The following is a 57,671-nucleotide window of genomic DNA, read 5'->3' as shown; positions in this document are numbered from 1 at the left end:
CGTCGCCGCCTCTCTGCCCGGCTCCGGGGGACGCGGCATCGCCCTCCCGCACCCCCGTACCCCCGTTCGGGGGTGGTGAGACCTGGGTCACTGTTTACATGATGTTAAGTGACCGGTCCGGTCCGCAATGAGGAGGGCACATGTCGGCCACCAGTGCGACGGAGACGTTCCGGGCCGCCCGGGACTTCCTGCTGCGACACCGCGAGGACTACACCGCGGCCTACGAGGGCTTCCGCTGGCCCCGCAGCGACCACTTCAACTGGGCGCTGGACTGGTTCGACGTCATCGCCCGGGACAACGACCGCACCGCCCTGCACATCGTGGAGGAGGACGGCGGCCGCACCGAGATGTCCTTCGCCAGGATGTCCGCCCGCTCCAACCAGGCCGCGAACTGGCTGCGCGCCCAGGGCGTCCGGGAGGGCGACCGCATCCTGGTCATGCTCGGCAACCAGGTGGAGCTGTGGGAGACCGCGCTCGCCGCGATGAAGCTGCGCGCCGTCGTCATCCCCGCGACCCCGCTGCTGGGCCCGGCCGACCTGCGCGACCGGGTCGAGCGCGGCCGGGTCCGCCACGTGCTGGTCCGGGACGCCGACACCGCCAAGTTCGACGAGGTGCCCGGCCGCTACAGCCGGATCGTCGTGGGCGCGGACACCGAGGGCTGGGTCTCCTACACCGGGGCCGACGAAGCGCCGGAGACCTTCACGGCGGACCGGGAGACCGACGCCGACGAACCGCTGATGCTCTACTTCACCTCGGGCACGACCGCCAGCCCCAAGCTCGTCGAGCACACCCACGTGTCCTACCCCGTGGGCCATCTCTCGACGATGTACTGGATCGGGCTGCAGCCCGGCGACGTCCACCTCAACATCTCCTCGCCGGGCTGGGCCAAGCACGCCTGGTCCAACCTCTTCGCGCCGTGGACCGCGGAGGCGACCGTCTTCATCTTCAACTACACCCGCTTCGACGCGGCCCGGCTGATGGCGGAGATGGACCGCTCGCGGATCACCAGCTTCTGCGCGCCGCCGACCGTCTGGCGGATGCTCATCCAGGCCGACCTCTCCCAGCTGAAGACCCCGCCCCGCGAGGTCGTCGCGGCCGGCGAACCGCTCAACCCGGAGGTCATCGAGTCGGTCCGGCGCGCGTGGGGCGTCACCATCCGGGACGGATTCGGTCAGACGGAGACGGCCGTCCAGGTCGCCAACACCCCCGGCCAGAAGCTGAAGGCCGGCTCGATGGGGCGCCCGAGCCCCGGCTTCGAGGTGGTGCTGCTGGACCCGGTCAGCGGGGAGCCCGGCGCCGTCGAGGGCGAGATCTCCCTCGATCTCTCGGCCCACCCGGTCGGCCTGATGACCGGCTACCACGGCGACCCGGACCGCACCGCGGAGGCCATGGCGGGCGGCTACTACCGCACCGGGGACATCGGCTCGCGCGACGAGGACGGCTACATCACCTACGTCGGCCGCGCGGACGACGTCTTCAAGGCCTCCGACTACAAGATCTCGCCGTTCGAGCTGGAGAGCGCCCTGCTGGAGCACGAGGCCGTCGCGGAGGCGGCGGTCGTACCGGCCCCCGACCCGCTCCGGCTCGCCGTCCCGAAGGCGTACGTCGTGCTGGCCGAGGGCTGGGAGCCCGGACCCGACACGGCCAAGGTGCTCTTCGCCCACTCGCGCGCGGTCCTCGCCCCGTACAAGCGGATCCGCCGGCTGGAGTTCGCCGAGCTGCCCAAGACCGTCTCCGGCAAGATCCGCCGGATCGAACTGCGTGAGGCCACGGCCCGGGGCACGGGCGCCGAGTACGTCGAGGGGGACCTGACATGACCGAGCCGTCCTACGCCCACGGCACCGGCGAGACCGCCCTGCTGGGCGACACCATCGGACGCGGCCTCGACCGGACGATCAAGGCGTACGGCGAGCGGGAGGCGCTGGTCGACGTGGCCTCCGGGCGGCGCTGGACGTACGCCGAATTCGGCCGGGACGTCGAGGAGCTGGCCCGCGCGCTGATGGCGTCGGGGGTGGCCAAGGGCGACCGGGTCGGCATCTGGGCGCTCAACTGCCCCGAGTGGGTGCTCGTCCAGTACGCCACCGCCCGCATCGGCGCCATCATGGTCAACATCAACCCCGCGTACCGGGCGCACGAGCTGGAGTACGTGCTGAAACAGTCCGGCATCTCGCTCCTGGCCGCCACGCTCTCGCACCGCACCAGCGACTACCGGGCGCTGGTCGAGGAGGTCCGGGCGAACTGCCCCGCGCTGCGCGCCGTGCACTACATCGGCGACCCCAGCTGGGACGAGCTGACGGCGGCCGCCGGATCAGTCACGCCGGATGAACTCGCCGTACGCGAGGCCGAGTTGTCCTGCGACGACCCGATCAACATCCAGTACACCTCCGGCACCACGGGCTTCCCCAAGGGGGCCACCCTCTCCCATCACAATATCCTCAACAACGGCTACTTCGTAGGGGAGTTGGTCGCCTACACCGAACAGGACCGGGTCTGTCTGCCGGTGCCCTTCTACCACTGCTTCGGCATGGTCATGGGCAACCTCGGCGCCACCTCGCACGGCGCCTGCATCGTGATCCCGGCCCCCGCCTTCGAGCCCGCCGCCGTGCTCGCCGCGGTCCAGCAGGAGCGCTGCACCTCGCTCTACGGCGTCCCCACGATGTTCATCGCGGAGCTCAACCTCCCCGGCTTCGCCTCCTACGACCTCTCCTCGCTGCGCACCGGCATCATGGCCGGATCTCCCTGCCCGGTCGAGGTGATGAAGCGGGTCGTCGCGGAGATGCACATGGACGAGGTGTCCATCTGCTACGGGATGACGGAGACCTCACCGGTCTCCCTGCAGACCCGCCGCGACGACGACCTGGAGCGCCGCACCGGCACCGTCGGCCGCGTGATGCCGCACATCGAGGTCAAGGTCATCGACCCGGCGACCGGCGTGACGCTGGAGCGCGGTGTCTCGGGTGAACTCTGCACCCGGGGCTACAGCGTGATGCTCGGCTACTGGGAGCAGCCGGAGCGGACCGCCGAAGTGATCGACGCGGGGCGCTGGATGCACACCGGGGACCTCGCGGTGATGCGCGAGGACGGCTACGTACAGATCGTCGGCCGGATCAAGGACATGATCATCCGCGGTGGCGAGAACGTCTATCCGCGCGAGATCGAGGAATTCCTCTACGGGCACCCGAAGATCGCGGATGTGCAGGTCGTGGGGGTGCCGGACGAGCGGTACGGCGAGGAGATCCTGGCCTGCGTCATTCCCGTGGACCCGGCGGACCCGCCGGCCCTGGAGGAGGTGGCGGCGTTCTGCCGAGGACAGCTGGCGCACTACAAGGTGCCGCGACTGCTGGAGATCCTCGATGCCTTCCCGATGACGGTCAGCGGGAAGGTCCGGAAGATCGAACTGCGGGAGAACTACGCCAGGCCCTAGAAACCCGACGCCATCAGGCGGCTTCGATGATGTCGCCCGCGGCGGCGGACTGTGTGGCGGCAGCCCACTCGATCAGAAGCACCTCGTACGCGGCGGACTCCACGGAGGACCAGTCCTGCCCGGCGCGGGCGTCGACGAGCGCGCGGATCGCCTCGTTCGCCTCGACGGCGGCGGGGTGGGACGGCTGGGCGAGGTATGCGGGCTGCGGGGCGTGCGCCGGCGCATTGGGTGGAGAATGCCGTGGAGTTAAAGCCATGCGCCCCACTGTAAGGCCCGCCACCGACAACCGGCCGAACATCTGTGGCCCCTGGCTCGAACGTGACCGATAGCACTCACTGTGGCCGGTTGATTTCTGTGAGGTGCGGCACGTCGCGGCGCATGCAGACCCGCGGCCACCGGTCCAGCCCGTGCTCCGCCTCCTCCGCCCGGATCTTGCGCAGCCCGTCGGTGAGTTCGGCGTCCGTCAGTACGCGGAAGCCGAGCCGGGCGTAGTACGGCGCGTTCCACGGGACGTGGGAGAACGTGGTGAGCGTGAGCGCGGCCAGCCCCTCGGCCGCCGCCCAGTCCTCCGCGTGGCTGATAAGGGCGCCGCCCAACCCCCGCCGGGCGGCTGCCGGGTGGACCGAAACCTGCTCGATATGGCCGGCGCCGTCGACCGGATCCGCGACGAGATAGCCCAGCGGCCGGTCGTCGGCGCCGACGGTGACCCAGGCGCGGCCGGCCCGCCGGTACTCGTCCAGAACGTCCAGGGGCGGCGGCTCGTCGTCGGCCACGCCGGACATGCCGAGGGCCCTGAAGGGCTCTCCCGCGGCACGCTCGATGTCCTGGAGCAGCGGGAGGTCCGGGCGGCGGGCAGGGCGGATGCGCATACCCCAGTGTGACTCGTCCCCGCCCCGGACGGCGCTCAGGCCCCCGTGCTGACGAGTTCGTCCGCCGGGCTGTTCACCGGCTGCGGGGTTCCGGTGAGGTCCATGACGAAGAGCGGGATGGTCAGCCCGTCCGCGCGCTCCCTGGCGTCCGGCGCGTATCCGGCGAGCGAGAAGAAGACCGCGGAGACCGAGGTGTTCAGCGCGTTGAGCCACAGACACTCGACATCACGCAGCGCGGTCGTCCGGGTGGTGGAGTCGACCTGGGCGATCAGCCCCGCCGCCCGCAGGTCGATCCGGGACGAGGGGCGTTCCGCGGGCTGGACGACCTCGCGGTAGCCGAGCCACTTCAGGTACAGCGCGGCGGCGCCGACCGCGTCGCGCGCGGTACGGATCGTCAGCGGCCGGAACGCCGGTCTGGGGGCGGAGGCCGTACGCGGCAGTGGAATATGGGACGGCCGCACCGGCCGGTCCGCCCGGTGGGGGCCGCCGTCCGGCGCGCGGCCCAGGGACGCCACCGGGCGGACCGGTATCCGCAGCACCGCCCCGCACGGGCAGCACAGCTCGGGCTGCGGCCACTGGTCGTGCCGCCCGCAGGCGCGGCAGCGCACCGTGACCCAGTCGTCGTTCCAGGTGCGGTGGGTGATCGCCGTGACGGAGGCGCCGCGCAGCAGGGGCGGGGCGGTCGGGGCGCCGCACGGGCAGGGGTAGGCGGCAGTGACGTACACGTGGTCGCGGCGGCAGGCCGGGCACCGTACCGGCACAGACTCCACCATGGCCTCCCTCCCCGCACGGACCGCGGGCGGCCGGGATTCCGGGCCGACTCCGCTCCGTACCCCCATGCTCCACCAAGAGCGAGGTCCGGGGGAGGGAGTTGAGCCACTTCGAGGAAACGCTTCTGCCGGCCCGTGGGCGACCGCCTCTCTTGACGGCTGTCCGGCCGCACTTTAGATTTGCTTCCGTATAGCAGAATCAAACTTCCGTAATACGGAATTGGTGCTCTCAGGTGGCGCGACAGAGCCCGACTCCACCCAGGTCCGAGCAGGAGCACTCAATGCCTCGAATGACCGCTGCCCGAGCGGCAGTTGAGATCCTCAAGCGCGAAGGCGTCAGCAACGCGTTCGGTGTGCCGGGCGCGGCGATCAACCCCTTCTACGCGGCCCTCAAGGCCTCCGGCGGGGTTCATCACACGCTCGCCCGCCACGTCGAGGGCGCCTCCCACATGGCGGAGGGCTACACCCGGGCCCACGCGGGGAACATCGGCGTCTGCATCGGCACGTCGGGACCCGCCGGCACCGACATGATCACCGGCCTCTACTCCGCCATCGCCGACTCGATCCCGATCCTGTGCATCACCGGCCAGGCCCCGACCGCCGTCCTCCACAAGGAGGACTTCCAGGCGGTCGACATCGCCTCGATCGCGAAGCCGGTCACCAAGGCGGCCACCACCGTCCTGGAGGCCGCGCAGGTCCCCGGCGTCTTCCAGCAGGCCTTCCACCTGATGCGCACCGGCCGCCCCGGCCCGGTCCTCATCGACCTGCCGATCGACGTCCAGCTCACCGAGATCGAGTTCGACCCCGACCTCTACGAGCCGCTGCCGGTGCACAAGCCCGCCGCCTCGCGCAAGCAGATCGAGCGCGCGGTCGAGATGCTGAACGCGTCCGAGCGCCCGCTGCTCGTCGCGGGCGGCGGCATCATCAACGCCGACGCGTCCGAACTCCTGGTGGAGTTCGCGGAACTGACCGGCGTCCCGGTCGTCCCGACCCTGATGGGCTGGGGCATCCTCCCCGACGACCACGAGCTGAACGCCGGCATGGTCGGCCTCCAGACCTCGCACCGCTACGGCAACGCGAACTTCCTGGAGTCCGACTTCGTCCTCGGCATCGGCAACCGCTGGGCCAACCGCCACACCGGCAAGCTGGACGTCTACACCGAGGGCCGGAAGTTCGTCCACGTCGACATCGAGCCCACCCAGCTGGGCAAGATCTTCGCCCCCGACCTCGGCATCGCCTCCGACGCCAAGGCGGCACTGGAGCTGTTCGTCGAGGTGGCCCGCGAGCTGAAGGCGGCCGGCAAGCTCAAGGACCGCTCGCAGTGGGCCGCGTCCACCCAGGAGCGCCGTGCGAACCTCCAGCGCCGTACGCACTTCGACAACGTGCCGCTGAAGCCGCAGCGCGTGTACGAGGAGATGAACCGCGCCTTCGGCCCGGAGACCCGGTACGTCACCACGATCGGCCTCTCCCAGATCGCCGGCGCCCAGATGCTCCACGTCTACCGCCCGCGCCACTGGATCAACTGCGGCCAGGCGGGCCCCCTCGGCTGGACCATCCCCGCCGCCCTTGGCGTCGCGACCGCCGACCCCGAGGGCTCGGTCGTCGCGCTCTCCGGCGACTACGACTTCCAGTTCATGCTGGAGGAGCTCGCGGTCGGCGCGCAGCACCACATCCCGTACGTGCACGTGCTGGTCAACAACTCCTACCTCGGCCTGATCCGCCAGGCGCAGCGCAACTTCGACATCGACTTCCAGGTCAACCTGGAGTTCGAGAACCTCAACTCGCCGGAGCTGGGCGCCTACGGCGTCGACCACGTCAAGGTCGTCGAGGGCCTCGGCTGCAAGGCCATCCGCGTCACCGAACCGGACCAGCTGCTGCCGGCCTTCGAGGAGGCCAAGAAGCTGGCGGCGGAGTTCCGCGTCCCGGTGGTGGTCGAGGCGATCCTGGAGCGGATCACGAACATCGCGATGAGCGGTACGGACATCGCGTCGGTGAACGAGTTCGAGGACGTGGCCTCGGAGCCGGGGCATGCGCCTACGGCGATCCGGCCGTACGTGGAGGCCTGAGTTCGTCGGGTCTGCGGACCTGTTCCCGAAGGGCACCCTACGGAGATCCGTGGGGTGCCCTTCGGCTTGTGCCCGGCAGAAACCGAGCCTGTCGGGCACCTGGGGACGGAGCGCGGGGGCGGGGTCTGCGGGGCATGGGGGCACCTCCAGGCCGGCAAACGCAACTGTGAAGAGGAACCTGCGAACGGTCCAGCTCGATGTTTGTACTCTTCAGTAACCGTGACGGAGCAGGTAGTGAGAAATTCGCCAGGCCGCGCCAGGGTGGACCGCCTAGACCGCCGCCCTCCTCGTCGGGTGAGATGTCCCATCAGCACATCACGACAGCGAAGCCATGGAGGACACCCATGCCCGCCCCGTACGAGCACCGGTGCCACACGCGTCCCCAGCTTGAAATCCGAATTGGCGGACTCAGCCTGACGATTCAGCGAGTCCCCGGATGGTTAGTGGCAGCCCTCACCACCGCCACGGGAAGCGGTCTCGCCGCGTGGCTCACGTCGCGGTGACACGCTCGGCGGTTTGACGAGCGGGCTGCGAGCCTGTCTTCTGGCCCCCATGTCCCACAGCATGAGCGCCGACGAACCGGCCCCCACTCCGGCCAGCAGCTTCGAACTTGCCCTTGGGGAGGTTCGTTTGAAGATGGAGAACGTCTCCGAGCGAGTCCAATTGGCGGTTGTGTCCGCGGTCTCGGGTATCGTCATCGCGGCCATCGGAGCATGGGCGGTGACGCAACATTCCCGCAGTGACAGCGGGGACCAGAGTTAGAAGTCATCTCATTTGGTCTGGCCGGCCTCGCTGAAGCGGCGACCTGCGTGGTTCCCTGCCCATACCGTGGGAGTTCGGCCTGACCACGGACTTGCCTGTTCGAGTTGGCCGGCGAGGCGGAAGAGCCGGCTTTCAAGGCCGTATCCGGCGGCGAACTGCATGCCTACCGGGAGCCCCGTCCCGGCGTCGGCCGTCAAGGGTACGGACATGGCGGGCGTGCCCGCCACGTTGAACGGCATGGTGAACGGCGACAGGTCGTTGATGCGCTCGATCCAGCCGAGGCCGTCCAGTGTCTCCGCACCCTCGGTATGGGTGCCCAGAAGCACGGGAGGCTCCGGCAGGGTCGGCGTGAGGAGGACGTCGTACGCGTCGAAGTACCGTCCCAGGCTCCGGGCCACCCGGTTCCGCATCGCGAGAGCGGTGAGGAATTGCGCGCCGCCGACCCGCTGCCCGTAGTGGTAGCCGGCGAGGGTGGCCGGCTCAAGGGTCGAGGAGTCGACGGGGCGGTCGAAGGCGGCGGCCAGCCCGTCGACCAAGGTGGTGAGGTTCACCGTCATGAGCCGGGCGGTGGCCAGGACGAACTCCTCCCAGTCGGCGCCGAGATCGACCTCGGCCTCCTCCACCTGGTGGCCGAGGGACTCAAGCAACCGCACGGTGCGGGAGAGCGCGTCGGTCACCGGTGCGGCAGTACGGCGTCCGCCCCACGCCTGGGTGAGAACACCGATCCGCAACGAGCCCGGATCACGGATGACCTCCTCCGCGTACGGCCTTGACGGCTGCTGGGCGAAGTAGGGGTCGCCCGATTCCCGGCCGCGCATCTGGTCGAGCAGTACCGCACTGTCGCGTACGGTCCGGCTGACGCTGCCGTGCACGGCCAGGCCGTTGAAGACCTCATCCACGTCGGGCCCCATGGAGACCCGGCCACGGGTGGGCTTGATCCCGAAGAGGCCGTTGTAGGCGGCGGGGATCCGCAGCGATCCGGCGGCGTCGGTGCCATGGGCGACCGGGACCACCCCGGCGGCGACAGCGGCGGCCGCGCCTCCACTGGATCCGCCCGCGCTGCGCTCCAGGTCCCACGGGTTGCGGGTCGCGCCGTACAAAGCTGATTCCGTCGAGATGCCGTAGGCCATCTCCGGTGTCGCGGTGCGCCCGAACGTCACGAGGCCCGCGCGCCGGAAGCGCTGCATCAGCGAGGAGTCGGCGCCGGCGACGTTGCCGGCCGCCAGACGGCTTCCCAGCTCCATCCGCCTCCCGGCCATGGCCACCGCGATGTCCTTGATCAGAAAAGGAACGCCGGCCAGTGGTGCGCTGCCTGCGACAGGTTCATCGTCGGTTTCCCAGGTCTCCACGACGGCGTTGATCCGCGGATCGACAGTCTGTACAGCCTCCCGGGCTGCTGCCTCCAGTTCGGCGGGGAGCACCTCGCCCTTGGCCACCAGCTCCGCCAGCCCGACCGCGTCGAAGCTCACGTATTCCGAGACTTTCACTGTCACTCCCTGACAAGATCAATACCGCTTGGTGTCGAACGATACCGTACGGTATCGCATGGGTCCTGCTGGTACCGTAGGGGTGTGTGAACCTCACGATGGGAGCGACGGAGCAGTCATGGCATCGACCCTCAGCAGGCCGAGCAGAGTGGCGAAGCTGCCGCCCCGTGAGCGCATTCTCGACGCGGCCGAAGAGCTCTTCCAGAGGGAAGGGATCCGGCAGGTGGGGGTCCAGGCGATCGCCGACAAGGCCGAGACCACCAAAATGGCGATCTACCGGCACTTCGAGACCAAAGACGCACTGGTCGCGGAGTGGCTGCGGATCGTCGCCGCGGACTATCAGGCGGCCTTCGACCGCGTGGAGTCCGAATACCCCGGCCGGCCCGAGGAGCAGATTCTGGGCCTGGCCCGCTTCATCGCCGAGGGGCTGCCGGCGATCTCGTACAGGGGCTGCCCGTTCATCAACTCCCTCGCCGAACTGCCCGACCGCCTTCATCCGGCACGGCAAGTGATCGAGGAGCACAAGGCCCACCAGGCCCGCAGGCTGATCGGCATGTGCACCGAAGCCCAGATGCCCGACCCCGAACAGGCCACGGCCGAGATCACCTTCGTGCTCGAAGGGGCGCAGGTCAGCACGCAGAACGGAAGCATCGATCAGACGGGAGACCGCCTGATGAAGATCGTGGAGGGAATCGTGGACCGGCACCGCTGCCCGTTGAAAACTGCTGGAGCCAACTCTGACGACATGGCGGGCTGAGCGAAGATGGAAGGGCCTGGACAGGTGATTCCGCGACGCTGGGTCGTCGAGTGAACCTTCGGCTGGCTCATGCACCACCCGCCGCCTCGCCCGCGACTACGAAACCCACCCCCACCGCTCCGAAGCCAAGATCAAGGTGGCCATGGGCGACCTCATGAGCCGACGACTCACCCACGAAACCACCTCGAACTGGCGCTACGCCTGATCGCCTCGGCACCATCGGCGGCCCTCCACCTAGGGGCTGTCCGATGGGTCGTGCAAGGCGTTCATGGACGAGGAGTCGCTTCCTGCGGCCTAGGGGCGGTTAAATGCCCACGTGGTGAACTGGGCACAGATGTACGACTGCCACGGGGATGTCGGTCGCGTCCCCGAGCTCCTGGCGCTGGCCGAGCTCGAGGACGACGCCGAAGTGTGGGATGAGCTGGGTTATCGGCTGATCCTTGAGCACGACCTGGTGTTCCCAGCCAGTTTCGCCGCATTGCCGCGCCTGGTGCGTCTAGCGTCGCGGAGCGCGCGGGCGCGTGGGCTGGCTGGGGCGATCGTCCGATGCGCGGCAGGGGGCCATGGCTGCGACGATCTACTGGCGGGCTGCGCCGAAGCGATCGTGGAGTTCCGTGAGGTGCTGGATCGGCATCTGCGGTCCGGGCCCACCGATTACATCGCGGTCTTCCGTGACTTGATCGCGGTCGAGGGTCACTACCACTGGAGTGCGGTTCTGGGGGACTTCTCGGACGACTTTTACCAGGTCGCCTGCCCTCACTGCGCTGTGGAGGTGACGATCGCCATCGGCGGGTACGGACGCTATTCAGCGATCCGGGACTGGAACCTGGGCGATGTGGACCGATGCGACCTGAGGCCGGCCTCCCCCGAGAGGCTCTCCGGAATCGGTCGTTGGATGCACGAGACCGCCGTCCGTGATGGGAAAGCCGTGCTCGCCGACGGAATCACCCATCTCTTTGGACAGGCGGAATGTCCGCGCTGTGCCAGTGTCCTCAACATCGCAGATGAATACTCGGCGTCCAATCGCCCCCTCATGTAAGCGGTGTTGGGAGCGAGCAACTCCGTCTCAGGGGTAGAGCCACAGCCGGATCGAGGCGACCGCGACGGTGCCATGGAATACGTGGGCTCGCTTGTCGTAGCGGGTCGCGACCGCGCGGAAGGGCTTGAGCCGGTTGATCGTTCGCTCCACTTCATTGCGACGCCTGTAGATGTCTCTGTCGAACCCGGTCGGCCGGCCACCCTTGCTGCCGCGGCGTTGTCGGTTAGCCCGCTGGTCTCTGGGTTCCGGAATGGTGTGCTTGATCTGGCGTCGACGCAGGTATCGACGGATGCGGCGCGACGAGTAGGCTTTGTCGCCCCCAAGGTGGTCGGGCCGAGTGCGCGGGTGCCCGCCCTCCGGCCGAGGAACACGGATCTCCTCCAGCACGGGAATCAGCTGCGGGGCGTCACCCCACTGACCAGGCGTGGTGACGAAGGCGAGCGGGCGGCGCCCGCCCTCACCAACCAAATGAATCTTGCAGGTCAGTCTGCCCTTTGAACGCCCCAGAGCTTCGTCGGGTCGATGCCGGGAGGGCTTGCTGCGTCTGCCGGGAACTCTCGGCGGCCGGGAGCGGGCTCCGGCCGAGTGCTGATGAGCCCGGCAAGAGGTGGAGTCCACGCTGACCATGCTCCAGTCGATCTGGCCGTCGGCATCGGCGTCTGCCTGGACGGCCCGCAAGATCCCTTCCCAGGTACCGTCGGCTGACCATCTGCGGTGGCGGTCGTAGACCGTCTGCCATTTCCCGAAGCGGGGTGGCAGATCCCGCCATGGCAGGCCAGTTCGCTGCCGGAACAGGGTCCCGTTGATCACCCGGCGGTGACATCGCCAGCGCCCACCCCGGCCCACATTCCTCGGTAAATGCGGCTCCAACCGAGCCCATTCGTCGTCAGAATGATCGCCCCGCCCCATGCTGACCGCAACGATCCTTCACAAGTCGAGTCACGCGACCCATCGAACAGGCCCTAGCCCCGCAGGACGCTGGCGCGTTGTTCCAGGAGGTCAACACAGTCACGGAGATCTGGCCGCGGCAGGCCAGCGCGCTCACGCATCAGCGCTATAGCCTGGATGTGGCGTCCCGCAGTGACCAGTTGATCTACCTCCCGCTGGCACCCGGACGGGAGCCGACCCCACAGAGAATCGTTCATCCCCATATTGAACTGCCCGGCCTCTTCAGCGGAAACACAGCCTGCCCCGCAGGTCGGAAGACGTCCTTATCAAATACCCCTACAAGGACGAAGCCTCTTTTATGGGAGCGGTCGTGACAACTGGCCAATTCGACGTCAGCGTAGGTGAGCCGAGGTCCACTGCCTGTCGGACAGTCACTCGGGCTTGAGTTGCGTTCACTCACCCGATCCTGTCAATGACGGCGGCTCCGGACCTACTGATTCCGACCACTCGTACAGCGCAGTTGACCGCAGGAATCAGATGAGAATCAGCCGCACAGAGTAGGCGTGCTGTCACGACTGGTCCTCAAAGCAGGTGCCGATTGGGGGACTGTGCAGCATTCGCGTACTCGGGCATCGTCACGACTGTGACGCTGGCGGCTTCGAGCGTCTCGGTTCCGTTTGCGTCGGGGACGAAGGTCTCCGGTTCGGTCCAGGCCGTGACTACGCGCCGCAAGCCGGACTCTGCGATGAGCTGGGCGCACGGGCGAGGGCGGGAGGCTCGTTTTGCGCAGGGTTCCAGGGAACTGTAGATCGTGGCTGTTGTGAGGCGGGGGTCTTGGGACGGCAGTTTGGCTAGCGCCGCCTCTTCGGCGTGGTCGTATGGGTCCGTCTGCCGGGAGTAGCCGTGGGCGAGCTCGGTTCCGTCGGCGGCGACGATCACCGCGCCCACGCTGAACGCGGTTTCCGAGGGCGGGCACAAGGTGGCTAGTTCGCAGGCGCGGGCGAGCCATCTGCCGTCGGCGGCGTTCGGCTCGCGGCCTGTGCCCGGGGCGTCGGGTGAGGGGGGCGTGGTGCTCATCGCGGCTCCGTCGAGGTGTCCTTGGGGGCGTACCTCAGGAGTACCACGTCGTCGATCTGGCGTGCCTCCAGCAGCCGCAGGCGTGCGGTGGGGCCGCCTGGATAGTCGGCCGAGGCGAGCATGCGTACCGCGTCCGGCTGGCCGACGAGTAGCGGGGCGACCACCAACTGCAGTTCGTCGGCCAGCCCCGCCGAGAGGAGTTGGGTGTGGACGGTGCCACCGCCTTCCACCATGAGCCGCTTGACGCCGTATACGTCACCCAGGGCATCGAGAGCAGCCGGCCATACGGCCTCGGTAGGGACGGTGTGGACCGCAGTCAGGTCGCCGAGGTTGGCGCGGACCTTGCTGGTGGCCGCTTCGCCGGCGGCGAGGACAAGCTTGTCCCCGCCGTGGTGCCAGAACTTCCAGTTCGGGTCGAGGTCTCCCGTGGCGGTGACGGTGACTTTCAGCGGGTACTCCGACTGACCGGAAGCCAGCCGGGCCGCCCTGCGCTGTGGTGAGTTGACCAGCAGACGGGGGTTGTCGGCGCGCAGGGTCCCGGCGCCGACGAGGATGGCGTCGACGCCTGCGCGTACGGAGTCGACGCGATCGAAGTCCGCCTTGTTGGACAGCATGAGTCGGTTCTCGCCCGGACGGGTGTCGAGGTGGCCGTCGATCGATACTGCTGCTGACAGCAGGACATAGGGGCGTGCCATGGCTGTCTCCAGGATTTTGGCGCTGGGGCAGGAAGGTGGAGGGCGATGCGGTCGCGTGCGGCCGTCGCCTTTGTTCGAGGAGGCGTCGACGCCAGCACGACATCCCCAGGGGCAAGACTCCGAGGACTGAGACCTGAGGTCAGTTTCTGCGGTGACCGTCTTCCGGCTCAGTGGTGTCACGGATCATCACGGTGAGGACCGGTGAGGCCGGTGACGGCTGGCTCTGGCCGATGTCCTCGTAGCGCCATGACCTGTAGAGCGCGTGGACCTTTCCGTCGCCTGCTGCCCCGTTGACCATGAGCGTGAGGTACGGCTCGTCGCGGGTGGCGAGGAGGGCGTCGTGTATGCGGCGGGCCGTGCCGGTCTTGCGCCAGGCCGGGCGGACACCGATCTCCTTGAGGGCCGTGGCCGGGTGTTCGGTGTACTTCTCCGCCGGGGTTGGGCTGGTGCGCTGCCAGTATCGGTCCCCGTGTTCGATGGTGTTGGCATACGCGTAGCCGACCGGGTGGTTGTCGGTGTATGCCAGGACGGCGATGAAGCCCGAGCTCGCACGTGTGCTGGTCCGGACCGGCGTACACGTCGATCAGGTCGCTGGGGGTGGCACCGACAGCGCCGGGTTGGCAGCAGGCCGCATGCTCATGCGGCCACCCTCCAGGAGGCGGTGTGCTCGCTCCAGGCATTCACGGCAGAACTGCCCGGTACGGAGGTGCGCAAAGCAATCCCGAACTCCCGCAGCATGCGCGTGACCCGGGCGTGCTGGGTGGCCACGGCGGCAGGCACGCTCATCGCGGTGGCCGTAGCGGCGTCAGGCGCACCCTGACCAAGTTGGGCCTGTGCGAGCCGGGAGGTATTGATCGCGCGGTCACGCTGGGTCTGAGGGGGAAGGAGGGCCAGGCTTCGATGGGCGTGTGACTCAGCCTGCTCGAAGCTTCCGAGGCGGAAGTATGCCGATAGCGCAAGCGTCTCAAGTTCGGCGCCGTTGCGAACACCGGCGATCCACGCTGGACGATCGAGATCAGGATCAGCACGTTCGAATGCGTCCCGGGCGCAGCCGAGAGTGTGCTTTACGGCTGTTGCGTCTCCGGTGACGCCGAGGGTGGCCGCGTGGCGGGCGTGCCCCAAACAGGCGAAAAGTGGGTCCCGGCGGGTCAGGTGCAGGTTGCGGGCGACGTCGTTGGCGGCGATTGCGTCGGCGGGGCGGCCCATGTGGCGGTACATGGTTCCCGCGTGACTCCAGATACGGAATTTGATTGCCTGATCTCCAGACATCTCCGCGAGGGCCTGGGCCTCGCGCATGTGCGCCTTCGCGGCATCGTAGCGTCGGCCGTCGATGGCCGCCCACATCGCAGACGAGCGGAATGCGGCTCCAGAGGCGTACAGGCCGCTACGCACTCGCTGAGTAGCACTGCCCGCGCTCTGGAGGTTGAGTGCCTCGTCGGCGAGGGCGGCGGCCTGTTCCTCGATGCGGGGTTGCCCGCCGTGGCGGTGATCGCTGGCGATGATCTCGGCGAAGCGCTTGTTCAGCCGGTTGACGTCGCTCATGCCGATCCTGCGCGGTGACGCGGTCGTTGGGGTTGCTGCTGCGGCTGCTGCCACAGCGATCCCGCCGATGAGGGTGCGGCGCTTCATGTCAGGCTCCTCCTGCTGTGATGACGCTGGTGTGGACGGCGGCCGGCTCCGTGGTACGAACCCCAAGGCGACGGCGGGTAGTCCAGTGACGTTCTCAAGTGCGGTACGGGTTGCTGACTTCGGCCAAGTGACGCGGCCTGCCTTCCACGCCCGAATCGATGAACCGTCGAGCCCGCCTATACGTCCCGTCAGTTTCTCAACAGCACTGTTGACGGCATCGGCCAGGCTGTTGGAGCTGTACCCATGCTCGGTCATCCACGCCTCAAGGACGGTGTTGCGGATCGCGTCCATGCGGGCACGGTAGCCGCCGTGCTCTTGGCTGGCCAGGTAAAGGAAAGGCCAAAACGCCCTAGGTGAGTCCGTCGAGCAAGCACCTGAACGCCCTAACTAGCCCCTGATGATGCGGAGTTATCTAGACGTCGGCCACTCTTTGTGAGCGGCTGGTGACGGCTTGTTCCACCCCTGAAGCAGGAGGCTCGTCATGCCCCATAGACAGATCCGGAGCAGCCGGCTCGCGTTGGCGGATACGCCCAATGCCGTGGCTCTGGCGCGGCTGCACACTGCCGATGTTCTCTTGGGCTGGGGCGTGTCCTCCGACATCGTCGAGACGGCGAAGCTCCTGGCGTCGGAGCTGGCGACCAACGCCGTGCGGCACTCGGAAGAAGGCGCGGCGCCTGCGCTTCCGCTCTCGTCGCAGAGCACCGTGCAGACCTTCGAGCTGCTATTGGAGGCCGTGCCCGGCGCCGTCAGGCTTTCGGTGTGGGACCGCGATATGAGGCCGCCCGTCCTGAAGGAGGTCGGCGTTGACGCGATGGGCGGGCGCGGAATCTTCATCGTGGCGGTCATGAGCAGGGCCTGGGGTTACTACCCGGCCCGTGGCATGCCGGGCAAAGTGGTGTGGGCGGAGATCGCACTCGCTTCCACGAGCCCGGATGAGGGGCGCAACGCTTCTGTGTCGTCTCCGGGCCGGCCCGCAACGGATGACCTCCGGGCGTCAGGGGACGCACGGGCCGTCCCCAACTTGATCGGTCGCGTACTCGTCGGCATCAAAGAACTCTGAGCGCGCCGACCGAATGTCTTTCGCCCACGCAGATCGTTGCCCGCGGCTCCGTACGGAAGTCGACGAGCCGAGGCCCTGCGGGATGCGGCCCGGGCGAGTGAAACCACAAGCAGGCGCTCGACCTACCCTACGAGGACTATCTGATGACGAACTCGCTGATGGCTGCGGCCGGGGATTCCGCCGCGACGACCGCGATGGCCGCCGCTCGCGCGCTGAAGCTTGTCCTGGAATACGCCGGTCTCGGCTTCGAGCTGGAGGAGGGCGGGGCGCCGGGTGGCTACCGCCTGAGGTTGACTCCCTCGACCGCCCATCCCTGGACGCACGGAAACGTGCAGGCCCGCTTGCTCGCCGAAGGCATTGCGGTGGAGGTGGCACGTTCCGAACAGCCCCTGCCCTGGCCCGGCCACGAGTTGCTTCTCCTCCTGCCTTCGGAACAAGAAGTCCGGGCCCTCGGGAGGCTGTTCGAGGCCCGTCTCACCGAGGTGCAGAACGCGGCATTGCAGCTGCATCGCGCGCTGGCGCACATCGGCGCCGAGCGGCATGTGGACATCCAGGCCATGGGGGACCGGACTCTCATCGACATCGGCATGCTCGATACAGAGGCGGCCACGCTGCTGTACCGCAGTCTCGGGGGTGACGAGTCGGTTCTGTGTAATCTCGACCTCGGGGAATGGCACGACCACGAGCGGTTCGCCCGGGAACTGGAGCGGGTGATCTCCGCGACCGGCCCGGTGCTGCTCGTCGAGTCGGTACCCACCTGCGGGCATTGCCGGGGCCGGCACGGCGGCAACCGCATCCGCTTCGACTACCTGGATGCCGACGACGCTCTTCTCCTCGCGGACACGCTGCACACACTTAAGGAGATGTCCGCGTCATGACCTTCGCGACCCGCATCAAGACGGCCGACGACTAATCGGTCACCGTCATCAGCCAGACCTCGGCCGTCACCGACTGGGTCAGCAGGTACCTGGGCCTGTGGTGGACGGCTGTGGACGTCGACCCAGATACGGCCACCGGTCCGGTGATCCGTGCCGATGTCGACGAGGAACAGCACGCCGAGCTCGGAGCACGCGTGCTGGCCCGGGGACCGGAGGAGGTCACGTACGCCACCGCCCCGATGCTGGTCACCCGCGACGCGACCGGACTCGTCATGGTTACGCAGCCGGACGACGGGCTGTCCTACGCATGGGACCCGGCCGTCGGGCGCATGCGCATCGTCGGTGTCGAGGAGACGGCCGTTGCCACCGCTACTGCCCGCCTGGCCAGGGAGGTTGTCAGGGGCCAACTTCTCTCCGACGGTTGGCAGATCCTTCATGCGTCGGCCGTCACCCGCTCCACCAGCGGTGCAACACTCCTCGCCGTCGGCAACAAGGGAGCCGGGAAGACGACCACCGGGTTTCTGCTCGCCCGTACCGGCCTCCGTCTCCTGGCCAACGACCGGGTGTTCGCTCGCTTCGACGGCGAGGTTATCCGCGTTCTGCCCTGGCCGAGCGCGGCGGCCATCGGCTTCGGGCTGCTCGATGCCCTCGGGTGGTACGAGCCTGTGCGCACCCGTGTCCGGGCCGGTGAGCAGATGCATCCCACCCAGAAGCAGGCGGTGACCGACGCGCTCCTCGCCGGTGACCGCACCGCGCTGTGGAAGGCGTCGGGAGCCGAGATGAAGCCGCAGTTCTTCCCCGACCAGCTGGAGACCTGGCTCGGGCTGACGCCGGCCACCGGAGGGCACGTTGTCGGAATCCTCTTCCCGGAAATCGCTCCGGATGCCGTCCCCGCGTTGACCGCAGCGGCCCGAGGTGTGACCGACGCCGACTTCTTCAGCTCCGCCACGGAGGACCGGTACCCGGACGTCTTCGGACTCCTGCCGCCCGAGACGTCCGCCCGGGACCTCGTCGGTCACCTGACCCAGCTTCCCCACCAGGCGCTCACCATGAACCACGATCCCGGGGCAAGCACCGCCGTGCTGCTGGAGGCCACGGAATCCATCGCGAAAAGGGCGTGGAGTACGGGACCGTAATCCGTACTCCACGCCCTGGTTCAGGGAATGACAGGGGCCGCGGCGGTGGGCGACGGGGGCGGAGGGTTCCGGCTCCTTCAGGTCAGGAGACGGGACCTCCACCCGCACCACCGCACTGGCGTCGCACAACCGCCGCGGCCTCGTCCTGCCCGCACTCCGCGCAACCCCTCATCCGGGCGGGCGCAGCATGCGGGCAGGGCCTTGGGGAAGCTAGTCCTCGCGCAGGGCGCGGACCGCCTCCTCCACGCGCTTGCCGTAGTCGGTGTCGGCCGCGTGGAAGTGGGCCAGGTTCTTCTCGATCACGTCGTCGCGGGTGACCTGCGACAGGCCGCCCGCGATGTTGGCGATCAGCCGGTCCTTCTCGTCGGCCGACATCAGCCGGTACAGCTCGCCCGCCTGGAAGAAGTCGTCGTCCTTGTTGTGGGCGGGCGCCTCGTGGGTGCCGGTCCAGCCCTGGACGGCCAGCGGGGCGGAGAAGGCGGAGTCCGTCTGAGCCGGGCCCGCGTACGAGTTGGGCTCGTAGTTCTTGTCGTGGCGGGAGCCGTAGCGGGTGGCGTGGAGGCCGTCGCGGCCGTAGTTGTCGACGACGGCGGTGCGCGGGGCGTTCACCGGAAGCTGGGTGTGGTTGACGCCGAGGCGGTAGCGGTGCGCGTCCGCGTAGGCGAACAGGCGGCCCTGGAGCATCTTGTCAGGGGACGGGCCGATGCCGGGCACGAAGTTGTTCGGGGAGAACGCGGCCTGCTCGACCTCGGCGAACACGTTGTCCGGGTTGCGGTCCAGGACCAGCCGGCCGACGCGCTGGAGCGGGTAGTCGCTGTGCGGCCACACCTTGGTCAGGTCGAACGGGTTGAACCGGTAGTCCGCAGCGTCGGCGGCCGGCATCACCTGGACGTGCAGGGTCCAGGACGGGTTCATGCCGCGCTCGATCGCCTGGAGCAGGTCCGTCTGGTGGGAGCTGGCGTCCTTGCCGACGAGCTCGGCGGCCTGGTCTGCGGAGAGCGAACGTACGCCCTGGTTGGTCTTGAAGTGGTACTTGACGAAGAAGGCCTCGCCCGCCGCGTTCGTCCACTGGTAGGTGTGCGAGCCGTAGCCGTTCATGTGGCGGTACGAGGCCGGGATGCCCCGGTCGCCCATCAGCCAGGTCACCTGGTGCGTCGCCTCGGGGGCGTGCGCCCAGAAGTCCCATACGTTGTCCGGCTCCTGACGGCCCGTGAACGGGTCGCGCTTCTGGGGGTGGATGAAGTCGGGGAACTTGATCGGGTCCTTGATGAAGAACACCGGGGTGTTGTTGCCGACCAGGTCGTAATTGCCCTCGTCCGTATAGAACTTGAGGGCGAATCCGCGCGGGTCGCGCACGGCGTCCGCGCCGCCGAGCGAGTCGGCGACCGTGGAGAAGCGGATGAACGTCTCGGTGCGCTTGCCCACCTCGGAGAGGAAGTCGGCGCGGGTGAAGCCGGTGACGTCGTCGGTCACCTCGAAGTAGCCGTACGCGCCGGAGCCGCGGGCGTGCACCACGCGCTCCGGGATGCGCTCCCGGTTGAAGCGGGCGAGCTTCTCCAGGAGGTGACCGTCCTGGAGGAGGATCGGGCCACCGACGCCGGCGGTGGCGGAGTTCTGGTTGTCGGCGACCGGGGCGCCTGACTCGGTCGTAAGCACACGCTGCGTCATGGTGTCGGGGCGACCTTCCGTACGGGCTGCTGAACTGCGACGGCATGGGGGCTCCAGGAGCGTAAGTACGCTCCGAACCCGACGTCAACAGTTTGTTGAAATTCGTGGTGGCGGGGATGGCGAGAGGTGTTCCGGGCGGCGTCGACGCCTGGGCGCGACAGGACAGGTGTCAGCGCCGGCGCCGCCCGGAAGTCTGTGGGTCGGGGAGGAGGTCACCCGGCGGGGTGGTGCCGGCCGGGCCCGCACGGGGCCCGGCCGCATCAGTCGGTCAGTCCTGGACGGGCTGGCCGGACAGGCGCTCGACCGAGCGCAGCAGCGCAGAGTGGTCCAGGCCGCCGTCACCCTGCGCGCGCAGCGAGGCGACGAGCTGGGCGACGACTCCGCCGACCGGCAGCGCGGCGCCCACATTGCGGGCGGCGTCCGTGACGATGCCCATGTCCTTGTGGTGCAGGTCGATCCGGAAGCCGGGGGCGAAGTCCCGGTTCAGGAAGTTGGCCTTCTTGCGGGTCAGCACGGTCGAGCCGGCCAGTCCGCCGTTGAGGACGTCGAGCGCGGCGTTGAGGTCGACCCCGGACTTCTCCAGGAAGACGACGGCCTCGGCGCAGGCCTGGATGTTGACCGCGACGATCAGCTGGTTGGCCGCCTTCACCGTCTGGCCCGAGCCGTGCGGACCGCAGAGCACGATGGTCTTGCCCAGCGCGTCCAGCACCGGCTTGGCGGCGTCGAAGTCGGCCTGCTCGCCGCCCACCATGATGGACAGCACGGCCTCGATCGCGCCGGCCTCGCCGCCGGAGACGGGGGCGTCCAGCACGCGGATGCCCTTCGCGGCGGCGTTCTTCGCGAGGTCCACGGAGGTCTGCGGGGTGATCGAGGACATGTCGATCAGCAGTGCGCCGCGCTTCGCGTTCTCCAGGATGCTGTCGGAGCCGTACGCGATGGCCTCGACCTGCGGGGAGGCGGGCACCATCGTGATGACCACGTCCGCGTCCTTGACCGCCTCGGCGATCGAGGAGGCGCCGGTGCCGCCGGCCGCGGCCAGCCGGTCGACCTTGTCCTGCTCCAGGGTGTAACCGGTGACGTCGTAACCGGCCTTGATCAGGTTCTCGGACATGGGCGAACCCATGATGCCGAGCCCGATCCACGCAACCTTGGGGAGGTTGTTGCTCATGAGGGTGCCTTCCGATAAACGTGTGTACGAGTGACGGTCCGCCGCTATCGGCGGGCGGGCCTCGCGGTGGCCGGGAGCCACTCGACGGACTCGGCGCTCGGCCGGTCGCCCGGCTTGTACTCCAGACCGACCCAGCCGTCGTAACCGGCCTTCGCCAGCTCGTCCAGAAGCTGTTCCAGGGGGAGCGCGCCGGTGCCGGGCGCGCCGCGCCCCGGGTTGTCCGCGATCTGGACGTGACCGGTCTTGCCGGCGTACGCGGTGATGACCTCGCTGAGGTCCTCGCCGTTCATCGACAGGTGGTACAGGTCCATCAGGAACTTGGCGTTGCCGAGGCCCGTCGCGGCGTTGACCCGGTCGACGACCTCGATCCCGGCCGGTGCGCTGACCAGCGGGTAGCGGGGCGACTCCGGCGCGTTCAGGGTCTCGATCAGCAGGATCGCCCCGATCCGGTCCGCCGCGCGGGCGGCGAGTACCAGGTTCTCCAGGGCGAGTTCGTCCTGGACGCCGGGGTCCACCCCGTCGATCCGGTTGCCGTAGAGCGCGTTGAGCGCCTTGCAGCCCACCGAGGCGGCGAAGTCGGCCGCCACCTCGATGTTGGCGCGGAAGCGGTCCGACTCCGTGCCGGGCACGGAGAGCGCGCCCCGGTCGGGGCCGGGCAGCTGTCCGGCGTAGAAGTTCAGCCCCACCAGCTCGGTGCCCGCGTCGTCGAGCGCCTTCTTGAGGGCGTCGAGTTCGGCCTGCGGAGGCGTGGGGGTCTCGATCCAGGGCCACCACAGCTCGACCGCCGTGAAGCCCGCCGCGGCGGCTGCCGCAGGACGCTCCAGGAGCGGGAGTTCCGTGAAGAGGATCGAAAGGTTTACATCGAAGCGCTGGTCCGGGTAGCCCATGAGGGTTTCGGCGCTCCTTCCGTATTGCGGAAGTTAGTTTCTGCTTAACGGAAGATTGCCTGGAGGGTGGGTTCGCTGTCAAGGGGGTGCCCGGAATTGCGAAATTCCGCCGACGGATCCGTCCGCCCGCCTGGCGGGGTCATCGTGCTGACGGCGAGGCTGAACGAAGAGGGGGGCTGCTCCGTCGTGTCACTGAGGGGCCGAGGGGCCGCCGGTGGTGCCGGAGAGACAGGAGGGCGGAAGATGCGAGCAAAGCCGCAGACGCGTAGGTGGGCAGGGGCTCTGGTCGGGGCCGTGGCCTTGATGGCCGGCGGTTGCGACGGGGGTCTTGAGGCGGGCGGCGTGTCCGAGGAGAAGTGCGCGTACGTCGTGAAGTACGAAGGGCGGTCCTACCTCGACGTGAGGGGGCGGTCCACGACCGACCGGAAGTTCACAGTCGGCGAAAGCCTCGGTACTGGCCTGCTGCCCGGGTGCGACGAATCGGGTGGGGCCGACGGCGCGGAAGTGCCGGAGAAGGTGGCCGTCTATGAGGTCGAGGGCATCGCGCCGGCCGTCGCCGTGGCGGCGGGGAAGACCCCGGCCGAGGCCGTGCTGGTGGCGGTTCAGGGTGCGGATCTCGCGCCGCTGGACGCGGCTTCCTGAGTCCGTTGTTGAGTGGCGCCAAGAAGTTCGACGACGTTACCCGACACCTTGTTGGCAAATCGATGCGGAGGCGCGGGTGCTGTCCCCGAGCCCTGCCCGCCACGCCTGATCGCCCCCGTCCCGGAGGACGGGGGCGATTGCGGTGCGTCAGGTGCCACGGGTCAGACGGCTGTCACTCCTGCGACGCCGTGGAGGTGGGCGCCAGGTTGCCCACCTCGATCCCGCACTGGCTCTCAATGTTCGTGATGACCCCGGGGCGGACGGTGTCGGCCCGGGATGCCAGGCCGCTGTCACCGTTGTGGTACGCGGCCAGGACGCCGAGGTCTGTGGCATCCTCTCCGTTCTCCTCGGCGACGAGCTGGCCCAGGATGTCGCCCAGCTCGTTTGAGGTGAGCTGACTCGCTTCGGAGAGGGCGAGGGGTGCGGCGATTGAGCAGAAGGTCTTGGCGGGTTCGTAGACACCGGCGACGGTGTCGAACCGGGCAATCGGGTCGAGGTCGAAGTTGGCCTCGGCCAGCGGGTCGGGGTCGGTGGTGGCCAGCAGGGTTCCAACGTAGTCCGCCGGCTTGCCGACGGTGAGCTCGGCGACGGATTGCATGATCACCTCGGCGCCGGTAGGGGAGAGGCCCCCGCCCTTCGGCTTGTCGTCGTCCGTCTTCACGGCCGCGCCGAACTGCTTTGCGGTTACGGTCTGGCCCTGGTACTCACCCGCGCCGATCGTTTCGCTGTCGTACGGCAGCGCTGCCTGGGAGCCGATCGCTGACCAGGTTCCGTCGGAGAGTCGGGCCAGCGACAGCACGTAGGAGTGGCCCGGTTCGAGACGCGAGCTCTGTTCCAGTGCTATCGCGGTACGGGTGTCGCCCTTGAAGGACCAGCCGTCCACGACCAGGCTCAGCGTGGCCGGAGGGGTGGGGGCGCCGGGGCGCGACCAGACCACCTCGCCGACGTTCAGGGCGACACGCCTACTGATGTAGCCCTCGCCTGCCGCGATCTCCTCGGCACTGGCGGGGATCTCGGCCTCCGAGGTGACGTTGACGACCGCGACCTGGTCCCCGTAGGAAACCCAGTCGATGAGCGATCTGTTGGGTAAGCCGTCCTTGCCTTGAGCGATGATCACATGGGGCCGTTCGGGACTGTCGGTGGCGGCGAGCGGGACCAGGAAGGCGGTCGCGCCCAGGGCGGCCACGCCGGCGAGGGCGCTGAGGAGTTTGGCTTGAATACTCGGGGTCACGGGACTGCTCCAGGCGGGACTAGTAGGTGGCGTTGATGTTCTGGATGTTGTTGCTGCCCAGCCCGTACACGTCGTTGTACGACATGCAGCCGAGCCGGTTGTCGTAGAGGCCCAGCTTCGGGGACGCCTGCGGACCGTGGGTCAGGCCGACGGCGTGCCCCGACTCATGGCAGGCGTCGGACTTGTTGATCGCGCCGATCGACGAGGTGTTGTCGTTGAAGCGGACATGGTGCTGGTCGCACTTCCTTGCGGTGACCGCGTCGTCGCACCAGGTGCGCCCGATGGTGGTCGCCGGCAGGGCGCCTGCTTGGTAGACGATGTCGGTCTCCGACGAACCGGTGTATGTGCCGGAGCTCTTGATGGAGACCGCGAGGTCGGTGGGGCTGTAGTAGCCGGTGAGCGCCGAACTGATCACGCTCTTTTCGCCCGAGGTGAGGGAGCCCTGACGGTAGATCGTGAGGGTGGCGTTGTCGGTCTGGCAGAACGTGCTGTGAGACGAGGTGCTGTCGTAGCAGGTCGTAGTGAAGTTGGTCGTGGGGTACATGTTGTCGGTCACGGCGGCATCGGCCGTGGGAACTCCGAGGGCGGCGGCGGCCGCGACCGCGGTGAGCACGCTGGCAATTCTGTGTCTGGTCCGCATGAGGGCAGAGCTCCTTCTTCTGGATGTCGCGGAGGATTTATCTGAGACGTGAACGCCCATCGAATTCACTCCAGCGAAGGTCCTGGATCGCCACAGCGAATTTTCCAAATCTGCAGCGATGGTGTGCTGGGTCGTCGGAAGTGTCCTGTTTGTAGGCTGAGTTGCAGTACCTTTTGATGGTGTGCCCGGATGTTTGGTTGTGTGAGGAAAACGTCGAACGTTGCGTATGCAGCGTTCGCTAATCCGGGGTGTGGGGCGTCGAAGTGCCGGACGACGGCGGCTCGCGGGATACCGGAAGACCGTGACGCGTCAGACGCCGTACGCGCCCGCGCCGAACGTTCCACACCGCTGCGGCGTCGTAGGGGAAACGGGTGAGGAGAGGCGGGAGGGGAGGGCGTGTTGCTACGCAGAAGGACGAGCCGCAGCCGGGGGACGGGCCGCGGTGCCGATGATCCGCTGGACGCGGCCCAGGAGCGCCGGGTGCGGGCCGTACTCGCACTCGGCGGGGTGCCGCAGGCGGACCTGCCGGACGGAGTGCAGCAGGTCCGCCTGCGGCTGTTGGAGCGGGCGGCGAGCGGCCAGGAGGCGCCGCGCAACGTCTCCGCGTGGGCCGCGGTCGTCGCCTCCAACCTCGCCATGGACTCGCGCCAAGCACCGTCAAGAACGCCTCGGCGAGCGGCTGGCCTCGCTGCGGCAGGGGGAAACCTCCTCCGGCGAGGACACCCGGGTCATTTCCCTCGCCGTCGCCCAGGGCCTGGACGAACTGCCCGAGACACAGCGGCAGGTTCTAGTCCTGCGCTTCTACGCCGACCTGCCCGTCCGGGTGATCGCCCAGCAGCTCGGGATCCCGGAAGGCACGGTCAAGAGCCGGCTGCACACCGCCGTCCGTGCCCTGCGCGAACGGCTTCACGAGGACGAGGTGGTATGACGTGACCGCCGAACACATGTCGGCCGGCGGCCAGGGCGAGACGGACCCGCTGATGGCCGCGATCCTGGACGAACCGATGCCCCGCGCCGCGTATTCCGACGCCGGTCGTATGGCCGAGTACCGTGCGGCCCGCGCTGATCTCGCCGCGCTCCGCCAGGAACTCACCCTCATCGCCGGCGAGCTCACCGCCCAGGAGTCGGCGCGGCTCCCCGGCAGGGGTGCGGCCGGACAGCGGCAGCGGTCGAGGCCGCCTCGTCGGACGCGTCGAGGTAGGACCGTCGTGGCGGGCCGTCTCGTGGCGGCCCTTGTCGTCTGTGCGGTGGCGGGGCTGACATGGTTCCTCGCCGTGGGCCGAACCGGGACGAGTCCGACCGGTGACGCCGCCGAGGGCAAGGTCTCCACGGGCGGGTACGTGGCCTGCGCCCGGCTGATCGTCGAGGGCACGGTCACCCAGGCCGGCCCCTTGCCAGGGACCACGCAGGACCGGATCGAAGTGGCTGTGGAGCGCCGCTACAAGCCACGAACGGGCCCCGACCGGATCACCTTTCCGATGGACCACGACGTCTCGCCTCGCCTTCGGGCCGGTGATCACGTCCTCATCGCCATCCCCGGACACGCGAGCAGCCCCGACCTCTGGAGCACAGGCGAGAAGCAGATCGCCCACGACCGCGCTTGGATCCTCGCGGAGCTCAAGAAGTTCCGCACGTCGGCCTGCGACCAGGACGCCGCCTCCGGCTGACCGCGGGCCGCGGAGCACGGTGGTCCTGACCGGCGCGTCGGACATACGGAAGGCGGGGCGGAGGCCCGTCGGCCCGTCCGCCCCGCCCGCTGCTCGCGCTACCGGCTCAGGTGGCCGGAACCGTGTCCTGGAACGTGGTCCCCGCCGCGCGGTAGGCGCTCACCCGGGCGTTCACCTGTGCCGGGGTGAGGACCTGGTCCTTCACGTGCAGGACGTAGTCCACCTGCTGGTCGTACGAGCGGGGCGTCGTGCTCGTCTGCCCGGCCAGGTCGATCAGCCACTGGTTGAAGTTGATCGACATCCCGCGCTCCGGCAGGTAGGCCGCCCCGTGCGTGCCGAACAGCTGCCCGTCGATGTAGTAGGTGATCGCGCTGTTGTCGATGGTCACGACCAGGTCGTGCCAGCCGGCGTAGCTCTGCCGGGACTCGGTGTGCGCGTTGACCGCCTCCCAGGGGTCGGGCCGGTAGGTCTCCCACGAGGTCGTGTAGAGGATGTTGCCGCTCTCGCCCCAGCCGCCGTTGGGCAGGTACTCGAAGTCGTACTCCGCGTAGTCGTCCGCCATCGGGGCCTTGAGGTCGTTGATGGTGAAGAAGGTCTGGACGAGGTGGTCGCCGTCGGGGCCGGAGACCGGTGCGTCGTTGAACTTCACCCGCGCCGCGTAGGTGCCGTTGCGGAACTTCATCGACTGGGTCAGGATCTCGGTCTGCTTCGTCGACTCACCGCTGCCCGCCGTCGACGTCTCCAGGTTCATGATCGAGTTGCCGCCCTGGCTGGCGAACGTGACGTTCTCCGGTGCCCAGGTCGCCCCCGGCACGCCGGGGCCGCCGGAGTTCGAGCGAACGCTCCAGCCGTGGGCGGCTATCTGCGCGTCGGTGTGGCCGCTGTAGTTGAAGTCGTCGAAGAGCGTGGGCGCGCCGTCCGGCGGATCGGTCGGATCGGTGGGGTCAGTCGGGTCCGTGGGGTCGGTCGGGCCGTTGCCCGCAGGGGCCTCGCCCCAGACCTGGGTGCCGCCCAGCCGCGCCGTCACCTTCGTCCAGTCGCCGTACGCGCTCGCGCCCGCGCCGAAGGAGTAGTCGTCGCTCTGCACCAGCGGCTGCCAGTTCGACCGGTAGAAGCGCAGCTGCATGTCGCCCGTGTCGGCACCCGGTGCCAGCGAGCCCGCGCCCGCGGTGAAGCCGATCTCCAGGTAGCGGTCGGCGGTGGCGGTCGGGGAGGCGAGGGTGCCGAACGTCCCGGTGATGTTCCCGCAGCCCTTCACCGCCCAGGAGCAGGCGAACCGGTAGGCGTCGCCCGCCGCCTCGCCCTTGAAGTAGTAGCGGATCTTGACGTCGCTGAGCTGTACGGCCCCGCTGCCGGTGTTGCGCACCTTCAGCCAGGGCTCGCTCTGGTCGGCCGTCGCCCCGGCGGCGCCGGTGCGGTACTGCACGGCGAGCGATCCGTCGGCGGCGCTCGCCGTCGACGGGACGGCGGCCAGCGCCGTACAGCCCAGGGCCACGGTGGCGGCGGCTGCGGCCGCCGCGCGGATCCGGCTCTTCGCGAGTGATCTCATGAACGGTTCCTCTCCGGAACGGTTGTGGGGGAGTGGTGCCTACGGGGTCGGCGCTGTTCCTCGGGAGGGGGCCGCGAGCGGCCGGGGAGTGAGCGGGCGGTAGCGGACGCCGAGCGCGTCGAGCCGCGCCGTGTGCCCGGCCAGGCGCGACAGGAACCCGGGCCAGTCGCCGCCGCCGGACCAGGCCCGGTCCGCGAGGGCGCACAAGCGCGGGTAGGTCTGGTACTCGATCCGGTCCGGCGTGCTCGCGTACTCGGTCCACAACTGGGCCTGGGTGCCCAGGAGTCTGCTGGTCTCGGCCGCGTCCCAGCCGTCCGTCAGCGGCCGGTGCCCGTGCACCGTCCGGAGGTCGACCGGCGGGCCCGGCTGCGTCGCCGGTTCGCCGGGGTCGGGGGACTGGGCGTAGTCGAGATAGGTGGCCCGGTGGTGCGCGGCGATCACGTGGTGGCCGCGGCGGGCGGCGGCGTGTGCGTGGGCCGGGGAGCGCCAGGTCATCACCGTGAATTCCAGAGGGAGTTCGGCCCCGGTCTCCGCCCAGCCGACGGGCTGCCTGCCCTGCTCGGCCAGGAACGCCCCGATCCGGCCCATGAACCAGCCGTGCAGGGCGCGCGCGTCGGGCAGTCCCTCGGCGGCGGCCCGCTCCCGGGCGGCCGGGCTGTTCTCCCACTCGGTGGTCGGGCACTCCTCGCCGCCGACGTGGATGTACGGGGACGGGAAGACGTCCATGACCTCTTCGAGCACCGTCCGGCAGAAGTCGAAGACCTCCTCGTGGACGCCGAAGATCGTGTCGCAGACGCCCCAGCGGGTCCACACGCCCAGCCGCCGCGAGGGATCGTTGCCCAGCTCGGGGTGGGCGGCGAGCGCCGCGCGCACATGGCCGGGCATCTCGATCTCCGGCATCACCCGCACCCCGAGGCCCGCCGCGTAGCTCACCAGCTCCCGCAGCTCCCGCCGGGTGTACGCCCCCGAGTGAGGGATGCCGTCGTACGTCTCGGGGGTGCTGCCCGGCGGTCCGGACGCCGACTGGGTGCGGTGGCCGCCGATGCCGGTCAGCCGGGGGTATGCGGGGACGGGCATGCGCCAGCCCTGGTCGTCGGTGAGGTGGAGGTGGAGGGTGTTGAGCTTGTGCAGCGCCATCAGGTCCACGTACCGGCGCAGATAGGAGACCGGCTGGAAGTGCCGGGCGACGTCCAGCATCGAGCCGCGCCACGGGTGCGCGGGCACGTCGCTGATCTCGACGCAGGGCAGCAGCCACCGCTCCTCCCGCTGTGCCACGTCGGACAGCGCCTCGGCGGGCAGGAGTTGACGGATCGTCTGGACGCCCCGGAGCAGGCCGGGGAGGTGGGCCGCCCGCAGCAGCAGCGCGTCCGGGCCGATGGTGAGCCCGTAGCCCTCCTCGCCGAGACCGCCGAGCTGCGGGTCGAGCGCCAGCACGACCGGGCCGGCGGTGGACGGGGCGAGCGGCAGCCCGGTGGCGGGGGCGAGCAGGGTGCGCAGCAGGTCGGCGGCGCTCTCCGCCCCTGGGAAGGCCCGGACCGTGGTCTCCCGGTCGAGGGTGAACCGGCCGGGGCGGGGTGACACCTTGCTGGGCCGGGGGACGAGCGTGTGTTCGGGGCGTGGTGCGGGCACGGGATGCCTCCGGGTTCGGATCTCGGGCTGTCAGCCCTTGACGGCGCCGGCCGCGAAGCCGGAGGTGACATGGCGCTGGAGCAGCAGGAAGACCACCAGCGCGGGCAGGGCGAACAGGGTCGAGGCGGCCATCGTGGCGCCCCAGTCGGTGCCGAAGGTGTTCTGGAAGGACGACAGCCAGACCGGCAGCGTGCGGCTGTCCTGGTGCTTGATGATCAGGAAGTTGGCGTACGCGAACTCGTTCCACGCGGTGATGAAGCCGAACAGCGAGGTCGCCATCAGTCCCGGCGCGAGCAGCGGCAGCGCCACCCGGCGGAACGCGCCGGTCCTGGTGCACCCGTCGACCTGAGCGGCCTCCTCCAGCTCCGGCGGGATGGTGGCGATGAAGCCGCGCAGCACCACGATCGAGAACGGCAGCGTGACCATGAAGTACACGAGCGTGAGCGTCGGCAGCCGGTCCAGCATGTCCGTGTCGCGGGAGATGATGTAGATCGGGATGATCAGCGACTCCCAGGGCGCCATCTGGGCGATGAAGACCATGAGCATGAACTGCCGCCGCCCCTTCCAGCGCATCCGGGCCACCGCGTAGGCGGAGGCGATGGCGACCAGCAGGGCCAGCAGGATCGAACTGAGCGTCACCAGAAGGCTGTTGCGCCAGAACATCCCGAACCCGTCGGCCTGTACGGCGGTGCGGAAGTGGTCGAGCGTCCAGGTGTGCGGGAAGAGGTCCGGATCGGTGGACTGGATGTCGCGGGACGGTTTGAACGCGGTCGCGATCATCCAGTAGACGGGGAACAGGCAGACCAGGACGGTCAGTACGGCGGCGGCGTTCAGCGGTATCCGCCGGGGTCTCGGGCGCAGCAGGCTCATCGGGATTCGTCCTCCTGGCGGAGCATCTGGCGGAAGTAGAGGACGAGCACCCCGGACATCAGGACCACGGTGACCATCGAGGCGGCGGAGCCCAGGTCGTACCGCTGTCCGGCGAGCGCGGTCTGTACCGCGTAGACGGGCAGGATCGTGGTGGCGTCACCGGGACCGCCGCGCGTCATGACCCAGATCTGGACGAACGCCTTGAACGTCCAGATCACTTCGAGGGAGAAGACCAGCAGGAAGATCGGCCGCAGGATCGGGAAGGTGACCGAGCGGAAGATCCGGGAGGCGCTCGCCCCGTCCAGCCGGGCCGATTCGTACAGCTCCGCGGGGACGGTGGTGAGGGCCGAGTAGACGGTGATCGCCGCGAACGGCACCGACTGCCAGACGATCAGCAGGACCAGGATCGAGAAGGCGGCGGTGCCGTGCGCGAACCATGGGTAGCGGTCGAACGAGGTGAAGCCCGCCTCGGTCAGCAGCCGGTTGACGATGCCGAACTCGGAGTGGAACAGCCACTGGAAGACCGTGGTGGCCGCGATCACCGGCATGGCCCAGGCCAGCACCAGGGAGCTGAGGACCACCCCCCGCCCGAACCGGCCGAGCCGCTCGGTCATCAGGGCGACCAGTGTCGCGATCACCATGATCAGGGCGACGTTGACCGCCATGAACAGGAAGGTGCGCCGGACCACCTCCCAGAACCTCGGGTCGGACAGCAGCGTCCGGTAGTTGCGCAGACCGACGAACTCCGCGTCGCCCACGATCAGCTGGCGCAGCCTGAAGTCCTGGAGCGAGATGAGCACGGCCCGCAGCAGCGGGTAGAGGAGCAGGTAGAGCATGCCGCCGACGGCGGGGGCGATCAGCAGGTACGGCCAGGGGCCGCGCGGCTCCCCGGACCGCCGCCGCCGACGGCGGGCGGGTGCGGAGGCGGGCGGTGCCGGCCGGGGCCGGGGTCTGGGGGGTGCGGTCCGTTCCCGGATGACCGGCACGGCGCGCCTCCTCTCGGTGGTGGGACGGGCGGGGAGCGGCAGCGGGGTCAGGAGGCGGTGTTCATGGCCCGGGTGATGTCGCCGGAGGCCTTGGCGGCCTCCTTCGCCGGGTCGCCGCCCGTGAGGACTGCGGCCATGTAGTCCTTGATCGGGTTCTCCGCCTCGACGGCCGCCCAGCCGGGTGTGTTGGGCGTGGCGTGGCCGTTCGCCGCACCGGCCGCCATCGTCGCCGCGCCCGGGTCGTCCGCCACCGCGGAGGCCAGGGTCGTCCGGTTCGGGACGTAGCTCATGGCCACGGCCAGCTTCTTCTGCCAGGCGTCGCCGGTGAGCTCCTTGACGAAGGTGAGCGCCGCTTCCTGGTGGCCGGAGGCCGTGGGGATCACCAGGTCGGAGCCGCCGGTGAAGACGGCGCCCGGGGTGTCCGCGCTCGGTCCCGGGATCGGGAAGAAGCCGAGCTTCCCCTTGAGGGCCGCGTTCTTCTCCACGACCACGCTGGCGCCGCCCGGGGTGGAGATCACCTGGGCCACCTCTCCCTTGGCCATGACGTCGGCCTGGGGCGGATCGTCCTCGTCGGAGTCCCTCGGGCCCTTGCCCAGGGCCTGGAGCTGCCCGTAGAACTTCATGCCGCGCAGCGCCTCGGGGGTGTCCAGGGCGCCCTTCCACTTCCCGCCGGACTCGGTGGCGAGGTCGCCGCCCTCGTCCCAGATGAACCCGGCCAGCGCGTACCACATCTGGCCGGGCAGGTAGATGCCCTGGGTACCGCCCTTGTTGAGCTTCGCGGTGGCGGCGAGCCACTGCTCGCGCGTCTTGATCGCGGAGGCGTCGACCCCGGCCTTCTTGAAGAGGTCGGTGCGGTAGATGACGACGCGGTTGGCCGCGTAGTACGGGATGCCGTACTGCTTGCCCTCGTACGCACCCGGCTCCGCGAGCCCCTTGAGCCAGTCCTTGCCGTTCAGCTCGTCGGTCCTGTCGCTGAGGTCGAGCAGTCCGCCGCTCTGGGCGAACTGTGCGACCTGGGTGTTGCCGCTCTCGATGACGTCCGGTGCGTCGTTGCTGGCCAGCGCGGCGGTGATCTTCTCACCGATGCCGTCCCACTCCTGGATCTGCACCCGCACCTTGATCGTGGGGTGTGCGGCCTCGAAGCCCTTCACGAACTCCTTCTGGAACTCGGCGGAGACGCTGTCGCGCATCAGCCACACGTCGATGTCCGTCGGCCCGTCTCCGGATTTCCCGGCGGAGTCGGACGAGGAGCTGCACGCACTCAGAACGGCGGCCATCACAAGCGCGGACCCACCGGCAAGCAAGCGGTACTTCACGGTTCACCTCTGGAGAACAGGACCTGACCACCTGACCAGTGAAGCCCACTGGACAGCTCACCTCTTGATGGTGGATGAAGGTGGCATAGACCAATGAGGTCGTCAAGTCCCTTGGTAATAAAGGGTTCTGGCGATCTTCCGGGAAATCGGCTCATCGGGATTCGCGTGACAGCGGTTACAATCCACTTGACCAGTAGGGAGATTGGTTCGACTGGTCGTTCAACTGGTCAATGGGAAATGTGTCAGGAGGGGCATCGCATGGACGCCGACGCACCGGGGACGGTGCTCAAACGGGAACGGGCCCGCGACGCCGTACTGGAGCTGATCGAGTCGCGCCGGCCGGGTGACGCCATCCCCTCGGAGCGGTCCCTCTGCGCCACGCTCGGCGTCTCCAGGCCCACCCTGCGTGCCGCCGTCGACGAGCTGGTGGCCGCCGGGCTGCTCGTGCGCGAGCACGGCCGGGGGATGTTCGTCGCACCCGCGAAGATCACCCAGGAGCTGATCTCCGCAGACCTGGCCCTGTCCGTCCCGCAGGCGGCGGGCGCCTGGTCGAGCCGGCTGCTGGAGTTCACCACCCTCCAGGCCGGTGCCCGGGTCGGCCGCAAGCTGCGCATGTCGCCGGCCGCCGAGATCGTGTACGTCGCCCGGCTGCGGCTGGTCGACGGCGCCCCGATGGCGATCGAGCACCTGCACATCAGGGCCGAGCTGGTGCCGGGGCTGTCCGCCCAGGAACTGGAGGACGGCGACCTCTACGAGCACCTGCGCGAGCGCCACGACGTGCACGTCCACGAAGCGGTCCAGGCGATCGAGCCGACCGTGGTGACCCGCGCGGAGGCCCGGCTGCTCGACGTGCCCGAGCTGTCCCCCGCCCTGCTCTTCGAGCGGCTGACCTCGGACACCACCGGCTGCCCCGTGGAGTACGTGCACTCGCTCTACCGGGGCGACCGCTACCGGATCGTCTCCCGGCTGGCCCTCGGCCCCGCCGCGGCCGTGCGGCCCGTCGAGGGCGGGCACCATCCGGGGATCCCGCCGGGCGACTTCGCCCAGGGAGACCTGATCACCTCGTCCACCCGAGGCGACATCCAGTCCGGCGGCTGATGCCGTGCGGTGCGCGTATGCGTTGCGCCCCGCTCCGGCGGGGAACGCCGCGCAGCGCCCATGCGCGTTGCACCCCGCTCCGGCGGCTGACGCCGTGCCGGCGCGCACGCGCGTTGCGCCCCGCGCAATGACCGGTGCGAGTCTTGCGCCGGTCACCGGGGCAGGCCACTGTGGCTGACACATCCGACGCAGCCGACCCCACGAGGTGCCTCGCATGACCACCCCCACCAGCCGCCGCACCCTTCTCGGAGCACTCCTGGCGGGCGGCGCGCTCGCCGCCGCCCCCTCGCTGCCCCGCTCCGCCCATCCGGGGCGCGCGCCGCGCGCCACCGGGGAGGGGGCGCGCCGGACCGCGACGCTCTTCCTCGGCACCTACACCTCGACGACGCCGGGAGGCACCGGAATCGGCGTGGCCTCGTACGATCCGGCCGCCGGCACCATCACCGACCGCACCGTCGTCAACGGCGTCGAGAACCCCTCGTACCTCGCGCTGCACCCCACCGGCGCCACGCTCTACGCCGTCGACGAGCAGCAGCAGGGCGGCGTCACAGCGGTGGCGCTCGCCGCCGACGGGACCTTCCGGGTGCTGGGGACGCGCGACACCGGCGGCGCCGGACCCGCCCACCTCTCCGTCCACCCCGGCGGCAAGTGGCTGTTCAGCGCCAACTACACCTCCGGCAGCGTCGCCGTGCACCCCCTCGCCGCCGACGGCACCCCCGGGGAGCGCACCGACCTGGTCGCCCACACCACCCCCGCGCCCGGACCGGGCCAGGACGGGCCGCACGCCCACCAGATCATCACCGCACCGGACGGCGGCCACATCCTCGCCGTCGACCTGGGCAACGACACGGTGTACACCTACCGGCTCGACGAGGACCGGGGCACCCTGGAGCAGCTCTCGTACGCCGCACTGCGCCCCGGCGCCGGACCGCGCGCCCTCACCTTCCACCCCGGCGGCCGGTACGCCTACCTGGCCTGCGAGCTCGACAACACGGTCGTGGTCTGCGGTTACGAGCCCGCCACCGGGGTGCTGACCCCGGGCGCCCCGCAGTCCACCGGGACGGGCAGCGGCACCAGCTACCCCGCCCAGCTGCTGGTCACCGGGGACGGCCGCTTCGCCTACCTGGCCAACCGGGGGCACAACAGCCTCACCAGGTACGCAGTCGAGGACGACGGGGCCACCCTGCGACTGCTCGACACCGTGCCGGTGGGCGGCGACTTCCCCCGGCACATCGCCTTCTCCCCGGACGGGGCGCTGCTCCTGGCCGCCAACCAGAAGTCCGGCACGGTCACGGTGTTCCGGGTCGACGCGGAGAGCGGCGCACTGGAGTCCGTGGGCACACCCTTCGCCGCCCCGGCGGCGGTCTGCGTGCTGCCGCTCTGAGGCGGGCGCGCCGGGGGCCGTCCGTTAGGGTCGTGCCCGAGCTGCGGGGGCTTCCCGCCCCGGCGACCCGCACCATGGAGGCACCGTGCGCTTGAGAGTGGAGTTCACCACCGAGCCCTTCGATCTCGACGAGGCGCCGGCGCACGCCGTCGTCGCCCGCGAGGTCGTCCAGTCGGCCGATCTGGACGCCGTGGACGTCGGCCCCTTCGGCAACACGGCCGAGGGCGGCGCCGACGAGGTGCTCGGCGCGGTGGACTCCCTCCTGCGCAAGGCCCTGGCATCGGGTGCCACCCGGGTCTCCCTCCAGGTCAACGTGATCGGGGAGGACTCCCAGTGACCGAGCCCGCGGACCACCCCCTCGTCGCCGCGGTCAAACCGCTCGTCGACGCCATGGGCGCCGAGCTGCTCGGTCCGGAGCAGGCGCTCCCGGACGACGTCGTGCTGGCCTGGGAAGGCCTGGACGTCATAGCGGTCCGGCTGCCGCAGCTCTCGGACTCGCTGGACCACATCCTGGCCGCCATGGAGCGCCGGCACGGCATGCCGCTCGCGGAGCTGGACCGCAGGGCCAAGCAGGAGGCCGTCCGGACTCTGGAGGCACGCGGTGCCTTCTCCGTACGACACGGTGTGGAGACGGTGGCGGGGGCGCTCGGGGTCAGCCGGTTCACCGTCTACAACTACCTGAACAGGGATATCGGCCCCAAGAGCGAGTAGTTGGGTCCGCGGCCGGTTCCGGTCCGCGCAGCGTCACGGAAGGCCGTCGTCCGGATCATCGGGCGACGGCCTTTTACATGAACGTAATTTCAACAAAGTGTTGACGTGGTGTTGTGGAGGGCGTTAGCTATCCGCAGCCCGACCGACGCACAGCGAAAAACAGCCACGGAGGCTCCCGTGACTTCGAGCTCCACACCGGGCCTGGCCCGGTTCAACACCCTGGCGGACCGCGAGGCGGCCGCAGCACTGCACGAGGTCTGTGCCAGCGCGGCCTGGGGGAGAGCGATCCTCTCCGGGCGCCCCTACGCCACGGCCGAAGCCCTGTTCCACGCGAGCGACACCGCCACGGCGGCCCTCGACGCGCAGGACCTGGCCGAAGCCATGGCCGGCCACCCGCCGATCGGCCGCCCGAAGCCCGGGGACCCGACCTCATCCCGCGAACAGCGGGGGATGGCCGGCGCCACCGAGGAGCTCAAGACCGAAATGCTCGAACTCAACCTGGCCTACCAGGAGCGGTTCGGACACGTCTTCCTGATCTGTGCCACCGGGGCCACCGGTGAGCAGATGCGCGACGCGCTGAAGACCCGGTCCGGGAACTCGCCCGAGGAGGAGCGCGGACATGTGCGCACCGAACTGGGCAAGATCAACCGCATCAGGCTGACCCGTCTCGTCACGGAAGACGCGTAAGACTCGCAACGAAGGAGAGTGAAGGTCTTGAGCACCTTCGCCACCGCATCGGTGTCCACCCACATCCTGGACACCAGCATCGGCCGCCCCGCCGCGGACGTCGCCATCTCGCTCGCGGCCCGCACCGGCAGCGACGCGCAATGGGTGGCCCTCGGCGGCTCCGCGACCGATGCGGACGGGCGCTGCAAGGACCTGCCGGCCCTGCCGGAGGGCACCACCCACGTACGGCTCGACTTCGAGACCGAGCCGTACTTCGCCAGCAAGAAGCAAGCCGAGGCGCAGCAGGACGCCCCCCGCGTAAGGGACAGCGGTGCGTTCTTCCCCGAGGTGGCGATCACTTTCGCCGTCACCCCGGGCGAGCACTATCACGTACCGCTGCTGCTCAACCCGTTCGGCTACTCCGTATACCGAGGGAGCTAGCAGACACATGCCCACGATTCTCGGCCAGAACCAGTACGGCAAAGCAGAGAACCGCGTCGTCAAGATCACGCGGGACGGCGACACCCACCACATCAAGGACCTGAACGTCTCGGTCGCCCTCTCCGGCGACATGGACGACGTGCACTACTCCGGCTCGAACGCGAACGTCCTGCCGACCGACACCACCAAGAACACGGTGTTCGCGTTCGCCAAGGAGCACGGCATCGAGTCCGCCGAGCAGTTCGGCATCCACCTCGCCCGGCACTTCGTGTCGTCGCAGGAGCCGATCCACACCGCCCGGATCCGGATCGAGGAGTACTCCTGGGAGCGCATCGAGACCTCCGGGGGGAACTCCCGGTTCATCGGCGCCGACGAGGTCAAGCACTCCTTCGTGCGCAAGGGCCAGGAGACCCGTACCTCCCAGATCACCTACGACGGTGAGAAGTGGGAGGTCATCTCCGGCCTCAAGGAACTCACGGTCATGAACTCGACCAACTCCGAGTTCTGGGGCTACGTCAAGGACAAGTACACGACGCTCAAGGAGGCGTACGACCGGGTCCTGGCCACCGACGTGTCCGCCAGGTGGCGGTACAACTGGACCAGCGACGAAGCGCGCATGCCGAACTGGGAGAAGTCGTACGAGCAGGCGCGCAAGCACATGCTCGAAGCCTTCGCGGAGACGTACTCGCTCTCCCTCCAGCAGACCCTGTACCAGATGGGCTCGCGCATCATCAACAGCCGCAGCGAGATCGACGAGATCCGGTTCTCGCTGCCGAACAACCACCACTTCCTGGTGGACCTGGAGCCGTTCGGCCTCAAGAACGACAATGAGGTCTACTTCGCGGCCGACCGTCCGTACGGGCTCATCGAAGCCACCGTGCTGCGGGACGGCGTCGAGCCGCAGATCCCGGTCGACATGACCAACCTCTGACGCGGCGCCGCGCCGGTTCCCGTCCGTCCACAGCGGACGGGGACCGGCCGGGCCGGAGGGAAATCCCATGGCACAGCCTGCACTTGGGCCTGCTCCAGCAGAAGGTCCATGTCCCACCCCGCCGGACGGTTCGATCCATCCGGTGGACGAGAAGCTTGCCCCGTCGCGGCTCCTGCCCGCCGCGCTCCAGCACATCGCCGCCATGTACGCGGGTGTCGTCACCCCTCCGCTCATCATCGGACAGGCCGTCGGCCTCGACACGGCGGGGCTGACCCGGCTGATCGCGGCCGGCCTCCTCATCGCCGGCTGCGCCACCATCCTGCAGACCCTCGGCATCGGGGGCTTCGCCGGCAACCGGCTGCCGTTCGTCAACGCGGCCTCCTCCGCCGGGATCGCGCCGATGCTCGCCATCGCGGAGACCAGCGCGCCGGGTCACCAACTCCCGGCGATCTACGGGGCGGTGCTCGTCGCAGGCGTGTGCTGCCTGCTCGTCGGTCCGTTCTTCGGAAGATTGCTCCGGTTCTTCCCGCCGCTCGTCACCGGCGTCGTCATCACGCTCATCGGCGTCACCCTGATGCCGGTCCCGGTCTCCTGGGCGCAGGGCGGCGACAAGACCGCCGCCGACTTCGGCGCGATGAAGTATCTCGCGCTGGCCGCCTTCACGCTGGCAGTCATCCTGGCCATCCAGCGGTTCGGCCGTGGCTTCCTCAAGCAAGTCGCCTTGCTGATGGGGCTGTTGATCGGTACCTTGGCCGCCATCCCCTTCGGTCTCGCGGACTTCTCCGCGCTGCGCTCCGCTCCGCTTGCCGCGCTGCCCACCCCCTTCGCCTTCGGCGCACCGGAGTTCCAGCCCGCCGCGATCCTCTCCCTCTGCATCGTGATGCTCGTCCTGATGACGGAGTCCTCCGCCGGGATGCTGGCCCTCGGTGAGATCTGCGACCGGCCCACCGACGGCCGGACCATCACCCGGGGACTGCGCACCGACGGCATCGCCACCCTCGTCGGACCGGTCTTCGGCGGCTTCCCGACGAGCGCCTTCGCGCAGAACGTCGGCGTGGTCTCCCTCACGAAGGTACGGAGCCGGTACGTCGTCGCGACCGCCGGTGGCGCCCTGCTGATCCTCGGCGTCTTCCCGGTGCTCGGCGCGGTCGTCTCGCTCGTCCCGATGCCCGTGCTCGGCGGTGCCGGCATCGTCCTGTTCGGCTCGATCGCCGTGAGCGGTATCCGTACGCTCTCCGAGGCCGGGCTCGACGACAGCTCCAACATCATCCTGGTCGCCGTGGCGCTCGGCGCGGGCATCATCCCGCTCGCCGCGCCCGGCTTCTACGCGGGATTCCCGTCCTGGGCGCAGACCGTCCTGGGCTCCGGCATCAGCGCCGGAGCGCTCGTCGCGGTCCTGCTCAATCTCTTCTTCCACCATCTCGGCACCCACAGCCGCTCGGCCGTGGCACTCAAATCCTCCTAGGGTCCTGCCGTGCCCACATCGCTGATGAGAGAAGGAAGCACCATGGCAGCACAGGCAGCGACCGAGCGCGTGGAACGCATCGTCATCGAGAACTGTTCGATCGCCACCGTCGACGCCGACGACACCGAGTACGCCTCGGGCCACGTCGTCGTCGCCGGCAACCGCATCGAGTCGGTCGGCGCCGGCCGGGCACCCGAGGGCCTGGATAACGTCGTACGCCGGATCGACGGCACCGGCCATCTCGTCACACCCGGCCTGATCAACACGCACCACCACTTCTACCAGTGGATCACCCGCGGCCTGGCGACCGACCACAACCTCTTCGAGTGGCTGGTCGCGCTGTACCCGACCTGGGCGCGCATCGACGAGCCGATGGCCCGTGCCGCCGCGCAGGGCTCGCTCGCCATGCTGGCCCGCGGCGGTGTCACCACCGCGATGGACCACCACTACGTGTACCCGCGGGGCTCAGGCGACCTGTCCGGCGCGATCATCGGCGCCGCCCGTGACATGGGCGTACGGTTCACCCTCGCCCGCGGCTCCATGGACCGCAGCGAGAAGGACGGCGGGCTGCCGCCGGACTTCGCCGTGGAGACCCTCGAAGGCGCGCTCGCCGCCACCGAGGCCACCATCGACGCGCACCACGACGCCTCCTTCGACGCGATGACCCAGATCGCCGTCGCGCCCTGCTCCCCGTTCTCCGTCTCCACCGAACTGATGCAGCAGGGCGCTGAGTTGGCCCGCCGTCGCGGAGTGCGGCTGCACACCCACGGCTCGGAGACCGTGGAGGAGGAGAAGTTCTGCCACGAGCTGTTCGGCATGGGCCCGACCGACTACTTCGAGTCGACCGGCTGGCTCGGCGAGGACGTGTGGATGGCGCACTGCGTCCACATGAACGACTCCGACATCGCCGCGTTCGCCCGCACCGGCACCGGCGTCGCCCACTGCCCGTCCTCCAACGCCCGGCTCGCCGCGGGCATCGCCCGGGTCCCGGACATGCTCGCCGCCGGCGTCCCGGTCGGCCTCGGCGTCGACGGCACCGCGTCCAACGAGTCCGGCGAACTCCACACCGAACTGCGCAACGCCCTCCTCATCAACCGCCTCGGCCCGCACCGCGAACGTGCCCTGAATGCCCGTCAGGCGCTGCGCCTGGGCACGTACGGCGGCGCCCAGGTCCTCGGCCGCGCCGACCAGATCGGCTCCCTGGAGCCCGGCAAGCTCGCGGACCTGGTCCTGTGGAAGCTGGACACCATCGCCCACGCCTCCATCGCCGACCCGGTGACCGCCCTGGTGTTCGGCGCCGCGGCCCCCGTCACGCTCTCGCTCGTCGACGGCAAGCCGGTCGTCGAGGCCAACCACCTGACCACCGTGGACGAGGACGCCATCGCCCGCGCCACCCGCGACGAGGCCCGCCGCCTCGCGCAGATCGCCGCCGGAGCCTGACGCCCGGCGCCCCCTGACTGGCCGGCCGAGGGGGACGGCCCTCGACCGGCCGCCGTGGACCCGAGCGGGGCCCACGGCAACCGGTACGGGGGGCGCGTACCCATACGTACGCGCCCCCCGTACCGCTGAACCCAAAGCTGCCCGCACCAGCTGCACGAACTGCACCAACGCTCCACCTCCCTGATACCCACGTCGCCGCAGACGTGTACCCGACCGGAGGAACCGCCGTGGCAGCTACGCCCAGGTTTCGCAATGACGCAGACGCAGCATCCGACCCCGGCATATCGGAGCCGGCCAAGTCCGACCGCACTCATCCGGTCGACGAGACCCTTCCCCCACTGAAGATGTTCACCAGCGGCCTTCAGCACGTGGCCGCGATGTACGCGGGTGTGGTGGCCCCGCCCATGGTGGTGGGCCCCGCCGTGGGGCTCACCCCGAAGGAGACCGCCTTCCTGGTGGCGGCGAGCCTGTTCACCGCGGGCATCGCCACCCTCCTCCAGACCCTCGGCTTCTGGCGCATCGGCGCCCGGCTGCCGTTCGTCAACGGCGTCTCGTTCGCCGGGGTCACACCCATGGTGGCGATCGGCAAGGACCGGGGGCACGAGGGGATCGCCGTCATCTTCGGCGCGATCATCGTCGCCAGCCTCCTCGGCTTCGTCCTCGCGCCCTACTTCTGCAAACTCGTCCGCTTCTTCCCGCCCGTCGTCACCGGCACGGTCATCACCCTGATCGGTGTCTCCCTGCTGCCGGTCGCCTTCAACTGGTCCCAGGGCGGCAACGCCACGGCCGACGACTACGGCTCCACCACCAACATCATCATGGCGGCGGTCACCCTGGTGATCGTCCTCGCGCTGAGGAAGCTGCTCCGCGGTTTCCTCCAGCAGATCGCGATCCTGCTCGGACTCATCGCCGGCACGCTCATCGCGATCCCGGTCGGCATCACCGACTTCGGTGCCATCAAGGACGCCGACGTCGTCGGCTTCCCCACTCCGTTCCACTTCGGGGCACCGCAGTTCGAGATCGCCGCGATCGTCTCGATGTGCATCGTCATGCTGGTCTGCATGACCGAGTCGACCGCGGACATGCTGGCCCTCGGCAAGATCGTCGACCGCCCGGCCGATGAGCGGACCATCGAGGGCGGCCTGCGCGCCGACACCCTGGGCAGTGCCCTCAGCCCGCTGTTCAACGGCTTCATGTGCAGCGCCTTCGCCCAGAACATCGGGCTCGTCGCGATGACCAAGGTCCGCAGCCGCTTCGTGGTGGCCACGGGCGGCGGGATCCTCATCGTGCTCGGCCTGGTCCCGGTGGCCGCGTCCGTGATCGCGCTCGTCCCGCTGCCGGTGCTCGGCGGCGCGGGCATCGTGCTCTTCGGCTCGGTCGCCGCGAGCGGCATCCAGACCCTGGCGACCGCCGCTCTGGAGAAGGGCGAGAACGCGCTGATCGTGGCCGCGGCCGTCGGCATCGGCCTGATCCCGATCGCCGCGCCGGACTTCTACCACGCGTTCCCCAAGGACCTGCTCGTCGTGCTGGACTCCGGGATATCCACCGGATGCGTGGTGGCGATCGTCCTCAACCTGGCCTTCAACCACCTCGGCCGCAAGCCGGACGAGGAGGAGGATGCCGAGACGGTGACCGAGGAGCTCGCCAACGCGGCTCCGGTGAACGTGCACTGACGTACCGTCACAGCGCTGTGGCGCGTACGGCCCCGCCCGCGAGGGGGAGCCGTACGCGCCACAGCCGTGCCCGGAACCGTCAGCCGATGTGGAAGCTGTCGCCGTACACCTTCCAGTCGAGCGGCGGGTCCAGGTTCAGATTGCCGTTCTTCAGGAAGACCCGCTGGGCGGTGTCCACCCGGCTGGTGTCCGAGTGGGCCTCCTCCTGCTCCATGGCCCAGACCCGCGCGTCCAGGAAGGCGTTGAGGTAGCTGACCTCGTCGCCGCCCTGGGCCGGCGGCTTCGCCTTCGCGAGGGCACGCTTGCGGATGCTGCTGAAGCTCGTGCTGTCGCCGCCGTCGCCGTGCATGACGATGGCGTCGTAGTACGCGAACTGGCCGAGCGTGCCCAGCCCGTCGCTCTTGCCCCGGCTGACCGCCGGATCGAAGTACACCCGGTCGCGCTCGTCGTTCTGCGCCTGCTGGAACGCAGAGTCGGCCGCTGCCTTCTTCCAGGCGGCCTGGAAGCCGGGGTCGAGCCCGTCGTGCGAGTCCGTGCCGTCCACCTCGCGCAGGGCGGGCAGGTACTTCGCGAGCGGGTTGCCGGGCTCGCGCTGGGTGTACAGCTCCACCAGGTCCAGCATGTCGCCGGTACCTGAGCAGAAACCGATGATGCCCGCGGTGTAGCCGCGGCCGTCGTCGATGTCCTCGATGTACTTGTACTGGGACTTCCAGTCCAGCGAGGAGTTCTCCGCGCTGGAGACCAGCTGCATGGCGATGTCCTTCTTCGCCGGATCGTCCAGCCCGGTCGCGGCGGCCTCCTGGTGATGAACGGCCGGCGGTGCGGGGGTGCCGGCGAACGCGGTGGCGGGAACAGCCGTGAGTGTCAGCCCGAGCGCGACGAGCGCGACGCGCAGCGTACGGGTGTTGCGACGTGCGGTGCGCTTGTGGGGAGCGTTCACCAGTCCTCCAAGGGAGTTCGTCGTTCCGACTCTTCTGTTAGGAAGCTTTCCTATCAGAGTCGAACGAGTGTCGTACACCCCTGTGACGCATACGAGTTGGACGCGGCCCGGAAATCATTCCGTCGGCCGCTCGTGGCGCTCGGGGCAACCCAGTACAGGGCCTACGGACCGTCGATCCGGTAGCTGTCGCCGTACACCTTCCAGTCGAGCGGCGGGTCCAGGCTCAGATTGCCCTTCCTCAGGAACACCCGCTGGGCCGTCTCGACCCGGCTGGTGTCGGTGTGCGAGGGCTCCTCCTCGCGCATCGCCGCGACCCGGACGTCCAGGAACGCGTCGAGATACGCCCTCTCGTCGCCGCCCCGCACGGGGGGACGCGCCTCGGCGAGCGCTCGGCGGCGCATGGTGCGGAAGCCGACCGTGCCCTCCGCGTCGCCCGAACCGTGCATCACGTGGGCGTCGTAGTAGATGAACTGGCCCAGCGCGCCGAGCCCGTCCGCCTTGGCCTGCGCGACCGAGGGGCCGAAGTACGAGGCGTCCCGCTCGGCGTCCTGCGCCGACCGGAAGGCGGCGTCACCGGCCGCGTCCGCCCAGGCCTCGGTGAAGCGGCGGCCGAGCCCGGCGTGCGAGTCGCTGCCCTCGACCTTCCGCAGCGCCGGCCCGAACCGCTCCAGCGGATTTCCGGCCCGTGCCTTCGCGTACCGCTCGACGACCCGGCGCATGTCTCCGGTACCGGAGCAGAAGCCGATGATGCCCCCGGTGTAGCCGCGCCCGTCGTCGATGTCCTCGATGTACTTGTACTGGGACTTCCAGTCCAGGGTGGAGTTCTCCGCGCTGGAGACCAGTCGCATGGCGATGTCCTTCTTCGCCGGATCGTCCAGTCCGGCCGCCGCGGACCCCTTGCCGTACGCGGCGTCCGGACCGGCCCCGGAGCAGCCGGAGAGCACGGCCGCGGCCAGGGCGAGGGCGGCGGCCGGTGCGATCAGGGAACGCGTGCTGAGCTTCACCGCTCCAGCCTGCCAGTTCGCGGGAGCGATACGTCCCCTTCGCGGCGTCCGTCAGCTGGTCGGGCGAGCGTGCCCCGGCGTGCGGGGCGTCAGTCCACCGGCTGCCAGTCGGGGCGCCGGCCACTGCGGGCGACGGCCCGGTCCAGCAGCGGTGCGCCGTCCGGCACCGGGACCGGCGGGCCGAAGGGTGAACCGGCCGGCGGGGTGTCGCCCAGCTCTGCCAGCAGCGCCAGCGTGGAGTCCAGGTGCGCCTCCTCCGCCCGGAACGGCTGCCCGGTCGACCTCGCCAGATCCCAGCCGTGCAGCACCAGCTCGTTGAGCGCGACCATGCCCGCGATCTCGCCCGGCAGGTCCACACTGCCCGCCCGGGTCATGCCCTGCCAGGCCTCCGGGGAGCGCCAGGCGGTGACCATCTCGTCCAGTGCCCGGGGCAGCGTGCCGCGCCAGCCGTCCGCGAGCACCATCTCCTCCACCGAGGGCGCCGTGTCGGTCGTCGCCCCCAGCTCCTTGTGCGCGGCATCGCGGAAGGCCACGGCGAGCCCGCCGATGTGGGCGAGCAGGGCGCTCACCGTGACGCCGGGGCAGGGGGTCGGTGCCGACAGCCGGGTGTCGTCCACCGCGTCGAGCAGTCCGGCGATCTGCTGGGCCGCCGGTGCCAGGTCCTGCGGGGGAGCGGTCTTCGTCTCGTTGTCCATACAGTGCGGACTCCCCGGGCGCCCCGAACTCATCGGTCGGCGGCGCGCGGACTTCCCGGCCCGGTCGAGGTGCACACCGGCACATTGCGGAAGGTTCCGCTCCGTCCTCTTGTCGGGGACCCCCACGCCGTGCGATACAGGTCTGGACCATTGCTGCCGGACGGAAGGCAAGACCGTGCAACGCCCCCACGCAAAAGCCGCGTTGGCCTGCTCAGCCGCCCTGCTCCTCGCCACCCTGACCGCCTGCGGCTCCGACGCCGAGGCCGACACCAGCAGCCCCACGGCGCCGCGCGGGGTGACCGTACAGGCCGGCAGCGCCACCTCGGCGCACGTGATGTGGGAGGCGGCCACCGACGACAAGGCCGTCACCGCGTACGAGATCTACCGCAAGGGCAGGAAGGTCAAGACCGTCCCGGCCGCCAGGGTGATGATCGACATCGACGGGCTGACGGCCTCCACCGCCTACAGCTTCACCGTCCGCGCCCGCGACGCCGCCGGAAACCTCTCCGCGCCGAGCGCCGCCGCCTCCGTCACCACCCCGGCACCGACCCCGGCCGACCACGAGGCCCCCACCCGGCCGGTGCGGCTGCGCGGCAAGGCCGACGGCAGCCGGGCGGCGACGCTGTCCTGGGGCGGCTCCACGGACGACGTCGGCGTCACCTCGTACGACATCTACCAGGAGGGCTCGCGCATCCACACCGTGCCCGGCACGCAGACCACGGCCCGCCTGACCGGGCTGCGGCCCGGCACGGTCTACACCTTCACCGTCCGCGCCAGGGACGCCGCCGACACCTCGTCCAAGGACAGCGACTCCTTCGACCTCACCACCGCGTCCGCCCCCGGCGCGCCCGCCTCCACCGCCCCCACGGACCTGCGGATCACCAGCACCGCCCAGGGCAAGGAGTACGCCGTCGACCTGGACTGGAAGCAGCCGAGGACCGGCGGCGAGATCCCCGCCTACCAGCTCTACCTGGACGGCCGGCTGACCACCACGATCGTCTGGGGAGGCAAGCCGCCCGAGGGCCGGGCGAGCTACCGGCTGACCGTCAGCGACCCGCGCGGCACCCGCTACGCGATGAAGATCCGCGCCAAGCTCCCGGACGGGAAGTGGGGGGACTTCTCCGCCTCGCGGACCGTCGTGCTGGGCGGCTGACCGGCCCTCAGTCGTGCGGGCGCCCGCCCCATATGATCCATTTGATCCCAGAACCTCATTGCCGGACTCCACGAGGAACAGGGGATGCGATGGACCTGGGCTCCCGCGTCGACACACTGATGGACGGGCTCACCGCCGACCTGGAGCGGCTGACGACCATCCCGTCCGTGGCGTTCCCCGGCTTCCCCGCCGAACCCGTGCTCCAGGCCCACGACCTGCTCGTGGACCTGCTGCGCGGTGCGGGCGTCGAACGGATCGAACGCCTCGACCTGCCGGACACCGCACCGGTCATCGTCGCCGAGGTCCCGCCGCCGACGCCGGACGCCCCGACCGTGCTGCTCTACGGCCACTACGACGTACAGCCCCCCGGCGACGAGACCCTGTGGCTCTCGCCGCCGTTCGAACCCACCCCCGTGGCGGGCGGGCTGCGCGCCCGGGGCATCGCGGACGACAAGTCGAACCTGATCGTGCACCTCGGCGTACTGAGGGCGTACGGCGGCAGGCCGCCGACCGGCCTCAGGATCGTCCTGGAGGGCCAGGAGGAGTACGGCAGCGCCTTCGACGACTACCCGCCCACGGACCCGGACCGCTTCGCCTGCGATGCGATGGTCATCGCGGACATGGGGAACCTCCGCCCCGGCAGCCCCACGCTCACCACGGGCCTGCGCGGCGCCGCCGAGCTGGTGGTCGAGGCGCGGACCCTGGACGAACCCCGTCACAGCGGCGAGTTCGGCGGCGCCGCCCCCGACGCGCTGCTCGCCCTGGTCCAGGCGCTGGCCACCCTGCACGACGTGTACGGGGACGTCGCCGTCGAGGGCCTGCGCCGCGAGGAGTGGAGCGGTACGACGTACACCGAGGAGGAGTTCCGCGCCCTGGCCGGGGTCCGTGACGGGGTACCGCTCACCGGATCCGGCAGCCTCGGCGAGCGGCTGTGGAGCGGGCCCGCCATCACCGTCATCGGCATCGACGCCCCGTCCGTCGACCAGGCGGCCTCCGCCGTCGTCCCGTACGCCCGCGCGAAGCTGAACCTGCGCTTCCACCCCCAGCAGGACCCGGAGGAGGCGCTCGGGCTGCTCGTCACCCACCTGGCGGCACTGCGCCCGTTCGGAATCCCGCTCACCGTCACCCCCGGCGACACCGGCCCCGGATTCGAACCCGCGACCGGCGGATCCGCCTACCGGGCCGCGCTGACCGCCCTGCGCGAGGGCTGGGGCGCGGAGCCCGCGTTCGTCGCGAGCGGCGGCTCGATCCCGCTCGTCAACGGCCTGGCCAAGGCCGTCCCCGGCGCCGAGATCCTGCTCTTCGGCGCCCAGGACAGCATGTGCAATCTGCACGCCCCCAACGAGCGGGTCCTCTTCTCCGAGCTCCGCTCCGCCGTCATCGCGGAGGCCGCGTTCCTGCGGGAGTACGCCGCCGCGCACCGCGACGGGAGCACCGCGTGAGCACCCTGGACACCGGAACCCCGACGGAGGAGAAGCCCCCGGAGGGGCGGAAGTTCGTCTTCCCCAGCGCCCTGACCGTGCTGGTCGTCGTCACCCTCGCCGTCTGGGCGCTGGCCTTCCTCATCCCGTCCGGCGCGTACGACCGCACCAAGGACGGTGCGCCGGTCCAGGGCACGTACCACCGCGTCCCCTCCGGCCAGAGCGTCGTCGACCGGCTGAACGACCTCTTCCTCTCCCCGGTCAACGGTCTGTACGGGGTGCAGGACGCCAGGTCCGGGCAGGTCGGCCCGGACCTGGCCGGCGAACTGTACGGCAGCGCCGGTGTGTTCCTCTTCGTCCTCGCGATCGGCGCCTTCATCACCGTCGTCTTCGCCACCGGCGCGCTCGACCTGGGTATCGGCCGCCTCGCCCACCGGCTGCGCGAGCGCGGCGCGCTGCTCATCGCGGGCGTGATGCTGGTCTTTTCGCTGCTCGGCACGGTCGAGGGCTTCGCGGAGGAGACCCTCGGCTTCTACGGGCTGATCGTCCCGCTGATGCTCGCCCTCGGCTACGACCGGATGGTCGCCACCGGCACGATCATCCTCGGCGCGGGCGTCGGCGTGCTCTGCTCCACGGTCAACCCGTTCGCCACCGGGGTCGCCTCCGCCGCCGCCGACATCTCGCTGGGCGACGGGATCGTGCTGCGCGCGGTGATGTGGGTCGTCCTGACGGCGGTGACGATCGGCTACGTGATCCGGTACGCCAACCGCGTGCGCAAGGACCCGGACCGCTCGCTCTCCGGCTTCCTGCCCGGCGACCGCGAACACGCGGCGGCGGACACGGACGAACCGCCCGAACTGACCCCGCTCCACCGCCTGGTCCTGGTCCTGGTCGGGCTGACCTTCGCCTTCATGATCTTCTCCGTGGTCCCGTGGTCCAGCGCCCTCACCGGCAAGGCGGACGCCACCCCGTACGGCTTCGAGCTCGGCTGGTCCTTCCCGCAGCTCGCCGCGCTCTTCCTGGTGGCGGCCGTTCTCGTCGGGATCGTCGCCCGGTTCGGGGAGCAGAAGATCAGCGCGACGGTCGTCCAGGGCGCCGCCGACTTCATCTCGCCCGCACTGGTCATCGTGCTGGCCCGCGGGGTCACGGTCATCATGAACAACTCCCGCATCACCGACACCGTCCTGCACTCCATCGAGGGCGTGGTCTCCGGCACCTCCTCCGCGGTGTTCGCGGTCGTCGTGTTCGTCGTCAACCTCCCGCTGGCCTTCCTCATCCCGTCCACCTCGGGGCACGCGACCCTGGCCATGCCGATCCTGGCCCCGCTGGCCGACTTCGCGGGCGTCTCGCGCGCGGTCGTCGTCACGGCCTGGCAGGCGGCCAGCGGCTGGATGAACCTGTGGGTGCCCACGACGGCGGTGACGATCGGCGGGGTGGCGCTGGCCAAGGTGGGCTATGACAAGTACCTGCGCTTCGTCTGGCCGCTGCTCGCCGTCCTGGCGGTGCTGATCTGCGCGTTCGTGGCGCTGGGAGCGGTGGGGACGTCATGAGCGGTCCGCACCCATTGGTCTGTACCTATTGACGTGGTGGTCCAGACCATTTAGTTTCCCCTGTGCTCCATGGAACGAAGGACACCAGCTCCCCCCTCAGGACCTCCTCACGGGTCCCTGCCACAAGGGAGAACCATGTTCGAGCACATGCCTCTCAGACGGAGAACGGCGACCGCGCTGGTCGCCGCACTCGCCCTCCTACTCGCCCTGCTGTCCCTCCAGGCCACGCCCGCCCACGCGGCGGGCAAGCTGACGGCCACGTTCACCTCGGCCGACAACGGCCCCTGGTGGAAGGGGACGTACATCCTGCACAACGACACCGACACCGCCGTCACCGGCTGGAGCCTCGAATTCGACCTGCCGTCCGGGGTCGCGATCGACACCTCCTACAACGGCACCGTCACCACCCAGGGCAGCCACATCACCGCGGTCAACGCCCACTACAACGGCACGGTCGCCGCACACGGCACCACCGAGCCGTACAGCTTCTGGTTCGTCGCCACCGGACCGATCACCGCGCCCACCGGCTGCCGGATCAACGGCGACAAGTGCGACGGCTCCGCGGACGCGCCGCCCGGTGCGCCCGGCGGGCTGAAGCAGACCGATGTCACCGCCCGCACCGCCTCGCTGTCCTGGACGGCCGCCGCAGCCGGGGACTTCCCCGTGGCCTCGTACGACATCCTGGCGGGCGGCAAGGTGGTGGGGTCTGCCTCCGCCGCGACCTCCGCCACGGTCACCGGCCTGACCCCTGCCACCGCCTACGCCTTCACCGTCCGGGCCAAGGACACCCGGGGCAACACCTCGGCCGGGAGCGCCCCGCTGACCGTCACCACCGTCGATCCGGCCACCGACACCTCCCCGCCGACGGCCCCCGGCGCGCTGCACTCCACCGCCACCGACTCCTCGTCCGTCACGCTGGCCTGGACCGCCGCCACGGACAACCAGCGGGTCGCCGCGTACGACATCTTCAAGGGCGGCGCCCTGGCCACCACGGTCTCCGGCACCACGACCACCGCCACCATCGGCGGCCTGTCCCCCTCGACCTCGTACACCTTCACGGTCAAGGCCCGCGACCCCGCCGACAACGCCTCTGCGGCGAGCAACGCGCTCAGGGTCAAGACCGACGACATCGTCGGCGCCGGCAACTACGCCAAGGTCGGCTACTTCGTCCAGTGGGGCATCTACGGCCGCCAGTACTTCGTGAAGAACCTCCAGGACTCCGGGGCCGCCGGCAAGCTCGACATCGTCAACTACGCCTTCGCCAACATCGACCCCAACAACCTCACCTGCCTGAACGGCGTCACCAAGGGCACCACCGCCGACCCCGAGGACCCCGAGCAGGGCACCGGCGCCGGTGACGCGGACGCCGACTACACCCGCCCGTTCAGCGCCGCCCAGTCGGTCGACGGTGTCGCGGACGACGGCTGGGGCAAACTGCGCGGCAACTTCAACCAGTTGAAGAAGCTGAAGAAGCTGCACCCGGACCTGAAGATCGTGGTCTCGCTCGGCGGCTGGACGTACTCCAAGTACTTCTCCGACGTGGCGGCCAGTGACGCGGCCCGCAAGAAGTTCGTCTCCTCCTGCATCGACATGTACATCAAGGGCAACCTGCCCGAGTACGGCGGCGCGGGCGGCCCCGGCACGGCGGCCGGCATCTTCGACGGCTTCGACATCGACTGGGAGTGGCCGGGCACCGGCACCGGACACCCCGGCAACCACTACTCACCCGACGACAAGAACAACCTCACCCTGCTGCTCGCGGAGTTCCGCAAGCAGCTCGACGCGCTGGGCGGCGGCCACCGCCTGCTCACCGCCTTCACCCCCGCCGATCCGCAGAAGATCGACGAGGGCTGGGACCTGTCCAAGGTCTTCGACTCGCTCGACGTCGCCAACGTCCAGGGCTACGACTTCCACGGCTCGGGCAGCGACAACTCCTGGGAGCCGAACCGCACCGGTCACCAGGCCAACCTCTACAACGACGAGCAGGACCCGTACGACTTCCACTTCAGCGCGGACACCGCGATCAAGGCGTACACCGACGCGGGCGTCGAACCCCGCAAGCTGACCCTCGGCATCCCGTTCTACGGCCGGGGCTGGCAGAACGTCACCGACGGCGGCGCGGCAGGCGAATGGCAGCCTGCGGGCGGGGCCGCACCCGGTCAGTTCGCGGAGGAGGCCGGCACCCGGGGCTACTCCAACCTCATCGGCGCCTATCCGACGATGACGGTCCATCACGACGAGCAGTCCATCTCCACGTACGGCTACACCGGCAACCAGTGGTGGTCCTTCGACGACACCTGGTCGATCGGCAAGAAGACGGCCTACGTGAAGGACAAGGGCCTGCTGGGCGTCATGGTCTGGGAGATGTCGGGCGACACCCCGCAGGGCACCCTGCTGGGCGCCCTCGATTCCGGGCTGAAGTAGCGGTCGGAGGACGGCCGGGAAGGCGCGTATCGGCTCGCGGAGCCCCGCCGGGACTCCGCGAGCCTGCGAGCCCACACCTGGCCATATACCGCCAAATCGATACTTTCCGCTCATAGCGGTACGCTGATCGCGGTGCCCATGAGCGGTCACCCTGCCCGACATACGGGCCCCCAGGACGGGGGCCCGCCCCCAGCCCTATCGATGCGCGGGAGGAACCATGACCAACCCCGAGCAGGACCCGAACCAGCAAGAAGGTCCGGCGGACGGTGGCGCGGCCGGTACGCCGGGTGTCCACGACGGCGGTGCTGACGGCGGTGCGGAGGGTCCGGCGGACGGTGGCGCGGCGGGTACGCCGGGTGTCCACGACGGTGGTGCTGACGGCGGTGCTGACGGCGGTGCGGAGGGTCCGGCGGACGGTGGCGCGGCGGGTACGCCGGGTGTCCACGACGGCGGTGCCGACGGTGGAGCGGACGGCGGTGCGGACCGGTCCGGCAACGGTTCTTGAGCGCGTCCCGGACCGAGCTCCAGGACCCCGGTGCCGCGACGGCGGGCGCCGGGGTCCTGGAGACACGTCTGACCCGACTGCGCAGGGAGGAGTTCGCCCGTGACGTCTGGGCGCGCACGGCGCTGCTCACCCGTCGCGCCGACGACTTCTCGGACCTGTTCTCCGCCGACGCAGTGGACGAACTCATCTCGCGTCGCGGACTGCGTACCCCTTTCCTCCGCGTCGCCAAGAACGGCGCCACGCTTCCCGCGTCCTCGTTCACCTCCTCCGCGGGCGTGGGCGCCACCATCTCCGACCAGCTCGACGACACCGCCCTGTGGCGCGAGTTCGCCGACGGCGCCACACTCGTCCTGCAGGCCCTGCAGCGCACGTGGGGCCCGGTCGCGGACTTCAGTACCGCGCTGAGCGGGGAACTGGGACATCCCGTACAGGCCAACGCGTACGTCACCCCGCCCCAGAACCGAGGGTTCGACGACCACTACGACGTCCACGATGTCTTCGTCCTCCAGATCGAGGGCAGCAAGCGCTGGATCGTCCACCGGCCCGTACACCCCGACCCGCTGCGTGACCAGCCCTGGACCGATCACCGCGCCGCCGTCGCCGAGGCCGCAGAGGGCGAGCCCCACATCGACACCGTGCTCGCACCGGGTGATGTCCTCTACCTGCCCAGAGGCTGGCTGCACGCCGCAGAGGCGCAGGGCGAGGTCTCGATCCACCTGACGCTCGGGATCCACAACCGGACCCGCTACGAGCTGGCGGAACAGCTTGCCCAGGCCGCCCTCGCGGCGCTGCGCGACGACCCGGGCATGCGAGGTTCCCTGCCCCTCGGCGTGGACGGGCCGGCCGGCGAGATGGACCTGGTGCGCGAACGGCTCGTCGCGGCGGTCACGGAGTCCGACGCCGCTCCGCTGTTCCACCACGCGCGCCGGGCGCAGGGACGGCCGGCACCGCTGGGGCCACTGGCGCAGCTCGCCGCCGTCGACGGCCTCGGCCCCCGGACCCCCGTCCGGCTCCGGGAGGCACTGGAACCACGGCTGGAGGGCGGGCGGCTGACCACCCGCGTCGGCCGGCTCGACGTGGAGGAGAAGGATCTGCCGTCGCTGACCCGTCTGCTCGACGGGGAGGTCCGCACGGCCGGGGACCTCGGCGTCGAGCTCGCCGGGAGACTGCTGCACGCGGGCGTGCTCGTGCCCGCCGGACCGTGACGCCGCCGCGGTGACCGAGTGAGGGAGACGGAGCGTTTCTTCTGCGCCGACGCCGCCCGGGGCCGAGGCGACCCCATCATCGGCACGGCCCCGTACGGCCTCGTCTGGGTCCTCATCGAGTACCGGGGCGGATGGCCGGTCAACGGCTTCGACGGCCTCGACCTGCCGCCCGGTGTCAAAGCGCTCCTGTTCGCCTCCGCCCAGGCGGCGAGGGCGCGCGTCCTCCTGATCAGACGCCATGGACGCCGCAGGCGCGAGGGCCCGAAGTGCTGGGCGGTGCTGCGCTACGACGGCTCCGGCGCCCATCGCCAGCAGTGGGGCACGTGGAGCCGGGGCGAGGACCTGGCGGAGGTCGCCGCAGCGCTCGGAACCCCGGCAGCGCTCGGCACTCCGGGAGAGCTCGGCGCTCCGGGAGAGCTCGGCGCTCCGGGAGAAACCGGCCTCCCTCCCGTCGTGCTCGTCTGCACCCACGGTCAGCACGACACCTGCTGCGCGGTGCGCGGACGGCCCGTGGGGCGCGCTCTGGACGAGCGCTGGCCAGAGCTGGTGTGGGAGTGCACGCATGTCGGTGGTGACCGGTTCGCCGCCAATATCGTCGTCGCACCCGACGGTGTCTACTACGGGGGTCTGGACGCCGGGTCATCCGTCGAAGTGGTCGGCGAACACCTGGCCGGACGGATCCACGCGGAACATCTGCGCGGATACACGGATCTCCCTCCGCCCCAGCAGGCGGCTGTGGCAGCCCTGATCGGACGCTTTGGTCCGGCCGGGCGGCACGACTACACGGTCACCGGGACCTCCCGCGTCGGTGCCCACTGGCTGATCCGGATCATCGGCCACCGGCCCCGCCCGACGGCCTACGACATCGAGGTACGGGTCCGCCGCGCCCCACCGCACCAACTGACCTGCCACGGACCGGCGATGAGCTCCGCAGTCGTCCACGAGGCCACGTCGATCCGTATCGTCTGAGGCACGTCCTACGGGGGAGCCAGGCACTGCACGCCTCCGCCCCCGGCACCGTGCGGTACCGGGGGCGGAGGCGTACGCGGGAGGCGTCAGCGCAGCTGTTCGTACGCGGGCAGCGTCAGGAAGTCCGCGTAGTCCTGGTCCAGGGAGACCTGGAGCAGCAGGTCGTGGGCCTGCTGCCACTTGCCGGCGGTGAAGGCCTCGTCGCCGGTCTCGGCGCGGATCGCGGCCAGTTCCTCGGCTGCGACCTTGCGGGCCAGCTCCGCCGTGGCGTGCTCGCCGTTCTCGAAGACCACGTCCGCGTTGATCCACTGCCAGATCTGCGAGCGGGAGATCTCGGCGGTGGCCGCGTCCTCCATCAGGTTGAAGATGGCGACCGCGCCCATGCCGCGCAGCCAGGCCTCGATGTAGCGGATGCCGACCGCGACGGCGTTTCGCAGACCGTCGTAGGTGGGCTTGGCGTGCAGGGTGTCGATGGCGATCAGATCGCCGGCGGCCACCGAGACGTCCTCGCGCAGGCGCTCCTTCTGGTTCGGCTTCTCGCCGAGGACCGCGTCGAAGGAGGCCATCGCGATCGGGACCAGGTCGGGGTGGGCGACCCAGGAGCCGTCGAAGCCGTCGCCGGCCTCGCGGTCCTTGTCGGCCTTGACCTTCTCGAAGGCGACCTTGTTGACCTCGGCGTCGCGGCGGGACGGGATGAAGGCCGCCATGCCGCCGATCGCGTGGGCGCCGCGCTTGTGGCAGGTGCGGACGAGGAGTTCGGTGTACGCCCGCATGAACGGGGCGGTCATCGTCACCGCGTTGCGGTCCGGCAGGACGAACTTGGCGCCGCCGTCACGGAAGTTCTTGACGATGGAGAAGAGGTAGTCCCAGCGGCCGGCGTTCAGCCCGGAGGCGTGGTCGCGGAGCTCGTAGAGGATCTCCTCCATCTCGTACGCGGCGGTGATCGTCTCGATCAGGACCGTGGCGCGGACGGTGCCCTGCGGGATGTCGTTGTAGTCCTGCGCGAAGACGAAGATGTCGTTCCAGAGGCGGGCCTCCAGGTGCGACTCCGTCTTCGGCAGGTAGAAGTACGGGCCCTTGCCGAGGTCGATGAGGCGCTGGGCGTTGTGGAAGAAGTAGAGGCCGAAGTCGACCAGCGCGCCGGGCACCGGGGTGCCGTCGAGCTGGAGGTGGCGTTCGTCCAGGTGCCAGCCGCGCGGGCGGGTGACGACAGTCGCGAGCTCGTCGGCGGGCTTCAGGGCGTAGGACTTGCCGGACTTCGGGTCGGTGAAGTCGATGGCGCGGTTGTAGGCGTCGATCAAGTTGAGCTGGCCGAGGACGACGTTCTCCCACGTGGGGGCGGACGCGTCCTCGAAGTCGGCGAGCCAGACCTTGGCGCCCGAGTTCAGGGCGTTGATGGTCATCTTGCGGTCGGTGGGACCGGTGATCTCCACCCGGCGGTCGTTCAGGGCCGTGGGGGCCGGGGCGACCTTCCAGGAGTCGTCCGCACGGATCGCCGCGGTCTCCGGCAGGAAGTCCAGCGTGGAGGTGCGGGCGATCTCGGCGCGGCGCTCGCCGCGGCGGGCGAGGAGCTCGTCACGGCGCGGGGTGAACCGGCGGTGCAGCTCGGCCACGAACGCGAGAGCCGCGGGGGTGAGGACCTCGTCCTGCCGGGGCAGGGGCTCGGCATCGACGATGGCCAGCGAGGACGGCGCTGGTGCGGACATGAGCTGTCACTCCTTCAGCGGGCGGTGCGGACGGCGTCTCACGGCCGCCGGGTCGCCTGAGATGGCACGGCGTGCCATGGCTCCGGAATACGGCCGTGGGCGCCGTCTGGGGTACAGAGGGCTTCTGACCAGTGGATAGTAGTTTCCTCATGGTGGAAGTTCAATGGTTTGTTGATGTCGAGATTCTCCGGGTCGACAGAAGTGGGCCCTCGCTGGCGCAGCGTGCCAGTGCGTTCAATCAAGGTGGTACAGGTCCTCCGCCGTGTCGATGTCGTACGCCTGAGCCACATCGGAACACTCGACGAGCGTGATCGCATCGCGGTGCTCCCGCAGATAGGCGCGCGCCCCCTGATCGCCCACCGCCCCCGCCGAGATGTCTGCCCACAGATCGGCCCCGAACATCACCGGATGGCCGCGTTCACCCGCGTACGAGGCCGCTGCCAGGCTCGTGCGGGAGCGGTACGCGGACCGCACCCGCGCCACCGCCCCGGCGCCGATGCCGGGCTGGTCGACCAGCAGGACGACGACCGCGTCCGCGTCCGTCCCGGCGAGGGCGGCGAGCCCCGCCCGCAGCGAGGAGCCCATGCCCTCGGTCCACTCCGGGTTGACGGTCACCGCGCAGCCGGACAGCTCCGCCCTGGCCCGTACCTCCTCGGCCGCCGCGCCGAGCACCACATGGACCGGCCCGCAGCCGCCGTCCCGCAGGGTGCGTACCGCGTGGTCGACGAGGAGGCCGCCGCGGTGTTCCAGCAGCGCCTTCGGGCGGCCGCCCAGCCGGCGGCCGCCGCCCGCCGCGAGGAGTAGTCCGGCGACGGCCGGGTTGACGGAAGGGGAGGAATCGAGCGGATTGCTTGTCATGGGGCCTGGATACCTCACAAGCCGGGCTCCCGCACGGATGGACCGTTTCTGCAACTGGCTGTGATCGCGCGGGACACACCGGGTTCCGTCCGTGGAGTGGCGCCCGGCACCTTTCATGGCGTTAACTTGCCCGCACCCCCGGACACTTGACCACGGTCCGGGACTCGGTCGAAACACCAGCACAAGGATGTGCGAGGGGGAGTGCTTTGTTGAAAAGCGTGGGGCAGGCGCGGGTGACCAGCAGCAACGAGGACCCGAGGGTGACGGAGCTGCGTACGGCCGTCTCCCGGCTCCGGCGCGAGCTGGCCGGACATCCCGCGGAGTTCCCGGACCGTGCGATCGCCGAGGACGAGCTGGCGGCGCTGGACGCGATGGCGGTCAGCGGCGCGCCCGAGATTCCCCGGCTCCGCCGCTCGCTGCTGCTGATCGCGGGGGCGATCGGCTCGGTCAGCGCGCTGGCGTCGGCACTCAGGGACGTACGGGTCGCCGTGGACCTCTTCGGGGAGCCGCCGCGCCGGTGAACCGGAGCGAACCGGAGCCGCCGCCCTCCCCCGGACGTCCGGGGGCGGGGGGCCGCGCCCGATCAACGGCGGATGATCCATCCGCCCCACGCGTCCCCGACCCCCCCCCTGCGAGACACCA

Annotated in this window: 50 protein-coding genes and 4 pseudogenes (1 of these 54 running past the window's edge); 30 read left to right on the top strand and 24 right to left on the bottom strand. The window is 69.8% G+C overall.

The window, feature by feature from the left end:
- Position 1 carries a 1-nt sliver of a helix-turn-helix transcriptional regulator gene (locus ACZ601_RS05445; protein ID WP_469533231.1) on the bottom strand. It extends 842 nt beyond the left edge of the window, so only 1 of the gene's 843 nt is visible here; the start codon is cut by the window's left edge — 1 of its three bases falls inside, at position 1; the stop codon falls past the left edge of the window.
- 139 nt (positions 2–140) lie between these two features.
- Here ACZ601_RS05445 and ACZ601_RS05440 point away from each other — a divergent pair, with 139 nt between their 5' ends.
- Positions 141–1,817, top strand: a complete 1,677-nt coding sequence (locus ACZ601_RS05440; protein WP_469533229.1) for an AMP-binding protein — start codon at positions 141–143, stop codon at positions 1,815–1,817.
- Positions 1,814–3,424 (top strand): AMP-binding protein, encoded by a 1,611-nt coding sequence (locus ACZ601_RS05435; RefSeq protein ID WP_469533226.1) that lies wholly within the window; start codon positions 1,814–1,816, stop codon positions 3,422–3,424. The genes ACZ601_RS05440 and ACZ601_RS05435 overlap by 4 nt, the downstream gene beginning before the upstream one ends.
- A 13-nt stretch (positions 3,425–3,437) precedes the next feature.
- On the opposite strand, the gene ACZ601_RS05430 is transcribed toward ACZ601_RS05435, so the two are convergent.
- The 3 genes from ACZ601_RS05430 to ACZ601_RS05420 all read right to left on the bottom strand — a co-directional run bounded on the left by ACZ601_RS05430 (position 3,438) and on the right by ACZ601_RS05420 (position 5,063).
- Positions 3,438–3,680, bottom strand: a complete 243-nt coding sequence (locus tag ACZ601_RS05430; protein ID WP_440575499.1) for a hypothetical protein — start codon at positions 3,678–3,680, stop codon at positions 3,438–3,440.
- Between the two features lie 76 nt (positions 3,681–3,756).
- On the bottom strand, positions 3,757–4,293 hold the full coding sequence (locus ACZ601_RS05425) for a GNAT family N-acetyltransferase (protein WP_469533223.1): 537 nt from the start codon (positions 4,291–4,293) through the stop codon (positions 3,757–3,759).
- Positions 4,294–4,328: 35 nt separating this feature from the next.
- Positions 4,329–5,063: a hypothetical protein gene (locus ACZ601_RS05420; RefSeq protein WP_469533875.1), complete on the bottom strand. Its 735-nt coding sequence runs from the start codon at positions 5,061–5,063 to the stop codon at positions 4,329–4,331.
- A gap of 281 nt (positions 5,064–5,344) precedes the next feature.
- Between ACZ601_RS05420 and gcl the strand changes: the two genes are divergently transcribed.
- A complete protein-coding gene (gene gcl, locus ACZ601_RS05415; RefSeq protein ID WP_469533221.1) occupies positions 5,345–7,129 on the top strand; it encodes a glyoxylate carboligase in 1,785 nt (594 codons plus the stop codon).
- 770 nt (positions 7,130–7,899) lie between these two features.
- Here gcl and ACZ601_RS05410 read toward each other — a convergent pair.
- Complete coding sequence (locus ACZ601_RS05410) at positions 7,900–9,378, bottom strand: amidase (RefSeq protein WP_469533218.1); 1,479 nt, start codon at positions 9,376–9,378, stop codon at positions 7,900–7,902.
- 118 nt (positions 9,379–9,496) lie between these two features.
- Between ACZ601_RS05410 and ACZ601_RS05405 the strand changes: the two genes are divergently transcribed.
- From ACZ601_RS05405 to ACZ601_RS05395, 3 genes and pseudogenes are all read left to right on the top strand, one after another.
- Positions 9,497–10,135 (top strand): TetR/AcrR family transcriptional regulator, encoded by a 639-nt coding sequence (locus ACZ601_RS05405; RefSeq protein WP_469533215.1) that lies wholly within the window; start codon positions 9,497–9,499, stop codon positions 10,133–10,135.
- Between the two features lie 24 nt (positions 10,136–10,159).
- Positions 10,160–10,340 (top strand): annotated as a pseudogene (locus ACZ601_RS05400) (IS5 family transposase); the annotation flags it as partial.
- Between the two features lie 111 nt (positions 10,341–10,451).
- Positions 10,452–11,174, top strand: coding sequence for a hypothetical protein (locus ACZ601_RS05395; RefSeq protein ID WP_469533213.1), 723 nt, complete (start codon positions 10,452–10,454; stop codon positions 11,172–11,174).
- A 27-nt stretch (positions 11,175–11,201) separates the two neighbouring features.
- On the opposite strand, the gene ACZ601_RS05390 is transcribed toward ACZ601_RS05395, so the two are convergent.
- The 4 genes and pseudogenes from ACZ601_RS05390 to ACZ601_RS05375 all read right to left on the bottom strand — a co-directional run bounded on the left by ACZ601_RS05390 (position 11,202) and on the right by ACZ601_RS05375 (position 15,754).
- Positions 11,202–12,083, bottom strand: a complete 882-nt coding sequence (locus ACZ601_RS05390) for an IS5 family transposase (protein ID WP_469533210.1) — start codon at positions 12,081–12,083, stop codon at positions 11,202–11,204.
- A gap of 561 nt (positions 12,084–12,644) precedes the next feature.
- Positions 12,645–13,834: pseudogene (locus tag ACZ601_RS05385) on the bottom strand (dihydrofolate reductase family protein).
- Positions 13,835–13,973: 139 nt separating this feature from the next.
- Positions 13,974–14,375, bottom strand: a pseudogene (locus ACZ601_RS05380) (GNAT family N-acetyltransferase); the annotation flags it as partial.
- Positions 14,376–14,470: 95 nt separating this feature from the next.
- Positions 14,471–15,754: an XRE family transcriptional regulator gene (locus ACZ601_RS05375; protein ID WP_469533207.1), complete on the bottom strand. Its 1,284-nt coding sequence runs from the start codon at positions 15,752–15,754 to the stop codon at positions 14,471–14,473.
- Positions 15,755–15,944: 190 nt separating this feature from the next.
- Here ACZ601_RS05375 and ACZ601_RS05370 point away from each other — a divergent pair, with 190 nt between their 5' ends.
- The 3 genes from ACZ601_RS05370 to ACZ601_RS05360 all read left to right on the top strand — a co-directional run bounded on the left by ACZ601_RS05370 (position 15,945) and on the right by ACZ601_RS05360 (position 18,537).
- On the top strand, positions 15,945–16,523 hold the full coding sequence (locus tag ACZ601_RS05370; RefSeq protein WP_469533204.1) for an ATP-binding protein: 579 nt from the start codon (positions 15,945–15,947) through the stop codon (positions 16,521–16,523).
- A 143-nt stretch (positions 16,524–16,666) separates the two neighbouring features.
- Positions 16,667–17,401: a hypothetical protein gene (locus ACZ601_RS05365; protein WP_469533202.1), complete on the top strand. Its 735-nt coding sequence runs from the start codon at positions 16,667–16,669 to the stop codon at positions 17,399–17,401.
- Between the two features lie 110 nt (positions 17,402–17,511).
- The gene (locus ACZ601_RS05360; protein ID WP_469533199.1) at positions 17,512–18,537 is read left to right on the top strand and encodes a phosphoenolpyruvate carboxykinase (ATP); all 1,026 of its coding nucleotides are present in this window, start codon (positions 17,512–17,514) and stop codon (positions 18,535–18,537) included.
- A gap of 210 nt (positions 18,538–18,747) precedes the next feature.
- Here the strand turns inward: ACZ601_RS05360 and ACZ601_RS05355 are convergent, their stop codons facing one another.
- From ACZ601_RS05355 to ACZ601_RS05345, 3 genes are all read right to left on the bottom strand, one after another.
- Entirely contained in the window at positions 18,748–20,205 is a 1,458-nt protein-coding gene (locus tag ACZ601_RS05355; protein WP_469533197.1) for a catalase, read from the bottom strand.
- 268 nt (positions 20,206–20,473) lie between these two features.
- Entirely contained in the window at positions 20,474–21,373 is a 900-nt protein-coding gene (locus tag ACZ601_RS05350; RefSeq protein ID WP_469533194.1) for a 2-hydroxy-3-oxopropionate reductase, read from the bottom strand.
- Between the two features lie 44 nt (positions 21,374–21,417).
- On the bottom strand, positions 21,418–22,260 hold the full coding sequence (locus ACZ601_RS05345; RefSeq protein WP_469533191.1) for a TIM barrel protein: 843 nt from the start codon (positions 22,258–22,260) through the stop codon (positions 21,418–21,420).
- 342 nt (positions 22,261–22,602) lie between these two features.
- On the opposite strand from ACZ601_RS05345, the gene ACZ601_RS05340 reads away from it, so the two are divergent.
- Positions 22,603–22,902, top strand: a complete 300-nt coding sequence (locus tag ACZ601_RS05340; protein WP_469533188.1) for a DUF6281 family protein — start codon at positions 22,603–22,605, stop codon at positions 22,900–22,902.
- Positions 22,903–23,074: 172 nt separating this feature from the next.
- Here the strand turns inward: ACZ601_RS05340 and ACZ601_RS05335 are convergent, their stop codons facing one another.
- Positions 23,075–24,133 (bottom strand): hypothetical protein, encoded by a 1,059-nt coding sequence (locus tag ACZ601_RS05335; protein ID WP_469533185.1) that lies wholly within the window; start codon positions 24,131–24,133, stop codon positions 23,075–23,077.
- Between the two features lie 19 nt (positions 24,134–24,152).
- Positions 24,153–24,773 (bottom strand): hypothetical protein, encoded by a 621-nt coding sequence (locus ACZ601_RS05330; RefSeq protein ID WP_469533182.1) that lies wholly within the window; start codon positions 24,771–24,773, stop codon positions 24,153–24,155.
- A gap of 399 nt (positions 24,774–25,172) precedes the next feature.
- Between ACZ601_RS05330 and ACZ601_RS05325 the strand changes: the two are divergent.
- Positions 25,173–25,701, top strand: a pseudogene (locus ACZ601_RS05325) (sigma-70 family RNA polymerase sigma factor).
- A 1-nt stretch (position 25,702) separates the two neighbouring features.
- Positions 25,703–26,440 carry a hypothetical protein gene (locus tag ACZ601_RS05320; protein ID WP_469533180.1) on the top strand — a complete coding sequence of 246 codons (738 nt, stop codon included), beginning with the start codon at positions 25,703–25,705 and terminating at the stop codon, positions 26,438–26,440.
- 106 nt (positions 26,441–26,546) lie between these two features.
- On the opposite strand, the gene ACZ601_RS05315 is transcribed toward ACZ601_RS05320, so the two are convergent.
- The 5 genes from ACZ601_RS05315 to ACZ601_RS05295 are packed head-to-tail and all read right to left on the bottom strand — an operon-like array spanning position 26,547 to position 32,790.
- A complete protein-coding gene (locus ACZ601_RS05315) occupies positions 26,547–27,989 on the bottom strand; it encodes a cellulose binding domain-containing protein (protein ID WP_469533177.1) in 1,443 nt (480 codons plus the stop codon).
- Positions 27,990–28,028: 39 nt separating this feature from the next.
- Positions 28,029–29,618, bottom strand: coding sequence for a beta-N-acetylhexosaminidase (locus ACZ601_RS05310; protein WP_469533174.1), 1,590 nt, complete (start codon positions 29,616–29,618; stop codon positions 28,029–28,031).
- A 30-nt stretch (positions 29,619–29,648) separates the two neighbouring features.
- Positions 29,649–30,488 carry a carbohydrate ABC transporter permease gene (locus ACZ601_RS05305; RefSeq protein WP_440575602.1) on the bottom strand — a complete coding sequence of 280 codons (840 nt, stop codon included), beginning with the start codon at positions 30,486–30,488 and terminating at the stop codon, positions 29,649–29,651.
- Positions 30,485–31,474, bottom strand: a complete 990-nt coding sequence (locus ACZ601_RS05300; protein WP_469533171.1) for a carbohydrate ABC transporter permease — start codon at positions 31,472–31,474, stop codon at positions 30,485–30,487. Before ACZ601_RS05300 ends, ACZ601_RS05305 begins: the two co-directional genes overlap by 4 nt.
- 47 nt (positions 31,475–31,521) lie before the next feature.
- The gene (locus tag ACZ601_RS05295) at positions 31,522–32,790 is read right to left on the bottom strand and encodes an extracellular solute-binding protein (RefSeq protein ID WP_469533169.1); all 1,269 of its coding nucleotides are present in this window, start codon (positions 32,788–32,790) and stop codon (positions 31,522–31,524) included.
- 258 nt (positions 32,791–33,048) lie between these two features.
- Here ACZ601_RS05295 and ACZ601_RS05290 point away from each other — a divergent pair, with 258 nt between their 5' ends.
- The 10 genes from ACZ601_RS05290 (at position 33,049) to ACZ601_RS05245 (ending at position 42,599) form a co-directional block, all read left to right on the top strand.
- Positions 33,049–33,888, top strand: a complete 840-nt coding sequence (locus ACZ601_RS05290) for a GntR family transcriptional regulator (protein WP_311302373.1) — start codon at positions 33,049–33,051, stop codon at positions 33,886–33,888.
- Positions 33,889–34,102: 214 nt separating this feature from the next.
- Entirely contained in the window at positions 34,103–35,272 is a 1,170-nt protein-coding gene (locus ACZ601_RS05285; protein ID WP_469533166.1) for a lactonase family protein, read from the top strand.
- 85 nt (positions 35,273–35,357) lie between these two features.
- Positions 35,358–35,609, top strand: coding sequence for a YkoF family thiamine-binding protein (locus tag ACZ601_RS05280; RefSeq protein ID WP_440573218.1), 252 nt, complete (start codon positions 35,358–35,360; stop codon positions 35,607–35,609).
- Entirely contained in the window at positions 35,606–35,983 is a 378-nt protein-coding gene (locus ACZ601_RS05275) for a helix-turn-helix domain-containing protein (protein WP_073735065.1), read from the top strand. Before ACZ601_RS05280 ends, ACZ601_RS05275 begins: the two co-directional genes overlap by 4 nt.
- Positions 35,984–36,160: 177 nt before the next feature.
- Positions 36,161–36,670: a 2-oxo-4-hydroxy-4-carboxy-5-ureidoimidazoline decarboxylase gene (gene uraD, locus ACZ601_RS05270; protein ID WP_469533162.1), complete on the top strand. Its 510-nt coding sequence runs from the start codon at positions 36,161–36,163 to the stop codon at positions 36,668–36,670.
- A 27-nt stretch (positions 36,671–36,697) separates the two neighbouring features.
- On the top strand, positions 36,698–37,090 hold the full coding sequence (uraH, locus tag ACZ601_RS05265; RefSeq protein WP_073735067.1) for a hydroxyisourate hydrolase: 393 nt from the start codon (positions 36,698–36,700) through the stop codon (positions 37,088–37,090).
- Positions 37,091–37,097: 7 nt separating this feature from the next.
- Positions 37,098–38,021 (top strand): factor-independent urate hydroxylase, encoded by a 924-nt coding sequence (gene pucL, locus ACZ601_RS05260; protein ID WP_440573216.1) that lies wholly within the window; start codon positions 37,098–37,100, stop codon positions 38,019–38,021.
- 67 nt (positions 38,022–38,088) lie between these two features.
- Complete coding sequence (locus ACZ601_RS05255) at positions 38,089–39,486, top strand: nucleobase:cation symporter-2 family protein (protein WP_469533159.1); 1,398 nt, start codon at positions 38,089–38,091, stop codon at positions 39,484–39,486.
- Between the two features lie 42 nt (positions 39,487–39,528).
- Complete coding sequence (locus ACZ601_RS05250) at positions 39,529–40,926, top strand: 8-oxoguanine deaminase (RefSeq protein ID WP_469533157.1); 1,398 nt, start codon at positions 39,529–39,531, stop codon at positions 40,924–40,926.
- Positions 40,927–41,153: 227 nt separating this feature from the next.
- The gene (locus ACZ601_RS05245) at positions 41,154–42,599 is read left to right on the top strand and encodes a nucleobase:cation symporter-2 family protein (protein ID WP_469533155.1); all 1,446 of its coding nucleotides are present in this window, start codon (positions 41,154–41,156) and stop codon (positions 42,597–42,599) included.
- 79 nt (positions 42,600–42,678) lie between these two features.
- Here the strand turns inward: ACZ601_RS05245 and ACZ601_RS05240 are convergent, their stop codons facing one another.
- From ACZ601_RS05240 to ACZ601_RS05230, 3 genes are all read right to left on the bottom strand, one after another.
- The gene (locus tag ACZ601_RS05240; RefSeq protein WP_469533153.1) at positions 42,679–43,539 is read right to left on the bottom strand and encodes a chitosanase; all 861 of its coding nucleotides are present in this window, start codon (positions 43,537–43,539) and stop codon (positions 42,679–42,681) included.
- Between the two features lie 161 nt (positions 43,540–43,700).
- On the bottom strand, positions 43,701–44,543 hold the full coding sequence (locus ACZ601_RS05235) for a chitosanase (protein WP_469533150.1): 843 nt from the start codon (positions 44,541–44,543) through the stop codon (positions 43,701–43,703).
- An 89-nt stretch (positions 44,544–44,632) separates the two neighbouring features.
- A complete protein-coding gene (locus ACZ601_RS05230) occupies positions 44,633–45,238 on the bottom strand; it encodes a TIGR03086 family metal-binding protein (protein ID WP_469533147.1) in 606 nt (201 codons plus the stop codon).
- A gap of 175 nt (positions 45,239–45,413) precedes the next feature.
- On the opposite strand from ACZ601_RS05230, the gene ACZ601_RS05225 reads away from it, so the two are divergent.
- The 7 genes from ACZ601_RS05225 (at position 45,414) to ACZ601_RS05195 (ending at position 54,465) form a co-directional block, all read left to right on the top strand.
- Positions 45,414–46,391 (top strand): fibronectin type III domain-containing protein, encoded by a 978-nt coding sequence (locus ACZ601_RS05225; RefSeq protein ID WP_469533144.1) that lies wholly within the window; start codon positions 45,414–45,416, stop codon positions 46,389–46,391.
- Positions 46,392–46,480: 89 nt separating this feature from the next.
- Positions 46,481–47,833: a M20/M25/M40 family metallo-hydrolase gene (locus ACZ601_RS05220; RefSeq protein ID WP_469533142.1), complete on the top strand. Its 1,353-nt coding sequence runs from the start codon at positions 46,481–46,483 to the stop codon at positions 47,831–47,833.
- A gap of 5 nt (positions 47,834–47,838) precedes the next feature.
- On the top strand, positions 47,839–49,362 hold the full coding sequence (locus ACZ601_RS05215; protein WP_469533873.1) for a YfcC family protein: 1,524 nt from the start codon (positions 47,839–47,841) through the stop codon (positions 49,360–49,362).
- 135 nt (positions 49,363–49,497) lie between these two features.
- Positions 49,498–51,786 (top strand): glycosyl hydrolase family 18 protein, encoded by a 2,289-nt coding sequence (locus ACZ601_RS05210; protein ID WP_469533139.1) that lies wholly within the window; start codon positions 49,498–49,500, stop codon positions 51,784–51,786.
- Positions 51,787–52,003: 217 nt separating this feature from the next.
- A complete protein-coding gene (locus tag ACZ601_RS05205) occupies positions 52,004–52,291 on the top strand; it encodes a BatC protein (RefSeq protein ID WP_469533137.1) in 288 nt (95 codons plus the stop codon).
- The gene (locus tag ACZ601_RS05200) at positions 52,288–53,496 is read left to right on the top strand and encodes a cupin domain-containing protein (protein WP_469533134.1); all 1,209 of its coding nucleotides are present in this window, start codon (positions 52,288–52,290) and stop codon (positions 53,494–53,496) included. Before ACZ601_RS05205 ends, ACZ601_RS05200 begins: the two co-directional genes overlap by 4 nt.
- An 18-nt stretch (positions 53,497–53,514) precedes the next feature.
- Positions 53,515–54,465, top strand: a complete 951-nt coding sequence (locus tag ACZ601_RS05195) for a sucrase ferredoxin (RefSeq protein WP_469533131.1) — start codon at positions 53,515–53,517, stop codon at positions 54,463–54,465.
- An 86-nt stretch (positions 54,466–54,551) separates the two neighbouring features.
- On the opposite strand, the gene aceB is transcribed toward ACZ601_RS05195, so the two are convergent.
- Both aceB and ACZ601_RS05185 read right to left on the bottom strand, forming a co-directional pair.
- Positions 54,552–56,171, bottom strand: a complete 1,620-nt coding sequence (gene aceB / locus ACZ601_RS05190; RefSeq protein WP_469533127.1) for a malate synthase A — start codon at positions 56,169–56,171, stop codon at positions 54,552–54,554.
- A gap of 234 nt (positions 56,172–56,405) precedes the next feature.
- On the bottom strand, positions 56,406–57,029 hold the full coding sequence (locus ACZ601_RS05185; RefSeq protein ID WP_469533125.1) for a nucleotidyltransferase family protein: 624 nt from the start codon (positions 57,027–57,029) through the stop codon (positions 56,406–56,408).
- Positions 57,030–57,247: 218 nt separating this feature from the next.
- Between ACZ601_RS05185 and ACZ601_RS05180 the strand changes: the two genes are divergently transcribed.
- Complete coding sequence (locus ACZ601_RS05180) at positions 57,248–57,550, top strand: DUF5955 family protein (protein ID WP_199884385.1); 303 nt, start codon at positions 57,248–57,250, stop codon at positions 57,548–57,550.
- Positions 57,551–57,671: the final 121 nt, after the last annotated feature.

It is taken from the genome of Streptomyces sp. NPDC104307, assembly GCF_055584045.1.
The sequence above is the reverse complement of the archived record's forward strand: the minus strand, read 5'-3'. Positions and strand labels throughout refer to the sequence as shown.

Coding starts and splice junctions, on each gene's coding strand:
- ACZ601_RS05440 (WP_469533229.1), top strand. CDS start 141: ATGTCGGCCACCAGTGCGACGGAGACGTTCCGGGCCGCCCGGGACTTC.
- ACZ601_RS05435 (WP_469533226.1), top strand. CDS start 1,814: ATGACCGAGCCGTCCTACGCCCACGGCACCGGCGAGACCGCCCTGCTG.
- ACZ601_RS05430 (WP_440575499.1), bottom strand. CDS start 3,680: ATGGCTTTAACTCCACGGCATTCTCCACCCAATGCGCCGGCGCACGCC.
- ACZ601_RS05425 (WP_469533223.1), bottom strand. CDS start 4,293: ATGCGCATCCGCCCTGCCCGCCGCCCGGACCTCCCGCTGCTCCAGGAC.
- gcl (WP_469533221.1), top strand. CDS start 5,345: ATGCCTCGAATGACCGCTGCCCGAGCGGCAGTTGAGATCCTCAAGCGC.
- ACZ601_RS05405 (WP_469533215.1), top strand. CDS start 9,497: ATGGCATCGACCCTCAGCAGGCCGAGCAGAGTGGCGAAGCTGCCGCCC.
- ACZ601_RS05390 (WP_469533210.1), bottom strand. CDS start 12,083: ATGGGGCGGGGCGATCATTCTGACGACGAATGGGCTCGGTTGGAGCCG.
- ACZ601_RS05375 (WP_469533207.1), bottom strand. CDS start 15,754: ATGGACGCGATCCGCAACACCGTCCTTGAGGCGTGGATGACCGAGCAT.
- ACZ601_RS05370 (WP_469533204.1), top strand. CDS start 15,945: ATGCCCCATAGACAGATCCGGAGCAGCCGGCTCGCGTTGGCGGATACG.
- ACZ601_RS05365 (WP_469533202.1), top strand. CDS start 16,667: ATGACGAACTCGCTGATGGCTGCGGCCGGGGATTCCGCCGCGACGACC.
- ACZ601_RS05355 (WP_469533197.1), bottom strand. CDS start 20,205: ATGACGCAGCGTGTGCTTACGACCGAGTCAGGCGCCCCGGTCGCCGAC.
- ACZ601_RS05350 (WP_469533194.1), bottom strand. CDS start 21,373: ATGAGCAACAACCTCCCCAAGGTTGCGTGGATCGGGCTCGGCATCATG.
- ACZ601_RS05345 (WP_469533191.1), bottom strand. CDS start 22,260: ATGGGCTACCCGGACCAGCGCTTCGATGTAAACCTTTCGATCCTCTTC.
- ACZ601_RS05330 (WP_469533182.1), bottom strand. CDS start 24,773: ATGCGGACCAGACACAGAATTGCCAGCGTGCTCACCGCGGTCGCGGCC.
- ACZ601_RS05315 (WP_469533177.1), bottom strand. CDS start 27,989: ATGAGATCACTCGCGAAGAGCCGGATCCGCGCGGCGGCCGCAGCCGCC.
- ACZ601_RS05305 (WP_440575602.1), bottom strand. CDS start 30,488: ATGAGCCTGCTGCGCCCGAGACCCCGGCGGATACCGCTGAACGCCGCC.
- ACZ601_RS05290 (WP_311302373.1), top strand. CDS start 33,049: ATGGACGCCGACGCACCGGGGACGGTGCTCAAACGGGAACGGGCCCGC.
- ACZ601_RS05285 (WP_469533166.1), top strand. CDS start 34,103: ATGACCACCCCCACCAGCCGCCGCACCCTTCTCGGAGCACTCCTGGCG.
- pucL (WP_440573216.1), top strand. CDS start 37,098: ATGCCCACGATTCTCGGCCAGAACCAGTACGGCAAAGCAGAGAACCGC.
- ACZ601_RS05255 (WP_469533159.1), top strand. CDS start 38,089: ATGGCACAGCCTGCACTTGGGCCTGCTCCAGCAGAAGGTCCATGTCCC.
- ACZ601_RS05250 (WP_469533157.1), top strand. CDS start 39,529: ATGGCAGCACAGGCAGCGACCGAGCGCGTGGAACGCATCGTCATCGAG.
- ACZ601_RS05230 (WP_469533147.1), bottom strand. CDS start 45,238: ATGGACAACGAGACGAAGACCGCTCCCCCGCAGGACCTGGCACCGGCG.
- ACZ601_RS05220 (WP_469533142.1), top strand. CDS start 46,481: ATGGACCTGGGCTCCCGCGTCGACACACTGATGGACGGGCTCACCGCC.
- ACZ601_RS05210 (WP_469533139.1), top strand. CDS start 49,498: ATGTTCGAGCACATGCCTCTCAGACGGAGAACGGCGACCGCGCTGGTC.
- ACZ601_RS05205 (WP_469533137.1), top strand. CDS start 52,004: ATGACCAACCCCGAGCAGGACCCGAACCAGCAAGAAGGTCCGGCGGAC.
- aceB (WP_469533127.1), bottom strand. CDS start 56,171: ATGTCCGCACCAGCGCCGTCCTCGCTGGCCATCGTCGATGCCGAGCCC.
- ACZ601_RS05185 (WP_469533125.1), bottom strand. CDS start 57,029: ATGACAAGCAATCCGCTCGATTCCTCCCCTTCCGTCAACCCGGCCGTC.